The organism is Actinomadura sp. NBRC 104412, from assembly GCF_030269515.1.
In the GTDB taxonomy this organism is placed as follows: Bacteria; Actinomycetota; Actinomycetes; order Streptosporangiales; family Streptosporangiaceae; genus Spirillospora.
Window position 1 is genome coordinate 56,818 of record NZ_BSTM01000002.1, and the last position, 55,731, is coordinate 112,548.

At 73.0% G+C, this 55,731-nt stretch carries 54 protein-coding genes and 2 tRNA genes (1 of these 56 only partly in view); 34 read left to right on the forward strand and 22 right to left on the reverse strand.

The features are described 5' to 3' along the window. The first annotated feature begins 61 nt into the window (after nucleotides 1-61). Both QSK21_RS02675 and QSK21_RS02680 read left to right on the forward strand, forming a co-directional pair. Complete coding sequence (locus QSK21_RS02675; protein ID WP_285693421.1) at nucleotides 62-733, forward strand: TetR family transcriptional regulator; 672 nt, start codon at nucleotides 62-64, stop codon at nucleotides 731-733. Nucleotides 734-987: 254 nt separating this feature from the next. Then, entirely contained in the window at nucleotides 988-1,932 is a 945-nt protein-coding gene (locus tag QSK21_RS02680; RefSeq protein WP_285693423.1) for an ABC transporter ATP-binding protein, read from the forward strand. Here QSK21_RS02680 and QSK21_RS02685 read toward each other — a convergent pair. Then, nucleotides 1,929-3,542: a serine/threonine-protein kinase gene (locus QSK21_RS02685; RefSeq protein ID WP_285693425.1), complete on the reverse strand. Its 1,614-nt coding sequence runs from the start codon at nucleotides 3,540-3,542 to the stop codon at nucleotides 1,929-1,931. The two genes, QSK21_RS02680 and QSK21_RS02685, sit on opposite strands and share 4 nt — an antisense overlap. Nucleotides 3,543-3,656: 114 nt before the next feature. Here QSK21_RS02685 and ligA point away from each other — a divergent pair, with 114 nt between their 5' ends. Next, the gene (gene ligA / locus QSK21_RS02690; protein WP_285693427.1) at nucleotides 3,657-5,762 is read left to right on the forward strand and encodes an NAD-dependent DNA ligase LigA; all 2,106 of its coding nucleotides are present in this window, start codon (nucleotides 3,657-3,659) and stop codon (nucleotides 5,760-5,762) included. A gap of 44 nt (nucleotides 5,763-5,806) precedes the next feature. On the opposite strand, the gene QSK21_RS02695 is transcribed toward ligA, so the two are convergent. Together QSK21_RS02695 and QSK21_RS02700 are read right to left on the reverse strand one after the other, a co-directional pair. Then, entirely contained in the window at nucleotides 5,807-7,105 is a 1,299-nt protein-coding gene (locus tag QSK21_RS02695) for a protein kinase family protein (RefSeq protein WP_285693429.1), read from the reverse strand. A 112-nt stretch (nucleotides 7,106-7,217) separates the two neighbouring features. After that, entirely contained in the window at nucleotides 7,218-8,261 is a 1,044-nt protein-coding gene (locus tag QSK21_RS02700; protein WP_285693431.1) for an alpha/beta hydrolase, read from the reverse strand. Between the two features lie 237 nt (nucleotides 8,262-8,498). Here QSK21_RS02700 and QSK21_RS02705 point away from each other — a divergent pair, with 237 nt between their 5' ends. From QSK21_RS02705 to QSK21_RS02720, 4 genes are all read left to right on the forward strand, one after another. Next, nucleotides 8,499-8,855: a hypothetical protein gene (locus QSK21_RS02705; RefSeq protein WP_285693433.1), complete on the forward strand. Its 357-nt coding sequence runs from the start codon at nucleotides 8,499-8,501 to the stop codon at nucleotides 8,853-8,855. A 69-nt stretch (nucleotides 8,856-8,924) separates the two neighbouring features. Beyond that, nucleotides 8,925-9,788 carry a metallophosphoesterase family protein gene (locus QSK21_RS02710; RefSeq protein ID WP_285693435.1) on the forward strand — a complete coding sequence of 288 codons (864 nt, stop codon included), beginning with the start codon at nucleotides 8,925-8,927 and terminating at the stop codon, nucleotides 9,786-9,788. A gap of 57 nt (nucleotides 9,789-9,845) precedes the next feature. After that, on the forward strand, nucleotides 9,846-12,245 hold the full coding sequence (locus QSK21_RS02715; protein ID WP_285693437.1) for a phosphoketolase family protein: 2,400 nt from the start codon (nucleotides 9,846-9,848) through the stop codon (nucleotides 12,243-12,245). Further along, a complete protein-coding gene (locus tag QSK21_RS02720) occupies nucleotides 12,245-13,348 on the forward strand; it encodes an acetate/propionate family kinase (RefSeq protein WP_285693438.1) in 1,104 nt (367 codons plus the stop codon). Before QSK21_RS02715 ends, QSK21_RS02720 begins: the two co-directional genes overlap by 1 nt. A 7-nt stretch (nucleotides 13,349-13,355) precedes the next feature. Here the strand turns inward: QSK21_RS02720 and QSK21_RS02725 are convergent, their stop codons facing one another. Both QSK21_RS02725 and QSK21_RS02730 read right to left on the reverse strand, forming a co-directional pair. Then, a complete protein-coding gene (locus QSK21_RS02725; protein WP_285693440.1) occupies nucleotides 13,356-13,751 on the reverse strand; it encodes an STAS domain-containing protein in 396 nt (131 codons plus the stop codon). A 364-nt stretch (nucleotides 13,752-14,115) separates the two neighbouring features. Then, complete coding sequence (locus QSK21_RS02730; protein ID WP_285693442.1) at nucleotides 14,116-14,793, reverse strand: GntR family transcriptional regulator; 678 nt, start codon at nucleotides 14,791-14,793, stop codon at nucleotides 14,116-14,118. Between the two features lie 125 nt (nucleotides 14,794-14,918). On the opposite strand from QSK21_RS02730, the gene QSK21_RS02735 reads away from it, so the two are divergent. From QSK21_RS02735 to QSK21_RS02750, 4 genes are all read left to right on the forward strand, one after another. Then, entirely contained in the window at nucleotides 14,919-15,752 is an 834-nt protein-coding gene (locus QSK21_RS02735; RefSeq protein WP_285693444.1) for an NAD(P)-dependent oxidoreductase, read from the forward strand. A 22-nt stretch (nucleotides 15,753-15,774) separates the two neighbouring features. After that, nucleotides 15,775-16,719 (forward strand): NADP-dependent oxidoreductase, encoded by a 945-nt coding sequence (locus QSK21_RS02740; RefSeq protein WP_285693446.1) that lies wholly within the window; start codon nucleotides 15,775-15,777, stop codon nucleotides 16,717-16,719. A gap of 316 nt (nucleotides 16,720-17,035) precedes the next feature. After that, nucleotides 17,036-18,064 (forward strand): ATP-binding cassette domain-containing protein, encoded by a 1,029-nt coding sequence (locus tag QSK21_RS02745; protein ID WP_285693448.1) that lies wholly within the window; start codon nucleotides 17,036-17,038, stop codon nucleotides 18,062-18,064. Next, nucleotides 18,061-18,906 carry an ABC transporter permease gene (locus QSK21_RS02750; protein ID WP_285693450.1) on the forward strand — a complete coding sequence of 282 codons (846 nt, stop codon included), beginning with the start codon at nucleotides 18,061-18,063 and terminating at the stop codon, nucleotides 18,904-18,906. The genes QSK21_RS02745 and QSK21_RS02750 overlap by 4 nt, the downstream gene beginning before the upstream one ends. Before the next feature lie 20 nt (nucleotides 18,907-18,926). Here QSK21_RS02750 and QSK21_RS02755 read toward each other — a convergent pair whose 3' ends face one another. Further along, the gene (locus tag QSK21_RS02755; RefSeq protein ID WP_285693452.1) at nucleotides 18,927-22,124 is read right to left on the reverse strand and encodes an ATP-binding protein; all 3,198 of its coding nucleotides are present in this window, start codon (nucleotides 22,122-22,124) and stop codon (nucleotides 18,927-18,929) included. 108 nt (nucleotides 22,125-22,232) lie between these two features. Beyond that, complete coding sequence (locus QSK21_RS02760) at nucleotides 22,233-23,027, reverse strand: peptidoglycan recognition protein family protein (RefSeq protein WP_285693453.1); 795 nt, start codon at nucleotides 23,025-23,027, stop codon at nucleotides 22,233-22,235. Between the two features lie 289 nt (nucleotides 23,028-23,316). On the opposite strand from QSK21_RS02760, the gene QSK21_RS02765 reads away from it, so the two are divergent. From QSK21_RS02765 to QSK21_RS02805, 9 genes are all read left to right on the forward strand, one after another. Beyond that, nucleotides 23,317-23,994 carry a 2-oxoacid:acceptor oxidoreductase family protein gene (locus QSK21_RS02765; RefSeq protein WP_285693454.1) on the forward strand — a complete coding sequence of 226 codons (678 nt, stop codon included), beginning with the start codon at nucleotides 23,317-23,319 and terminating at the stop codon, nucleotides 23,992-23,994. Between the two features lie 11 nt (nucleotides 23,995-24,005). Further along, nucleotides 24,006-25,859: an NAD(P)-binding protein gene (locus QSK21_RS02770; RefSeq protein ID WP_285693456.1), complete on the forward strand. Its 1,854-nt coding sequence runs from the start codon at nucleotides 24,006-24,008 to the stop codon at nucleotides 25,857-25,859. Nucleotides 25,860-25,863: 4 nt separating this feature from the next. After that, a complete protein-coding gene (locus QSK21_RS02775) occupies nucleotides 25,864-27,189 on the forward strand; it encodes an oxalate oxidoreductase subunit alpha (RefSeq protein ID WP_285693458.1) in 1,326 nt (441 codons plus the stop codon). A gap of 34 nt (nucleotides 27,190-27,223) precedes the next feature. Next, the gene (locus tag QSK21_RS02780; RefSeq protein WP_285693460.1) at nucleotides 27,224-28,312 is read left to right on the forward strand and encodes a thiamine pyrophosphate-dependent enzyme; all 1,089 of its coding nucleotides are present in this window, start codon (nucleotides 27,224-27,226) and stop codon (nucleotides 28,310-28,312) included. 95 nt (nucleotides 28,313-28,407) lie between these two features. Continuing rightward, nucleotides 28,408-28,749 carry a hypothetical protein gene (locus QSK21_RS02785; protein WP_285693462.1) on the forward strand — a complete coding sequence of 114 codons (342 nt, stop codon included), beginning with the start codon at nucleotides 28,408-28,410 and terminating at the stop codon, nucleotides 28,747-28,749. 1 nt (nucleotide 28,750) lies between these two features. Next, nucleotides 28,751-29,041 carry a hypothetical protein gene (locus tag QSK21_RS02790; RefSeq protein ID WP_285693464.1) on the forward strand — a complete coding sequence of 97 codons (291 nt, stop codon included), beginning with the start codon at nucleotides 28,751-28,753 and terminating at the stop codon, nucleotides 29,039-29,041. A gap of 127 nt (nucleotides 29,042-29,168) precedes the next feature. Further along, entirely contained in the window at nucleotides 29,169-29,459 is a 291-nt protein-coding gene (locus QSK21_RS02795; RefSeq protein ID WP_285693465.1) for a hypothetical protein, read from the forward strand. Between the two features lie 68 nt (nucleotides 29,460-29,527). Beyond that, nucleotides 29,528-31,066 (forward strand): Nramp family divalent metal transporter, encoded by a 1,539-nt coding sequence (locus QSK21_RS02800; protein ID WP_285693467.1) that lies wholly within the window; start codon nucleotides 29,528-29,530, stop codon nucleotides 31,064-31,066. 6 nt (nucleotides 31,067-31,072) lie between these two features. Next, nucleotides 31,073-31,618, forward strand: coding sequence for a hypothetical protein (locus QSK21_RS02805; RefSeq protein ID WP_285693469.1), 546 nt, complete (start codon nucleotides 31,073-31,075; stop codon nucleotides 31,616-31,618). Between the two features lie 21 nt (nucleotides 31,619-31,639). On the opposite strand, the gene QSK21_RS02810 is transcribed toward QSK21_RS02805, so the two are convergent. Then, on the reverse strand, nucleotides 31,640-32,308 hold the full coding sequence (locus QSK21_RS02810) for a GntR family transcriptional regulator (protein WP_285693471.1): 669 nt from the start codon (nucleotides 32,306-32,308) through the stop codon (nucleotides 31,640-31,642). A gap of 51 nt (nucleotides 32,309-32,359) precedes the next feature. Here QSK21_RS02810 and QSK21_RS02815 point away from each other — a divergent pair, with 51 nt between their 5' ends. Then, nucleotides 32,360-32,959 (forward strand): hypothetical protein, encoded by a 600-nt coding sequence (locus QSK21_RS02815; RefSeq protein WP_285693473.1) that lies wholly within the window; start codon nucleotides 32,360-32,362, stop codon nucleotides 32,957-32,959. Between the two features lie 286 nt (nucleotides 32,960-33,245). Beyond that, nucleotides 33,246-34,046, forward strand: coding sequence for an IclR family transcriptional regulator domain-containing protein (locus QSK21_RS02820; protein ID WP_285693475.1), 801 nt, complete (start codon nucleotides 33,246-33,248; stop codon nucleotides 34,044-34,046). Nucleotides 34,047-34,083: 37 nt separating this feature from the next. Here QSK21_RS02820 and QSK21_RS02825 read toward each other — a convergent pair whose 3' ends face one another. Genes QSK21_RS02825 through QSK21_RS02845 form a run of 5 tightly spaced genes read right to left on the reverse strand, consistent with a single transcriptional unit; the run spans nucleotide 34,084 to nucleotide 38,286 of the window. Then, nucleotides 34,084-35,040 (reverse strand): quinone oxidoreductase family protein, encoded by a 957-nt coding sequence (locus QSK21_RS02825; protein ID WP_285693478.1) that lies wholly within the window; start codon nucleotides 35,038-35,040, stop codon nucleotides 34,084-34,086. Between the two features lie 3 nt (nucleotides 35,041-35,043). Next, a complete protein-coding gene (locus tag QSK21_RS02830) occupies nucleotides 35,044-35,406 on the reverse strand; it encodes a hypothetical protein (protein ID WP_285693480.1) in 363 nt (120 codons plus the stop codon). Beyond that, a complete protein-coding gene (locus QSK21_RS02835; protein ID WP_285693482.1) occupies nucleotides 35,403-36,266 on the reverse strand; it encodes a DODA-type extradiol aromatic ring-opening family dioxygenase in 864 nt (287 codons plus the stop codon). Before QSK21_RS02835 ends, QSK21_RS02830 begins: the two co-directional genes overlap by 4 nt. 30 nt (nucleotides 36,267-36,296) lie before the next feature. Beyond that, nucleotides 36,297-37,112 (reverse strand): citryl-CoA lyase, encoded by an 816-nt coding sequence (locus QSK21_RS02840; RefSeq protein ID WP_285693485.1) that lies wholly within the window; start codon nucleotides 37,110-37,112, stop codon nucleotides 36,297-36,299. After that, entirely contained in the window at nucleotides 37,105-38,286 is a 1,182-nt protein-coding gene (locus QSK21_RS02845; RefSeq protein WP_285693488.1) for a CaiB/BaiF CoA transferase family protein, read from the reverse strand. The genes QSK21_RS02840 and QSK21_RS02845 overlap by 8 nt, the downstream gene beginning before the upstream one ends. A 254-nt stretch (nucleotides 38,287-38,540) precedes the next feature. Here QSK21_RS02845 and QSK21_RS02850 point away from each other — a divergent pair, with 254 nt between their 5' ends. Continuing rightward, complete coding sequence (locus QSK21_RS02850; RefSeq protein WP_285693489.1) at nucleotides 38,541-39,977, forward strand: amidohydrolase family protein; 1,437 nt, start codon at nucleotides 38,541-38,543, stop codon at nucleotides 39,975-39,977. A 51-nt stretch (nucleotides 39,978-40,028) separates the two neighbouring features. On the opposite strand, the gene pgfA is transcribed toward QSK21_RS02850, so the two are convergent. Beyond that, nucleotides 40,029-41,012, reverse strand: a complete 984-nt coding sequence (pgfA, locus tag QSK21_RS02855; RefSeq protein ID WP_285693492.1) for a cell envelope lipid trafficking protein PgfA — start codon at nucleotides 41,010-41,012, stop codon at nucleotides 40,029-40,031. Between the two features lie 232 nt (nucleotides 41,013-41,244). Here pgfA and QSK21_RS02860 point away from each other — a divergent pair, with 232 nt between their 5' ends. Both QSK21_RS02860 and QSK21_RS02865 read left to right on the forward strand, forming a co-directional pair. Continuing rightward, a complete protein-coding gene (locus tag QSK21_RS02860) occupies nucleotides 41,245-41,787 on the forward strand; it encodes a DoxX family protein (protein ID WP_285693495.1) in 543 nt (180 codons plus the stop codon). A gap of 219 nt (nucleotides 41,788-42,006) precedes the next feature. Then, nucleotides 42,007-42,663, forward strand: a complete 657-nt coding sequence (locus QSK21_RS02865) for a GntR family transcriptional regulator (RefSeq protein ID WP_285693497.1) — start codon at nucleotides 42,007-42,009, stop codon at nucleotides 42,661-42,663. Between the two features lie 19 nt (nucleotides 42,664-42,682). On the opposite strand, the gene QSK21_RS02870 is transcribed toward QSK21_RS02865, so the two are convergent. From QSK21_RS02870 to QSK21_RS02880, 3 genes are all read right to left on the reverse strand, one after another. Continuing rightward, nucleotides 42,683-43,741, reverse strand: coding sequence for a maleylacetate reductase (locus QSK21_RS02870; protein WP_285693499.1), 1,059 nt, complete (start codon nucleotides 43,739-43,741; stop codon nucleotides 42,683-42,685). After that, nucleotides 43,738-44,631: a dioxygenase family protein gene (locus QSK21_RS02875; RefSeq protein ID WP_285693500.1), complete on the reverse strand. Its 894-nt coding sequence runs from the start codon at nucleotides 44,629-44,631 to the stop codon at nucleotides 43,738-43,740. Before QSK21_RS02875 ends, QSK21_RS02870 begins: the two co-directional genes overlap by 4 nt. Nucleotides 44,632-44,702: 71 nt before the next feature. After that, entirely contained in the window at nucleotides 44,703-45,992 is a 1,290-nt protein-coding gene (locus QSK21_RS02880; RefSeq protein ID WP_285693501.1) for an ArsB/NhaD family transporter, read from the reverse strand. 223 nt (nucleotides 45,993-46,215) lie between these two features. On the opposite strand from QSK21_RS02880, the gene QSK21_RS02885 reads away from it, so the two are divergent. The 8 genes from QSK21_RS02885 (at nucleotide 46,216) to QSK21_RS02920 (ending at nucleotide 49,835) form a co-directional block, all read left to right on the forward strand. After that, nucleotides 46,216-46,617 carry a DUF2267 domain-containing protein gene (locus QSK21_RS02885; protein WP_285693504.1) on the forward strand — a complete coding sequence of 134 codons (402 nt, stop codon included), beginning with the start codon at nucleotides 46,216-46,218 and terminating at the stop codon, nucleotides 46,615-46,617. Between the two features lie 202 nt (nucleotides 46,618-46,819). After that, nucleotides 46,820-47,416, forward strand: a complete 597-nt coding sequence (locus tag QSK21_RS02890; RefSeq protein ID WP_285693506.1) for a sigma-70 family RNA polymerase sigma factor — start codon at nucleotides 46,820-46,822, stop codon at nucleotides 47,414-47,416. A gap of 112 nt (nucleotides 47,417-47,528) precedes the next feature. Then, a complete protein-coding gene (locus tag QSK21_RS02895) occupies nucleotides 47,529-47,774 on the forward strand; it encodes a DUF3073 family protein (RefSeq protein WP_285693508.1) in 246 nt (81 codons plus the stop codon). Between the two features lie 76 nt (nucleotides 47,775-47,850). Further along, complete coding sequence (locus QSK21_RS02900) at nucleotides 47,851-48,228, forward strand: ArsR/SmtB family transcription factor (RefSeq protein ID WP_285693892.1); 378 nt, start codon at nucleotides 47,851-47,853, stop codon at nucleotides 48,226-48,228. 12 nt (nucleotides 48,229-48,240) lie between these two features. Continuing rightward, nucleotides 48,241-49,167, forward strand: coding sequence for a TIGR03619 family F420-dependent LLM class oxidoreductase (locus tag QSK21_RS02905; RefSeq protein WP_285693510.1), 927 nt, complete (start codon nucleotides 48,241-48,243; stop codon nucleotides 49,165-49,167). After that, nucleotides 49,164-49,628 carry a nuclear transport factor 2 family protein gene (locus QSK21_RS02910; protein ID WP_285693512.1) on the forward strand — a complete coding sequence of 155 codons (465 nt, stop codon included), beginning with the start codon at nucleotides 49,164-49,166 and terminating at the stop codon, nucleotides 49,626-49,628. Before QSK21_RS02905 ends, QSK21_RS02910 begins: the two co-directional genes overlap by 4 nt. A gap of 47 nt (nucleotides 49,629-49,675) precedes the next feature. Beyond that, nucleotides 49,676-49,749: transfer RNA gene (locus QSK21_RS02915), tRNA-Gln, on the forward strand. A 12-nt stretch (nucleotides 49,750-49,761) separates the two neighbouring features. After that, nucleotides 49,762-49,835: transfer RNA gene (locus QSK21_RS02920), tRNA-Thr, on the forward strand. Between the two features lie 111 nt (nucleotides 49,836-49,946). Here QSK21_RS02920 and QSK21_RS02925 read toward each other — a convergent pair. The 5 genes from QSK21_RS02925 to QSK21_RS02945 form a co-directional block, all read right to left on the reverse strand. Next, a complete protein-coding gene (locus QSK21_RS02925; RefSeq protein ID WP_285693514.1) occupies nucleotides 49,947-50,942 on the reverse strand; it encodes an anti-sigma factor RsbA family regulatory protein in 996 nt (331 codons plus the stop codon). A gap of 120 nt (nucleotides 50,943-51,062) precedes the next feature. After that, nucleotides 51,063-52,163, reverse strand: a complete 1,101-nt coding sequence (locus tag QSK21_RS02930) for a carboxylate-amine ligase (RefSeq protein WP_285693515.1) — start codon at nucleotides 52,161-52,163, stop codon at nucleotides 51,063-51,065. A 217-nt stretch (nucleotides 52,164-52,380) separates the two neighbouring features. Further along, on the reverse strand, nucleotides 52,381-52,569 hold the full coding sequence (locus QSK21_RS02935) for a hypothetical protein (protein WP_285693517.1): 189 nt from the start codon (nucleotides 52,567-52,569) through the stop codon (nucleotides 52,381-52,383). A gap of 2 nt (nucleotides 52,570-52,571) precedes the next feature. Continuing rightward, nucleotides 52,572-52,781 (reverse strand): HGxxPAAW family protein, encoded by a 210-nt coding sequence (locus QSK21_RS02940; protein ID WP_285693519.1) that lies wholly within the window; start codon nucleotides 52,779-52,781, stop codon nucleotides 52,572-52,574. 84 nt (nucleotides 52,782-52,865) lie between these two features. Beyond that, complete coding sequence (locus QSK21_RS02945; RefSeq protein ID WP_285693521.1) at nucleotides 52,866-54,044, reverse strand: acyl-CoA dehydrogenase family protein; 1,179 nt, start codon at nucleotides 54,042-54,044, stop codon at nucleotides 52,866-52,868. Nucleotides 54,045-54,139: 95 nt separating this feature from the next. On the opposite strand from QSK21_RS02945, the gene QSK21_RS02950 reads away from it, so the two are divergent. Beyond that, nucleotides 54,140-55,731: the 5' portion of a methylmalonyl-CoA mutase subunit beta gene (locus QSK21_RS02950; protein WP_285693893.1), read on the forward strand. Its footprint extends 259 nt past the window's final position; only the first 1,592 of its 1,851 coding nucleotides appear in the window; its start codon is at nucleotides 54,140-54,142; its stop codon lies beyond the right edge, outside the window.

Sequence of the window (55,731 nt, forward strand, 5' to 3'; positions counted from 1 at the left end):
GCGCACCCGCGGGTGTACGAACGTATTGGAAGCTGAACGTTTGTATTGGAGCGAACGGGCGATGGCGGGGACCGGGCGTCACGCGGCGGAGGATCTGACCGCGCGCGCCCGGATCCGGGACGCCGCGCTGGAGCTGTTCGCCACGCGCGGCGTACGCGGCACGACGATCCGCGGGGTCGCCGAGGCGGCGGGGGTGTCGCCCGGCCTCGTCCAGCACCACTTCGGCACCAAGCAGGGCCTGCGCGAGGCGTGCGACGACTACGTCATGCAGAGCATCCGCACGCTCAAGTCGCAGGCCCTCGAAGAAGGGTCGAGCGACCCCGGGTTCCTGCCCGCCATCGTCCGGGGCAGCGAGCCGCTCCGCCGCTATCTCGCCCGCGCCCTGGTGGAGGGGTCGCCCGGCGCGGCCCGGCTGTTCGACGACGCGGTGGCGATGACCAGGGAGATGATGGAGTCGCCGCCTCCCGGGATCCTCAAGCCCGCCACCACGGACCTGCACGCGTACACGGTCGCGATGGCCTCGCTGAGCTTCGGCGTCATCGCCCTGCACGAGCACCTGTCCCGGGCGCTGGGCGCCGACATCCTCTCCCCGGAGGGCTACCCGCGGCTGGCCAGGGCCCTGGTCGAGGTGTTCGTCGACAACATCCTCAGCCCCGAACTGGTCGAGCGCGCGATGGAGGCGTTCGACGACCTCGAAGGGCGTCCCGCCCGGGACGGTGGCGACCATGCCTAGCGCGGCCGGGCGCGGAGGGCGCACCCGCATCGTGGGCCGCATCTCGACCTCCTCCGCGGCGGCGCGCAAGGGGGACTCCGACCCGCCCGCGGTGACCCGGATCATCCGCCTCGCCGCTAGCCCCACCGCTAGCCTCAGAACGCCTCCCGGCACGCGGCAGCGCCGCCGGGCTTCCGAGCACTGATCGGGGGCCGGCGGTGGCGGTCGCGTGCCGCCCGACCACCACAACCCCCCCGATCCAAGGTGTCGCCACCATGGCCTCAACGACCGCTGACATCCCCATCTCCGCCACCGGGCTGGTCAAGACCTTCGGCCGGACCCGCGCGCTCGACGGCCTCGACCTGACCGTCCGCACCGGCGAGGTGCACGGCTTCCTCGGCCCGAACGGCGCGGGCAAGTCCACCACGATCCGCGTCCTGCTGGGCCTGCTGCGCGCCGACGCGGGCACCGCCACGCTGCTCGGCGGCGACCCCTGGCGGGACGCCACCGAGCTGCACCGGCGGCTCGCCTACGTTCCCGGCGACGTCACGCTGTGGCCGAACCTCTCCGGCGGAGAGGTCATCGACCTGCTCGGCCGCATGCGCGGCGGGCTGAACCCGCGCCGCCGCGCCGACCTGCTCGAACGCTTCGAGCTCGACCCGAAGAAGAAGGGCCGCGCCTACTCCAAGGGCAACCGGCAGAAGGTCGGCCTCGTCGCCGCGCTGGCGTCCGACGCCGAGCTGCTGATCCTGGACGAGCCCACCTCCGGGCTCGACCCGCTCATGGAGGAGGTCTTCCAGGAGTGCATCAGGGAGGAACGGCAGAGCGGGCGCACCGTCCTGCTGTCCAGCCACATCCTCTCCGAGGTCGAGGCGCTGTGCGACCGGGTGACCATCATCCGCAACGGGGTGGCGGTCGAGTCCGGGACGCTGGACGAGCTGCGCCACCTGACCCGCACGTCCATCGACGCCGAGCTGGCCGCCCCGCCCAACGGGCTGTCGTCCCTGCCCGGCGTGCACGACCTGGTGGTGGACGGCAACCGGGTGCGCTGCGAGGTCGACACCAGCAAGCTGGACGCGGTGCTGCGGCGGCTCAGCGAGACGGGCGTGCGCAGCCTGACCAGCCGGCCGCCGACGCTGGAGGAGCTGTTCCTGCGCCACTACAAGGACGAGCTCCCCGCGAAGGACGGGGAAGAGCGGCGGGACGTGGCCACGGGCTAGGACGGCGCGAGGAGGGAGACGTACTCGTACTCGCCCTTGTCGTAGCGGCCGTCACCGTCCTTGTCGGTGAACACGGTCATGGTGAAGCCCGCGTCCGGACCCGAGCCGGGGCTGAGCGTCGCGTTCAGCTCCACCCGTTCACGGCCCCCCGACGCGGGCAAAATCCGGTACCCGACCGAGACGCTGCCCTGGGGACGCGCCAGGCTGAGGCCGCCGCTGCCGGGACCCGAGCCCGGATCGATGCCGGGCCCGCCGTCGCCGCACCGGCGGGCCTTGGCGCCGTTCTTGAACGTGAAGATGGAGGCGTCCAGGCCGAAGCAGATCCGGGTGATGCCGGGCGTGCCCGCGACGCGCACCTCGAACGGGCCCTGCCGCAGCTCGGACTCGATCCGCGACCGCTTCGCGTCGGCGTAGCGGAAGGACCCGCGCTTGCCGTCCTGCCAGATCTCCAGGCCGAGCGCGGGCGAGGACCTCATCGCCCGGCCCGTCGCGTCCGGGGACGTCGGCGGTGCGGTGGACGGCGTGGAGGACGGTATGGAGGATGGTATGGAGGACGGTACGGTGCCCCGTCCGGCGGCGGCCGACGCGGACGCGCGGGGGCGCTCGGCCTCCGGGGACCCGCCCGACGGCCACCAGACCACGGCCACCGCCGCCACGGTCAGCACCGCCGCCGCCGCTGACGCGCCCACGACCAGGCGCGTCCTGGACGGCCCGGCGGCCCCGGCCCGGACCACACCGTCCCATGCGGCGTCCCCGGCGGCCAGCGACCCCGCCCGCAGGAGGTCGGGCGCGGGCGTCCGGTCGTCCTCGCCGAGCAGTGACCGCAGGAGCTGCCGGGCCGTCGGGCGCGCCGTGTGGTCCTTGTCCAGGCACGATGCGACCAGCTCGCGCAGCGGGCCGGTGAGCGCGCCGAGGTCGGGCTCGTCGTGCAGGGTGCGCTTGACCACGGCGGGCAGCGGGCCCTTGCCGAACGGCGGGCTGCCGTTGGCCGCGTACGCGATCGTGCAGCCCCACGCGAACAGGTCCATCCAGGGCCCGGCGGGGGCGCCGCCGAGCTGCTCGGGGGCCATGTACCCGGGCGTGCCCAGGGCGCCGGTGGCCGTGGCCACCGTGGCGTCCGGCGGGCGCGCGATGCCGAAGTCGATCACGCGCGGGCCGTCCGGCGCCAGCAGCACGTTCCCGGGTTTGAGGTCGCGGTGCACGACCCCGGCCTCGTGGATCGCCGCCAGCGCCGTCGCCGTCCCGATCGCCAGCCGTTCCAGCTCCGGGCCGTCCAGCGGGCCGCCGCGGCGCACCGCGTCCCGCAGCGACGGCCCGTCGATGTACTCGCTCACCACGTACGGCGGGTCGGCCGCCGGATCGGCCGCGAGGATCCGCGCGGTGCAGAACGGCGCCACCCGCCGCACCGCCCGCAGCTCGCGCCGGAACAGCCGCAGGCCCTTGGGGTCCTCGTCCGCCGGGCGGTGCAGGATCTTCACCGCCACCGGCTCGCCGGACGGCCCGGTGCCCCGGTACACCACGCCTTGGCCGCCCTCGCCGATCCGGCCCTCGATCCGGAAGCCGCCCACCTCGCGCGGGTCGTCCGCCCGCAACGGCCGCGAAGTGATCACGAGGGCAATCTACGGCATTCCGGGCACTCCAGGTGACCGGTCGATGACCTTCCGGCCCCGGGGCTCGGACGCCGGCCTGTCCGTTTTGTCGGTAGCACGGGCGATGATGGGTGCATGACCGAGACGCCAGCCCGTACCCGGATCGCCGATCAGGCGGCCTACGCCGAGGCCGTGCGGACCGCCGTGGAGGCGGCGGCCGCCTACTACGGCGAGGGCGACTCCCCGCTGGACGACGACGCCTACGACCGCCTGGTCAGGGGCATCGCCGCCTACGAGGCCGCGAACCCCGGGCACGTCCTGCCCGACTCCCCGACCGGCAAGGTGGCCGGGGGAGCGGTGATCGGGGACGTGCCGCACGCGGTGCCGATGCTGAGCCTGGACAACGTCTTCTCCGCCGAGGGCCTGGAGAACTGGGCGGCCGGCCTGGAGCGCCGGATCGGCCGGCCGGTCGCGGTGTGGTGCGTGGAGCCCAAGCTGGACGGGCTGGCGATCTCCGCCCGCTACCGCGACGGCCGCCTTGTCCGGCTGGTCACCCGGGGCGACGGCGCCGCCGGCGAGGACGTCTCGCACGGGATCGGCCTGATCGGCGGGCTGCCGGCGCGGCTCGCCGAGCCGGTCACGGTGGAGCTGCGCGGCGAGGTGCTGATGACCCGCGCCCAGTTCGAGAACGCCAACGCCGCCCGCACCGGCGCCGGGCACCCGGCGTTCGCCAACCCGCGCAGCGCCGCCGCGGGATCCCTGCGCACCCTCTACCGCGACTACGAGGTGGAGATGACCTTCTTCGGGTACGGGGCGCTGCCGCTGGAGGGCACCGACCCCGGACTGGCCGCGCGGCTGCGGGAGCTGCCGCACAGCCAGATCATGGGCCTGATCGCGGAGTGGGGCGCGCACACCACCGCGGACACCCCCGTGCCCGGGGTGACGTGCACCGAGCTGGCGGAGGTCCACAAGCAGGTCGAGCGGATCGCCGGGCAGCGTGCCACGCTGGAGTTCGGCATCGACGGCATCGTCATCAAGGCGGATCTGGCCGCCGACCAGGCGGACGCGGGCACCTCCTCGCGGGCGCCGCGCTGGGCCATCGCCTACAAGCTGCCCGCCGTGGAGAAGATCACCCGGCTGGTCGGGGTGGAGTGGAACGTGGGCCGCACCGGGATCATCGCGCCGCGCGCGGTGCTGGAGCCCGTGGTGGTGGACGGCTCCACGATCACCTACGCCACCCTGCACAACGCCGGTGACATCGCCCGCCGCGATCTGAAGATCGGTGATCATGTCACCGTCTACAAGGCGGGCGACGTGATCCCCAGGGTCGAGGCCCCGGTGGCGCACCTGCGCACCGGCGAGGAGACCGAGATCCCCATCCCGGACGCCTGCCCCCGCTGCGGCGGCGGGATCGACGACTCGCAGAAGCGCTGGCGGTGCGCCAAGGGCCGCGCCTGCCACGCCATCGCCTCCGTCCGGTACGCGGTGGGACGCGACCAGCTCGACATCGAGGGCCTGGGCGAGAACCGGATCGACCAGCTCGTGGCCGCGGGCATGATCACGGACTTCGCCGACCTGTTCACGCTGGACCGCGACCGGCTGCTGGAACTGGAGCGGATGGGCGAGGTCAGCGCCGACAACCTGCTCTACGCCATCGCCGTCGCCAGGACCAGGCCGCTCAGCAGGGTGTTCTGCGCGCTGGGCGTGCGGGGCACGGGACGCTCGATGTCGCGGCGCATCGCCCGGCACTTCGCCACCATGGACGCCATCCGCGCCGCCGACGCCGAGGCGTTCCAGCGGGTGGAGGGGATCGGCCCGGAGAAGGCCCCGGTGCTGGTGGCCGAGATCGCCGAGCTGGGGCCGCTGATCGACAAGCTGGTCGCGGCCGGGGTGAACATGACCGAGCCCGGCGTCACCGGGCCCGCCACCGGGCCCGCGGCGGCGGCCCCGTCCGAAGACGGCGGCCGGGCGGACGGCGGCCGGGCGGAGGCCGGCCCACTGGCCGGGATGTCGGTGGTGGTGACCGGCTCGATGTCGGGGCCGCTGGCCGAGCTGACCCGCAACCAGGTCAACGAGCTGGTCGAACGGGCCGGGGGACGCGCCTCCTCCTCGGTGTCGTCGAAGACGTCCCTGGTGGTGGCGGGGGAGAAGGCGGGGTCGAAGCGCACCAAGGCCGAGGGGCTGGGCATCGAGATCGTCACCCCCGAGGAGTTCGCGGAGCGGGTCGCCGACTACCTCTAGTCCCGTAGCTGCGTCGTCGTCGCCGTCCGGATCCGGGACGCCGGTCAGGGCGCGACGGCCGCCAGCACCTCGTCCATGCGGGCGGCGACCCGCGCGTCGAGGGCGCGCTCGCGCAGCCGGGTGTCGATCTTCTCGCGCAGCCGCCGGAGCTGGACCGACGCCTCGGCGGTCCGCCCCGCCGCCAGGTCGTTGCGCAGGTTGACGATCGCGTTGTTGAGGTCGACCGCCACGTCCGGGCGGATCGCGCCGGACGCCCGGCCGCTGTCGACGATCGGCTGCAGCCGTCCCAGCGTGTCGTACACCGCGGGCTCGGGCACCGGGGACCTCGCGCCGGGCGCGGGCGTGGCGGGGGACGAGGCCGGTGAGGGCGTGCGCGCGGGACTCCCGCCCTCGAAGGCGCCGCTCATCGTCCCGCGGTCGGCCAGCATCAGGATCACCGCCAGCGCCGCCGCCAGCACCGTCACCGATACCGCCACACGGAGGACGGGACCGGCCTCCCGCGGTTCCGCCGATGCCCGGACCGGCGTCCGTTCGTCCTCCGGCTCCGGCGACAGGGGCGGGGACGGCGGCCCGGGGGCCTCGTGGACGAGGGTGTCGCCGAGAGCACCCGGCTCGTCACCGGCCGCGGGCGCCGCCGCTGCCGCCGCACCGGTCAAGATCTCGGCGGCCCGGGACGCGGTCGGACGGTCGGCGGAGCCGGCCTCGAGGCACCGCGCGCAGAGGTCCCTGATCTCCTTCGGAGTCCCGGACAGATCGCCGGGCGACTCCGCGCCCAGGGCGGCGAGGAGGATCGCCCCGAAGGCGGCCATGTCCGCGGCCTTCGCCTCGTCGTCCCCCTCGGGACCGACGCCCAGATCCACGATCCGCACGCCGTCCAGGGTGAGGAAGACCTTGTCGGTGCGCAGCGCGCCGTGCGCCATCCCGGCCCCGTGCGCCGCCTCCAGGGCCGCGGCGACCTGGGCGCAGCAGTCCAACGCCTCGGCCACCGGCAGCGGACCGCGCTCCAGCCGCGCGGCCAGGCTCTCCCCGTTCAGCAGCGCGGTCACCACGAAGGCGACCGGGCCGCCGTCCTCCTCCCCGGCCGGGTCGCAGTCGTAGATCGTCACGAACGCGGGATGGGTGACCCGCACGGCCCGCACCAGCCGCTCGCGCGGCAGGCCCCGCGGCCCGGCGCCCGCATGGGCGTCCGGTCCGGTGCCGTCCGCCGGCTCGGGGCACGGCAGGCGCACGGCGACCGGGCGGTGCAGGGACTCGTCCCACGCGCGCCAGACCTCACCGGGCTCGCCGCCGTCCAGCCGGCGGTCCAGCCGGTAGCGGCCGATGAGCCTGTGTCCTGGTTCCACTGCACTCACCCCCGGCTGTGCCATACCCATGGCAATGCGTGGAACTCTGGAAGCACCACCACAAAACACCAAGTGGTACGCATCTGCCGGTAAAAGCGGTTCGAGTAAATGGTCAGGCTTCGGTGTCGGGCTCGGTGCTCGTACGCAGGAGCCGGCGCAGCCACCGGAGGCGGGCCTCGCGCGCGTCCCGCGAGATCCTGGCGTGCGGGACGAACATGTCGAACCCATGGAAGCCGCCCGGCCATACATGCAGCTCGGCCTGGCCGCCCGCCTGCCAGATCCTGCACGCGTAGGCGACGTCCTCGTCCCGGAACGTCTCCGCCGAGCCCACGTCGATGAACGCTGGCGGCAGCCCCGACAGGTCCTCGGCGCGCGCAGGGGCGGCGTACGGGGACACCCCCGGCCCGCCCGCCGCCTCGCCCAGCAGCGCCGACCAGCCGGTGTGGTTGGACGTGCGGTCCCAGACGCCCAGCCCGGCCATCTGGTGGCCGGACGGGCTGTCGTTGCGGTCGTCCAGCATCGGGCACAGCAGCATCTGCCCGGCCAGCGCGGGACCGCCCCGGTCGCGGGCGAGCAGCGCGAGCGCGGCGGCCAGGCCGCCCCCCGCGCTCTGACCGGCCAGGATGATCTGGCCGGGGTCCAGGCCGAGCTCGGCGGCGTGTCCGGCCGTCCACACCAGGCCCGCGTAGCAGTCCTCGATCGGCGCCGGGTGCGGGTGCTCGGGGGCGAGCCGGTACTCCACCGACACCACCGCGAGCCCGCCCAGCTCCTGCGACCAGTCCAGCGGCTCGCTCACGCCGGTGCGGTTGTCCCCGATGATCATGCCGCCGCCGTGGGTGTAGTAGACGGTCGCCAGCGGCTCCCGTGCCCCGGCCGGACGGCAGATCAGCAGCCCCACGTCCGGGGCGCCCCGCGGGCCCGGCACGGTCCGCTCCTCGATCTCGAACGCCCCGTCCCGGCGCAGATCGTCGTCGGTCGGCGGCGCCACGACGCTGTTCTCGCGCAACTCTGGGATCCCGTCCGGGGTGAGGGACGGCGAGAGCACGTCCGCGAACTCCTCCAGGAAGGCGGCGCACTCGGGGTCGAACGGCGGCGGCCGCAAGGGCCCGCCGGGGCCGGTGGCGGTGTCGGGAGGGGGCGAGGTCGGGATGCTCATGGCTGCTCCTGTCTCGGCGCCGTCCCGGCGGCGCCGGCCGGGGATCCTCGACCCATGATCGCCCCAGGGAGGCGCGGACGACAGGCCCGGGACCCGACCCGGCCTTCCCGAAAACACGGTGCGCATTGGGCGCTTCGTCGCTCACCATGGAGATGTGGGCGAAAGGCGCATGACCGGGCTTTCGGGGGAATCGAACGGCAGGGCGGTCATGGTCGTTGGGCCGGCGAGGGGTGTCTCATGACCGGGGATCGGGCATTGCTGCGGCTGGGCGCGCAGATGGCCGAGGTGGAGGCGCTGTATGCCCGCGTTCTGGAGACGCCCGACGCCCAGGCCGAGGGACGCGCGCTGCGGGAACTGGCCGGTGCCGGCACGCGGCTGGCCGAGCTCGCGAACGCCGCCGCCGAGGGCAGGGCGGCGCCCTGGCCGGGGACGCCCGCCACGCGGGTGTCGCGGCCACGGCGGGCGGCCGGCGCGCGGGCGCGGGCGGCGGTGCGCGCGGGCACCCGGAGCAACCGGACCAAGCTCGAACGCCGCATCGCGAGGGTGGAGAGCACGACGGAGTGGATCATCACCAGGACGGGCGGCCGGCACTGACCCGGCCCGCCGCCCTCCAGTGGTCTCGCGGCATCCCCGATCGGCGGTCGCGACCGTAGGATCGGGTGAATGAGCGCCCTCCACGCCATCAGCGACATCCACGTCGGCTTCCCCGACAACCGGGCGTTCATCGAGGGCCTGCGCCCGGAGTCGGACGGGGACTGGCTCATCGTCGCCGGTGACGTGGCCGAGCACTTCGCCGACATCGAATGGGCGCTGAGCACCCTGGCCCGTTCCTACGCCAAGGTGATCTGGGCACCGGGCAACCACGAGCTGTGGACGCCCAAGGACGACCCCGTCCAAGAACGCGGGGAGGCGCGGTACCGGCGGCTGGTGGAGATGTGCAGGAGCCTCGGCGTGCTCACCCCCGAGGACCCCTACGCCGTGTGGGACGGGGACGGGGCGGATGGCCCCGTCACCATCGCGCCGCTCTTCGTCCTGTACGACTACACGTTCCGTCCCGAGGGCGCGTCCACCAAGGAGGAGGCGCTGCAGGTCGCCTACGACGCGGGCGTGGTGTGCACGGACGAGGTGCTGCTGCATCCCGACCCGTACCCGTCCCGTGACGCCTGGTGCGACGCGCGGATCGCCTACACCGAACGCCGCATGGCGGAGCTGCCACCCGGCACCCGCACCGTCCTGATCAACCACTGGCCGCTCGTACGGGAACCGACGCGCGTCCTGTGGCACCCGGAGTTCGCGCAATGGTGCGGCACCGAGCGCACCGCGGACTGGCATGTGCGGTTCGGCGCGGTGACCGTCGTGTACGGGCACCTGCACATCCCCAGGACGCTGTGGAGCGACGGGGTGCGCTTCGAAGAGGTGTCCGTGGGCTACCCGCGCGAGTGGCGCAGGCGCGGGGAGCGTCCATCGGGGCCGCACCGCATCCTGCCTCCCCAGGAGGAGCGCATCCTGCGCATACCGCGTTCGTGATTGGCGCCCACGGCCGGGGGAAAGGCTCGATCGAATCGACGCGAGGCAGGAGGGGCCGTGGACGGAGGCGTGCCGCTGAGCGAGCAGGAGGCGGCGAGCATCGACGCCTACTGGCGGGCGGCGAACTACCTGTCGGTGGGTCAGATCTATCTGCTGGACAATCCGCTGTTGCGGGAGGAGCTGCGGCCTGAGCACATCAAGCCGCGGCTGCTCGGGCATTGGGGGACCACGCCCGGCCTGAACTTCTGCTACGCCCATCTGAACCGGGTGATCAGGGCCCGCGACCTGGACATGATCTACATCATGGGGCCGGGTCACGGCGGGCCGGCGGCGGTGGCCAACGCCTGGCTGGAGGGCACCTACAGCGAGGTGTACCCGAACGTGTCGCAGGACGCGGACGGGATGCGCCGCCTGTTCCGGCAGTTCTCCTTCCCGGGCGGCGTCCCCTCGCATGTGGCGCCGGAGACGCCCGGCTCGATCCACGAGGGCGGTGAGCTGGGGTACTCGCTCGCGCACGCGTACGGCGCCGCGTTCGACAACCCGGATCTGGTGGTGGCGTGCATCGTGGGCGACGGCGAGGCCGAGACCGGGCCGCTGGCGGCGAGCTGGCATTCGGGCAAGTTCCTGGATCCGGTGCGGGACGGCGCGGTGCTGCCGATCCTGCACCTGAACGGCTACAAGATCGCGAACCCGTCGGTGCTGGCCCGTATCGGCGAGGAGGAGCTGTCGATGCTCCTGGAGGGCTACGGCTTCCGTCCCATCCTGGTGGGCGGGGCCGACGAGGTCGCCGGACCGGACGGTGACCTCCCCGCGGCGATGCACCGCAAGATGGCCACCGCGCTCGACCAGGCGCTGGACGAGATCGCCGGCATTCAGGCCGCGGCCCGGCAGGGAGGCGACGCCACCCGGCGCCGCTGGCCGATGATCGTGTTGCGTACGCCCAAGGGGTGGACGGGCCCGAAGGAGGTCGACGGGCTTCCGGTCGAGGGCACGTGGCGGTCGCACCAGGTGCCGCTGGCCGCCGTACGCGACAACCCCTCCCACCTGGCGGAGCTGGAGTCGTGGATGCGGTCCTACCGGCCGGAGGAGCTGTTCGACGGCGACGGCCGTCCGGTGCCGGACCTGCGCGCCTGCGCGCCGTCCGGGCGGCGGCGGATGAGCGCCAACCCGCACGCCAACGGCGGTGAGCTGCTGCGCCCGCTGATCCTGCCGGACTTCCGTTCCTACGCCGTCCCGGCGGACAGGCCGGGCGCCGAGGTGGCCGAGCCGACCCGGGTGCTGGGCCGCTACCTGCGCGACGTGGTGACGGCGAACCCGCGCGACTTCCGGATCATGGGCCCGGACGAGACCGTCTCCAACCGGCTCGGCGCGGTGTTCGAGGTGACCGACCGGGTGTTCACCGGGGAACGCTACGACACCGACGAGCACCAGGGGCCGCGGGGCCGGGTGATGGAGGTGCTCAGCGAGCATCTGTGCCAGGGCTGGCTGGAGGGCTACCTGCTGACCGGGCGGCACGGGCTGTTCAACAGCTACGAGGCGTTCGTCCACATCGTCGACGCGATGTTCAACCAGCACGCCAAGTGGCTGAAGGTGACCCGGCGGCTGCCGTGGCGGCGTCCCATCGCCTCGCTGAACTACCTGCTGTCCTCGCACGTGTGGCGCCAGGACCACAACGGCTTCACCCACCAGGACCCGGGGTTCCTGGACGTGGTGATGAACAAGAAACCCGAGATCGTCCGGGTCTACCTGCCGCCGGACGCCAACACGCTGCTGTCGGTGGTCGACCACTGCCTGCGCTCGCGCGACTACGTCAACGTCGTCGTCGCGGGCAAGCAGCCCTCGCCCAACTGGCTGCCGATGGACGAGGCGATCGCGCACAACGTCCGCGGCATCGGGATCTGGGAGTGGGCCAGCGTCGACGGCGGCGGCGACCCGGACGTGGTGCTGGCCTGCGCCGGGGACGTGCCGACCCTGGAGACCCTGGCCGCCGCGGACCTGCTCCGCCAGAACTTCCCCGACCTGCGCGTGCGGGTGGTGAACGTGGTCGATCTGATGCGGCTGCAACCGGAGTCCGAGCATCCGCACGGGCTCGGCGACGCCGAGTTCGACGCGCTGTTCACCGTCGACAAGCCGGTCATCTTCGCCTTCCACGGCTACCCGTACCTGATCCACCGGCTGACCTACCGCCGCGCCGGGCACCCCAACCTGCATGTGCGCGGCTACAAGGAGGAGGGCACCACCACCACGCCGTTCGACATGGTGATGCTGAACGACCTGGACCGCTACCACCTGGTGATGGACGTGATCGACCGCGTCCCCTCGCTGGGCGGCCGGGTGGCGCACATCCGGCAGCGCATGGCCGACCGGCGGCTGAAGGCACGCGCCTACACCCGCGAGCACGGCGAGGACGCACCCGAGGTCCGCGACTGGGTGTGGCCGTACCAGGGGGCGTCGTGATGGCGGTGCGACGGGTGCTGACGGTCAACCCGGGGTCCAGCAGCCTGAAGCTGAGCGTCCTGGAAGCCGACGGGACCGTGGTCGCGCACAGCGAGGTCGCCGGCGAGCCGGGCGAGCGCGAGGCCGAGCAGGTCGCCGCCGCGGTGGCGCGGATGCCGGCGCCCGACGCGGCCGGGCTGCGGTTCGTGCACGGCGGGCGTGACTTCGTCGAGCCCACGCTTATCGACGACGCGGTCACCGGGCGGCTGCACGAGCTGATCGGGCTGGCGCCGCTGCACCAGCCGCTGTCGCTGTACGCCCTCGGCGAGATCCGCCGCGCCCTCCCGGACACGCCCGTGGTCGCCTGCTTCGACACCGCCTTCCACGCGGCCCTCCCCGACGCCGCGTCCACCTACGCACTCCCGGAGGAGTGGCGGGAACGGTTCGCGCTGCGCCGCTACGGCTTTCACGGCCTGTCGTACGCCCACGCCCTGCGCCGCACCGGGGAACTGCTCGGCATCGACCCCGCCGGTGCGCGCATCGTGATGTGCCACCTGGGCGCGGGCGCGTCACTGGCCGCCGTCGCCGGTGGACGGTCGGTCGACACCACCATGGGCTTCACCCCGCTCGAAGGGCTGGTGATGGCCACCCGTCCCGGCAGCATCGACCCGGGCATCCCCTTGTGGCTTCAGCGGCACGGCCTCACCGCCGAGGAGGTCAACGACGCGCTGGAGCATCGTTCGGGACTGCGCGGCCTTGCGGGGACGGGCGACATGAGGCGGATCAGGGAGCGCGCCGAGCGGGGCGACGGCACGGCCCTGGCCGCACTGGACGTCTTCCACCACCGGCTGCGGGCCTGCGCCGCCGGGATGGCCGCCGCGCTCGGCGGCCTGGACGTGCTGGTGTTCACCGGCGGGGTCGGTGAGCACGACCCGGAGGTACGCCGCCGCCTGGCCGGCGACCTGGCCTTCCTCGGCGCCGCCGTCGACCCGGAGGCCAACGCCGCGAGCTCGGGCGACGCGGAGATCACCGCGCGGGGAGCGGCCGTCCGCACCGTGGTCGTCCAGGCCCGGGAGGACCTGGAGATCGCCGCCGGGGTGCGCGCGGCGCTCGGCGCGTCCTGACCGTATGTCAGGCGGTGGCGCTGTCCTGGGTGGGGGGCTGCTCGGGCGGCTCGGCGGTGAGCGCGGCGCGCAGGGCGTCCGCGGTCGTGGCGTGCACCGGGATGTGCTGGTCGATCTTGGCGAGCCGCACCACCTTCTCGACCGTCCGGCGCGGCCCCGCCAGCCGCACGGAGCCGCCGTGCCGGGTGGCGTAGGTGTTGGTGTGCAGCAGGACCCGGAGCCCCGCGCTGTCGAGGAACCGCACCTCGGTCAGGTCGATGACGAGATGGTCGCCCGGCTCCCTGCGCGCCTGCCGCACGTAGGCGTCGAACTGGCCGGCGGCGCCGACGTCGAGGTCGCCCTCGATCGAGATCAGAGTCGTTCCGGGAAGCCGCTGACTCGACAGCCCGAGCCGCTTCTCCATCCGCCGACCTCCCCTTTCATGCTCCAGCGCGAACCGCTCCGGCCGCCGGTTCTGACGGCCGTCCTCAACATAGCCTCCCGCGGGCCTCCGGGTCCCGGTATGCGATGGCCTCGCGAATGGACCCCTCCCTGACAGGAGCTGTCACGCCCCCATAGGTACCACCACGTGGTGGCCCGCCGGAGACGTCACCATGCCATGGTGGACTCTTGGGCGTTTCCTCCGTGTTAGGAAACGGCGGCCGGCGGGGGCCGTTCGCCGAGGAATCGCACGTCGACGGCACGGCCGCGCACCCCGCCGGACGGGCGGCCACTTCCGGCCCGTCCGACCGGCGTCCACAACCGGCCTCCAACGGCCGCCGGCCCGGTCAGTGGACCCGGCCGTGCGGCCTCGTCCTATTCACCTCGGGCAGCGCATCGATCACGCTGCGCAGGTGGTCGCGCGCCGCCTGCTCGGCGGCCTTGGGGTCGTGCGCGCAGATCGCGTCGATGATCGCCAGGTGCTGCGGGAGCGACACCTGCGGCCTGCCCGGGTGCATCGCCAGCTTGAACTGGTGCCGGACGTTCTGCGCGCGCAGCCGCTCCAGGAAGTCGGCCGCGGTCCGCTGCCCGCTGAGCGCGCGGATCCTCGCGTGCAGCCGCTCGTTCAGCCGCGAGTAGCCCAGCACGTCGCCGGACCGCACGGCCGTGCGCATGCTCTCCCCGATCTCGCGCAGCTCGGCCTCCTCCTCCGCGGTGACCCGCTCGGCGGCCTTGGCGGCGCACAGGCCCTCGATCACCATCCGGACCTCGGAGATCTCGATGGCCTCCTCCAGCGAGACCGCGCGGACGCGGGCGCCGCGGTTCTGCACCCGCTCGATCAGGCCCTCGTTGGCCAGCTCCAGCAGCGCCGCCCGGACGCTGGCCCTGCTGGCGGCGAACTGCTCCGACAGGTCGGCCTCGACCAGGCGCTGGTTCGGCACGAACTCGCCGCTGAGAATGGCCTCCCGGATCCCGGCCACCACCGAGCCGCCCCGCTCGCGGCCGTCACGCACGCCTGCCGCCACAGCCTCTCCCTGATCGGCATCGATATTGTCGCCAATTTTGTAGCTGTCATAGTGTATCGTCCGGCGGGACCCGTTCCCGTCCATCATGGCGTGTCATCGGCCCGTGAGGGGACAGGAGGGACCGGATGCCGGCAGCGGACGGGCGAAGGCTCACGATCGCCGTGCTGGGCCTGGGCGAGGCGGGCGGCGCGATCGCCCGGGATCTGGCCGCGGCCGGGGCCGTGGTCCGCGGCTACGACCCCGTGGTGCCCGCCCCGGACGGTATCACCGGCACGGGCGGCGAGGCCGAGGCGGCCGACGGCGCCGCGCTCGTGCTGAGCGTCAACAGTGCGCACGACGCGGCCGCCGCCCTGGACGCGGGCGCCGCGGGCGTCGGCGACGGCGCCGTCTGGGCCGACCTGAACACCGGCTCGCCCGGCCTGAAACAGAGGCTGCACGCCGCCGCCCGCGAACGCGGGATCCGCTTCGCCGACGTCGCCATCATGGCGCCGGTCCCCGGCCGGGGCCTGCGCACTCCGATGCTGGCCTGCGGCGAGGCCGCGGACGATGTGGCGCGGCTGCTCAACCCCCTCGGCGCCTCCGTCGAGGTGCTGCCCGGCGAGCCCGGCGCCGCCGCGGCCCGCAAGCTGCTGCGCAGCGTGTTCTTCAAGGGCCTGGCCGCCGCCGTGGTGGAGGCGCTGGAGGCCGCGAAGGCGGCGGGCTGCGAGCCGTGGCTGCGCGAGAACATCGTCGCCGAGCTCACCGCGGCGGGGGAGCCCACCGTCGACCGGCTGGTGTCCGGCACGCACCGGCACGCCGTCCGCCGCGCCGACGAGATGGCCGCCGCCACCGACATGCTCGCCGAACTGGACGTCCCGCCCCTGATCGCCGCCGCGTCCCGCGATCTCCTCCGCCGCCTTGCCGCGGGCCGGAATCCGTCTGGCTCCGGGACGACGGGTCCTTCTAGGGTCGAGCACTGAAACCGCGAAGCGAGGAGACGTCATGGCGGTACGTGCGGTCGGATTCCACCAGGCGGGCGGCCCGGAGGTGCTGCGGGTCGTCGATCTCCCCGAAAGGCACGCCGGCCCCGGCCAGATGCGGATCCGGGTCCACGCGGCCGACATCAACCCCTCCGACGTGGCGACGCGGCAGGGGGCGGTCCCCAGGGCGCTGGGCGGCGAGCCTCCCTACGTCCTCGGCTGGGACGCGGCCGGCACGCTCGACGAGATCGGCGAGGGCGTCGAGACCGACCTGAGCCTGGGCGACCGCGTCGTGGCGATCGTGTTCCCCTACGGCCCGGACCCCGGCGGGTACGCCGAGAGCGTGGTCGTGCCCGCCGAGCAGGTCGTCCGCGCGCCCGCCGGCGCCGACCACGCCGCGGCCTGCACCCTGCCGATGAACGGGCTGACCGCCCGCCGGATGCTGGACCTGCTCGACCTCGAACCCGGCGCCACCCTCGCCGTCACCGGCGCCGCCGGCCAGCTCGGCGGCTTCGTGACGCAGCTCGCGAAGGCCGACGGCCTGCGGGTGATCGGCGACGCCGCCCCCAAGGACCGCGACCTCGTCCGCGACCTCGGCGCCGACGAGGTGGTCGACCGCGGCGACGACGTCGCCGCCCGCATCCGCGAGGCCGTGCCGGACGGCGTGGACGCGGTGGCGGACTGCGCCGTCCAGAACGACCTGGTCGTCCCGGCCGTCCGCGACGGCGGCCGGGTGTCCACGGTCCGCGGTTTCCAGGCCGACGCCGAACGCGGCATCACCTACCACCCCGTCATGGTGACCGACTACCTCCGCGACCACGCCAAGCTCGACCGGCTCCGCAACCAGGCCGAATCCGGCGTCCTCACCCTCCGCGTGGCCGCCACCTACAAACCCGAGCAGGCTCCCGAAGCCCACCGCCGCTTCGAGGAAGGCGGCGTCCGAGGCCGCCTGGTCATCGAGTTCTAGCCCCGCCGTCCTTCTTCCTCCCGAGCCCGAGCGCCCCCGCTAGATCTGATCTAGCGGGGGCGTCGTGTGATCTCGCGCCTTCCGGGTGAGGGGCGGAGACGACGGAGGGGGATGCCGTCGTGGGGTCGTCCGGGGACGGCGGTCGTCGTCGCCCCGGTGCGCGACCGCCGTTCCTCGGCGTCGTTGGAGCAGGCGATCGGCTGCGTGGCTCGGCCGGTGGGTCCGGGGCTGCGTGCCGGGCGGCTTTTCTCGCCCTGGACCGATGAGTCCGCGGGCCGCCGCGAGTCTGTTGACGCAAGGGAGAAGGAAGGACGAGATGAGCGATACGCAGGAAAGCGAACTGGCGATCGAGACCTCGGGCCTGGTCAAGACGTTCGGCGAGACGCGGGCGCTGGACGGCATCGACCTCGCCGTTCCCCGGGGCTCGGTGTACGGGTTGCTGGGGCCGAACGGGGCGGGCAAGACCACGGCCGTCCGGGTGCTGTCGACCCTGCTGCGCCCCGACGGGGGAGAGGCCCGGGTGTTCGGGCACGACGTGCGGCGCGAGGCCGACGCCGTGCGTTCCCGGGTCAGCCTGACCGGCCAGTACGCCTCGGTGGACGAGGACCTGACCGGCACCGAGAACCTGGTGCTGCTGGGCCGGCTGGCCGGCTACCGGAAGAAGGAGGCGCGCGAGCGCTCGGCCCTGCTGCTGGAGGCGTTCGGGCTGACCGACGCCGCCGGACGGCAGGTGAAGAACTACTCGGGCGGCATGCGCAGGCGCATCGACATCGCCGCCAGCATTCTCAACACCCCGGACCTGCTGTTCCTGGACGAGCCCACCACCGGGCTCGACCCGCGCAGCCGCAACCAGGTCTGGGACATCGTCCGGGTGGTGGTCGCTCAGGGCACCACGGTGCTGCTGACCACCCAGTACCTGGAGGAGGCCGACCGGCTCGCCGGGCGGATCGCGGTCATCGACCACGGCAAGGTCATCGCGGAGGGCACCCCCGGAGAGCTGAAGTCGTCGGTGGGCGCGGGCTCGGTGCATCTGCGGCTGCGCGACGCCCGGCAGCGCGAGGAGGCGCGGCTGCTGCTGGCCCGCACGCTCGACACCCCGGTCGAGGTGGAGGCCGACCCGGTCGCGCTGACCGCGCGCCTCGAACGCGAGAGCACCGAGCGCGGCGCCGCCGAGCAGGCTTCGCGTGCGCTGGCCGAGCTCGCCGCGGCGGGCATCACCGTGGACGACTTCTCCCTCGGCCAGCCCAGCCTGGACGAGGTGTTCCTCACCCTCACCGGCCACCCGGCCGAGAACGGTTCCGCGAACGGCGGACAGCGGAAGCAGACGAAGGAGGTTGCGGCGTGAGCACCGCGACGACTCAGGAGGCGCCCGGCGTCTACGTCCCGTCCCCGGAGGTCATCGGCGCGGTGCTGGCCCGGGGGGCGCGGCCGCGGCGGCCGAGCGCGTGGTCGGCGTCGATGACGTTCGGCTGGCGGGCCATGCTGAAGATCAAGCACGTGCCCGAGCAGCTCTTCGACGTCACCGCCTTCCCGATCATCATGACGCTGATGTTCACCTATCTGTTCGGCGGGGCGCTGGCCGGCTCGGTCACCGAGTACCTGCAGTTCCTGCTGCCGGGCATCATGGTGATGAGCGTGGTCATGACCACGATGTACACCGGGGTGTCGGTCAACGTCGACATCGAGAAGGGCGTGTTCGACCGGTTCCGCAGCATCCCGATGTGGCGCCCCGCGCCGATGATCGGCTACCTGCTGGGCGACATGTTCCGCTACACCGCCGCGTCGCTGGTGATCCTCACGCTCGGCCTGATCCTGGGCTTCCGTCCCGACGGCGGCCCGGCCGGGGTGATCGCGGGGATCGCGGTGCTGGTGGCCTTCTCGTTCGCCTTCTCCTGGGTCTGGACGATGTTCGGCCTGCTGATGCGCACGGAGAAGGCGGTCATGGGCGCCAGCATGATGGTGCTGTTCCCGCTGACCTTCCTCAGCAACATCCTGGTCCGCCCCGAGACCATGCCCGGCTGGCTCCAGGCGTTCGTGGACGTCAACCCGATCACCCACCTGGTCGCCGTCGTCCGCGGCCTGATGCAGGGGGACGTGGGCGACGAGCTGGTCTGGGTGACCCTGTGGGCCGCCGCCCTCATCGCGGTGTTCGGCTCCCTCACGATGTGGCTCTACAACCGCAGGTGACCCCGCGCCCAAGGCCGGGTTCACAGGGTCCAGGACGTGGGGGTCCCGGGCGAGTAGACGCAGGTCGTGCCCGTGGAGACGGCGGACCGCAGGTGCCCGGCCAGGGCGGGGTGGGCCCGGTCGAGCTTGCGGAGGGTGTCGCGGATCCGGGCGGTGACGGTCTTGCGGGCGCGTTCGGCCTCGTCGCCCAGGCGGCGGGTGCGCCCGGCCAGCCCGGCCGCGGCGCGCAGCCCTTCCAGCAGGGCGGCGCGTTCGCGGTCGTACGCGGCGGCGCGGTCGTCGTCGCCCAGCGCGACCGCACCGGCGATCTCCTCGTCGAGCACGCGGAGCCGCCGCTCGTAGCGGGCCTTGGCCTCGTCGTCGAGCACGGCGTCGCCGCCCATCCGCCTCGCCGCCGTCACCGCCCCGCCGCCCTCGGGGGACAGCAGCGCCACGGCGGGGATCGGCGTCCCGGGACTGCCCAGCAGCCGGTGCAGGTCGCGCAGCCCCTTGGTGTCGGGCATGTGGACGGTGCGCCCGCCGAACGTCAGCGTCCACACCGTGCCGGCACGGCGGAAGACGCCGCCGTGCCGGGCGTCCACGGACGCGGCCGCCGGCGCCGGGCCGTCCGGCGCGGCCGGCTCCCGGCGGGCGCGGTCGAGCAGATGGCGCATCCCCAGGCGGGACGCCTCGTCGGCGACCTCGGCCAGCAGTGCCGTGGCGGCGTCGGCGTCACCGGCGCCGCCACGGGCCGCCAGCGTCCCGGCGAGGCGCAGGCGCGCCTCGGCCGACCAGGGGCGCGCCAGCAGCCGGTCGGCCGACCGGTACGCCTCGGTCAGCCTGGCCTCCGCGTCGTCCCAGCGTCCCTCGGCGGCGTCGAGCAGGCCGAGCCAGAGGCTCATGGGCCCGCTGACCTCGCAGCCCCACAGGCACACCCCCCACAGGTCGCGGTGGGGGAGGAGGGCGGCGCGGGCGCGTTCGCACAGCTCCGGGTCGCCGGACGCGGCGGCGGTCTGGGCCAGGAAGCGCAGCCACAGCGCCTCGACCTCGCGCGGGAACGAGATGCCCGCGTCGTCGACCTCGGCCAGGTACCGCCGGGCCGCCGCGATGTCGCCGCGCTGCACGGCGGCGACGCCCTCCAGCAGGTCGGCGTACGGGTGCCCGGTCTCGCGCAGCGGTGACCGCAGCGCGTCGACCTCCTCGAACCGGCCGCGCAGCAGGGCCAGCGCCCAGCTCAGGTGCAGGGCCATGAAGCCGAATCCCTGGCCGGGCACGCACTCCCCGTCCCGCGTCACGGTCGCGATGAGGGACTCGGCCTCCGCGAAGCGCCCCTGCATCGTGCAGATGATGGCCGTGTCGACCTGGGAGGCCACGCCCCACACCGTCGTGTCGTCGTCGCGGGTCAGGTCCATGAACTCGCGGTAGCGGTCGAGATAGCGCGGGTCGCCCTGCTCCAGCAGCGCGACCCAGCCGAACGAGGTCGCGTACGCGGCGGACCCGCGGTCGCCCGTGCGCAGCGCGAGATCGGCCAGCTCCCTGGTCAGCTCCTCGCGTTCGGGCGCGGTGCCCAGGCCGAGCAGGGTGTCGTGCCGCGCCCACAGCCCGAAGGCCAGCGCGTCCTCGTCGCCGCCCTCGCGCGCCAGCCCGGCCAGCGCGGCGGCCAGCTCCTGCGCCATCGTCAGGAGCGTGGACGGCCCGGCCACGGCCGCGCGGTCGCCGATCAGGCGGCGGTGCGCCTCCTCCAGCAGCCGGGCCCGCCGCCCGGCGCGCGCCTTCGCGTGGTCGTGGCGGTGGAGGGACAGCGCCACCCGGGCCAGCAGCTCGTCGTCGTCCAGGGAGAGCGCCAGATCGGCGGCGAGGTCGAAGGCGTCCCAGGCGGGCTGCGGGTCGGGGTCGTGGTGCAGCGCCTGGCCGAGCGCGACGGCCAGCAGGGCGCGCTCGCGCGGCCGGTCGGGCGGGACCAGCTCCAGGGCGTGGCGGAGATGGGAGGCCGCCTCGTCCAGTGACAGCCGGGACGAGGCGTGCGCGGCGGCGGCCCGCAGCAGCCGCACCGCGTGCAGCGGGTCGATGCCGTCGCCGGCGAGGCGGGCGTGCCGGGCCGCCTCGGCGGGCAGGACGTGGTCGGCCAGGGAGGGGGAGCGGTCGAGCGCCCGGACCACCTCGGCGTGCGCCTCGCGCGCCTCCTTCTCGCCGAGCGAGCCGTACAGCGTCTCCCTGACCAGGTCGTGGGCGAAGGCGAACCGTTCCTCGCCCAGCGAGATGACCAGCCGGGCGGCCACCGCCTGGTCGAGCAGCCGGTCGACATGCGGAACGGGCATGTCCGCGGTCGCCGCCAGCACCCCGCGGTGGAACTCGCGTCCCAGCACGGCCGCGGCGGTCAGCAGCCGCACCACGGGGGGAGCCAGCAGGGAGAGTCGGTGCCGGACCGCGTCGCGCACGCCCGGCGCGATCGCGGTGACGCTGCCGCCGCCGTGCCAGAGCCGGGCCGTCTGCTCCACGAAGAACGGGTTGCCGCCGGTGCGCCGGTGCACCTCCGCGACCAGATCGGGATCGGGCTCGCGCCCCACGGTGCGGTGGATCAGCCGGCCGACCTCGTCGCGCTCCAGGCCGGTCAGCGTCACCGTCGTCGCCTTGGCGGCCAGCGCCGTCAGCGCCGGCCGCAGCGGGTGGCCGCCTCCCACCCCGTCGCCCTCCGGCCGGCCGCCCTCGACCTCGACGTCGCGGTACGTCCCGACCAGCAGCAGCCGCTCGAACCAGGTGTGCCGGGCGGCGAACTCCAGCAGCCGCACCGAGGCCGCGTCCGCCCAGTGCAGGTCGTCGAGCACCACGACCACCGGGCGCCGCTGGGACGCGGCCACCAGCGCCGTGGTCACCGCGTCGTACAGCCGGAAGCCGTCGGCGCCCTCTCCGCGCTCCTCGCCCAGCAGCGCCGCGACCTCCGAGCCCGCCACCTCCAGCAGCTCCGCCCATTCCGCCGGGCCCGCCGAACGGCGCAGCGCCCGCATCACCTGCGTCCACGGCCACAGGCCCGGGGCGGCGGCCGAGTCCCAGCAGGAGCCGCCCAGCACCATGACGCCGTGCTCACGCGCGCGCCGCGCGGCACTGGTCACCAGGGCCGTCTTGCCGATCCCGGCCTCGCCGGCGACCAGCACGAGACCGCCGTGGCTGGTGGCCGTCCGGTCGATCTCGGCGTCCAGCACCGCGGCGGGATGGTCCCGCCCGATCAGCGCTGCTGACATCGGCTGCCGTCCCCTCCGAATCCGCGGCCCGCCCCAAGCCCCCAGGGCGTACGCCGACGGGTACGACGCTAGCGCGTGCCACCGACATGCCGTACCCCGCCGGTTCGCTCAGCCGAGCAGCTTCTCGGGGACGACCTTGGCGACCTCCTCGCGCAGCCGCGGAAGCGTCGGGGCGAACCTGTCCCCGCAGCAGTCGGTGTCGTTGAACTTCCGGTGCGGGACGATCGCCTTGCGCGGGTTGAGGTCGTACTGGACGCACAGCCACGCGCACATCCGCACCAGGGACTGCACCAGCGGGCGGGGCGGCAGGAGCGCGTTGTAGGTGCCCTCGCATTCGATGCCGACCGTGTAGTCGTTGGCGCCCCGGACGTGCGTGCCCACGACCATGTCCCCGGCGCGGGCGGCCGCGTAGCTGCCGTGCCGCCCTTCGAGGATGTGGCCGCCACGGCTGATGGTGAAGTGCTGGCCGGTGTCGCCCCAGCCCCGCCGGTCCATGTGGAACTTCTGGATCCCCTGCGCGAGCCGTTGCGCACGGGCGAGCGAGTAGTCCTCCACGTTCCTGGTGGAGGTGTGGTGGACGACGATGTACCGGGGAGGGCCGGACCGCACCTTCATCTTGCGCTGCGGCGCCCGCGCGCCCCATTCCGCGGTCCCCAGGATCCATGAGTTCGCGGTCCTGGTGGCCTCGCCGGCGGTCTTCTCCGGCCCGCCGGCCGGCAGGAGGTCCAGTGCGCCGGCCACGACGAACCCCGTGCCCGCAACCAGGACGGCCCCGCCCGTCAGGACCGAGCGCCGCGACAGCTCGACATCGCCCGGACCGGAACCGCGGTGCCTGCCGCCGCGCCCCCGCCCGTTCCCGTCGCGATCCCGCCCCTCCAGGTCGCTGGGGAAAGTCGTCGTCATCGTGTAGCGCCGGGGTCCGCGCCCCGGACGACTCAGCCAAGTGCCCACCCGGAGGCGGGATGGGCCAGGTCGTGAGCGTGCATGCGTCTCCTCGTCGCCGGCCATCAGGAGGCGGCCGGCTATCAGGACGGTAGAAGACGGGGCGCCCGATCGCCAAGCGGCCCAGGTGAGGGCGCATGCGCCCGGCACGCACCCCGGTCACGCAACGGATATGGGCCTTGTCATACCGATATGACGGTATACGATGTCCCGTATCCCGACGACGGTATACCGATCGCAGGAGGTCTCGTTGTATCACGAGCTCACCGTCTGGTCGCGGGGGATCATCATGGACAAGGAGGCGCGCGACGTCTCCTCGTGCGTCGCGGCGACGGCGCGGTCCCTGGGCTATCACGCGGAGAACGTCAGCGACTACGTCGACGACCCCGACAGGACCAACTGCCTCGTCCGCCGCTACGCGCGCCTGGGGGACGAGCCGATCCAGGACCGCTTCGTCTACGAGAACCCGCACCCCGACTGGGTGGTGCTCGTCGAGGAGACCATCATCAAGGCGGTCGACTTCCTCCGCGGCACCCGCCCCGGCACGGGCGTGCTCGTGGTCAACTCCGCGCGCGACCCCGAGTACCTGATGAGGTTCCTGCCGGACCACATGGTGGGCAAGCTCGCCAAGCTCGTGGTCGTGGACGCCGTCCGCCTCGCCGAACAGCGCGCCAGAAGCCCGTGGATGTTCGTGCGCGACCTGTCGGAGCTGGCCTTCGACCGGATGTCCACCGAGGGGGCGGTGGAACGGCTGGCGATCGGCATGGGCATCGCCGCCCCGCTGATCGGCGCGCTGGTGTCCGAGACCGGCGTGCTCCCCGTCGACGCGGTGGCCGGCCACGTCGCCGACCGCGACGCCATGCTGCGCGGCGCCGAGGACCACCGCGTGCTCGTGCCCGGCACCGCCCCACGATCCGCCGCCGTCTGAGGAGGGCTCCCATGTCCGTGCGAGGCACCCGCGTCCCGCCGCACCTGCAACTGCCCATCGCCGGCGTGACCCCGCCGCCCACCGAGAAGGAGGGGCAGACGCTCTTCCCGACCGGCAACTTCCGGTTCTACCGGCCGGTCTACAAGGACAAGCTGCCGCCGTGCAACAACGCGTGCCCGACCGGCGAGCAGATCCAGAAGTACCTCGACTACGTCAAGCACGACCGGTTCCTCGACGGGTACGTGACGATCCTGGAGGACAACCCGATGCCGTCGGTGACCGGCCGGGTCTGCTACCACCCCTGCGAGACCGCCTGCAACCGCGGCTTCCACGACGAGCCCATCGGGATCCGCGGCGTGGAGCGGTTCCTGGGCGACTTCGGCCTGCGGCTTCCCGAGAACCCGATCGCGTCCACGCTGCCGCCGCTGTCGGGCAAGAAGGTCGCCATCGTCGGATCCGGCCCCGCCGGCCTGGCCTGCGCCTACCACCTGCGGCGGCTCGGCCACGCCAGCGTGGTCTACGAGGCGCTGCCCAGGCCCGGCGGCATGCTGCGGGCCGGCATCCCGCACTGGCACCTGCCCGAGGACGTCCTGGACGCGGAGATCGCCAAGATCGAGGGGCTGGGCGGCGTCGAGATCCGCTGCGGCGTCCGGGTCGGCGACGAGGTCTGTGTCGACGACCTGGTGGACGAGTACGACGCGGTGTTCCTCGGCCTCGGCCAGGACGTCGGGCGCAGGCTCACCGGCGTCGAGGGCGCCGACCTGCGCGGCGTCATCGGCGCGATGGAGTTCCTGCGCGAGGCCGGGCTGAACCGTCCCGTCAAGGTCGGCCGCGAGGTGCTGGTGGTCGGCGGCGGCAACACCGCCTCCGACGCGGCGCGCTCCGCCGTCCGCCTCGGCGGCGGCAACGCCACCATCGTCTCCCTGGAGTCCGAGGACGAACTGCTCATCGTCGACGAGGACCTGGAACACGCCCGCGAGGAGCGGGTGCGGTTCGCCACCAACACCGCCGTCGCCCGTGTCCTCGGCGACGAGGACGGCGCCGTCACCGGCGCGGTGCTGTGCGACGCGCGGCTCACCAAGGACGAATCCGGGCGGGTCGTGCCCGAGCTGATCCCCGGCACCGAGCGCGAGGTCGCCTGCGACACCATCCTGGTCGCGATCGGGCAGGTGCAGCGGCTCGACTGGCTGGCCCCCGAGATGGTCGAGAACGGCCTGGTCAAGTGCGACGAGTACGGCCGGGTCGGCGGCGCCGGCACCGTCTTCGTCGGCGGCGACGTGGCGCGCGGCCCGTCCATGGTCGTGGACGCGCTCGGCGACGGGAAGCGGGCAGCCCGCAACATCGACGTCCTGCTGCGCGAGGCCGAACGCGAGGAGCCCGAGCCGGTCGAGGTCATGCCGTACGAGAGGCTCAACACGGCGTACTTCCCCAAGGCGCCCCGCGTGCAGGCGCCGGTCACGCCTCCCGAAGAGCGCCGCAGGGGACAGAAGGTCGAGGTCACCCTGGCCTACAGCCGCGAGCAGGCGGTGGCCGAGTCCGACCGGTGCATGAGCTGCGGCGTGTGCAACGGCTGCGACAACTGCTACCTGGTCTGCCCGGACGTCAGCGTGATGCGCGACGCCCGCGAGAACGGCCGGTACGCGATCCGGCTGCCGTACTGCAAAGGCTGCCTGGTCTGCGTCCAGGAATGCCCCACCGGCTGCCTGGAGAAGGCGGCCGAACTCGACTTCGACGAACCGGACGCGGTGATCCGCATGGACACCGCGTTCGCCACCCACGACGGGGCGCACGCCGAGCAGTCCCCGCCGATCGCCGCCCTCATCGAGGAGCAGACCGCCGCCTACGACGCCGCCCGGAAGGTGTGAAGCGATGACCACGGTTGACGCGGGACCCGGCGCCCCCGCCGAAAGCGCGCCGCCGACCGTCCACACGCGGGGAACGGGCGCGCCCTGGCTGGGCCGCGCCGAGCGCACCCCCGAAGGTGAGGCGTTCCTGCGCGAGGTCACCGGCACCAAGGTGCGGCTGAACGGCTGCGCCGCCGCGGCCTACGGCGCCCTGTACGCCAACGTCGACGTCATCACCGCGTACCCGATCCGTCCGTACACCGCGATCATGATGAACCTGGCGCAGTTCATCGCCGACGGCGTGCTGGACGCCGAGTACCTGCACGCCGACGGCGAGCACGCCCAGCTCTCGGCCGCGTTCGGCGCCGGCTCGTGCGGCGCCCGCGCCTACACCGGCTCGTCCGGCGTCGGCGTGACCTACGGGTACGAGATGTACTCGATCACCTCGGGGGCGCGGATCCCGATCCAGATGGCGATCGCCGACCGCACCCTCGACCCGCCCGGCGACTTCGGCTCCGAGCACACCGACGCCCTGTGCACCCGCGACATGGGCTGGCTGCTGGGCTGGGCCGCGACCCCGCAGGAGGTCTTCGACAAGACGCTCATCGGCTACGCGATCGGCGAGGACCCGCGGGTGCTGCTGCCCCAGATGATCGCCCAGGACGGCTACTTCGTCTCGCACATCGCCGGCGAGGTGGAGATGCCCTCCCCCGAGCAGGTCGACCGCTACCTGCCGCCCTACAACCTGCCGTTCCCCCTCAACCCCCGCCACCCCGTCTCGCACGGCGCCCAGATCCACCCCGCCCAGGGCCCGCCGCTGCAACTGGAACGGGCCCGCGCGATGGAGCAGGCCATCCCCATCATCCGGCAGCGCACCGACGAGTTCGCCGAGGTGTTCGGCCGCCGCTACGCGCACTTCGTCGAGGAGTACATGCTGGAGGACGCCGAGATCGCGTTCGTCATCTCCGGCGGGCACTCGGTGACGCTGCGCGCGGCGATCCAGCGCATGCGCGCCCGCGGCGTCAAGGCGGGCATGGCCCGGCTGATGTGGGTGCGCCCGTTCCCCACCGAGGACCTGCAGAAGGCGCTGCGCGGCGTCAAGGCCGTCGGCGTCGTGGAGACCAACCTGGGGCTCGGCGGCGCCAGCTACGGCGGCATCCTCTCGCTGGACGTGACCACCGCGATGTACCACACGCCCCACGGCCGGCCGCTCGTCACCTCCTTCATGGCCGGGCTGGGCGGCGAGACCGTGCCCATCGCCGAGTTCGACTGGATGGCGGACAAGCTCGCCGAGGCCGTCGGACGCGGCGCCGTGGAGAAGGCCACCCACTGGGTCGGCTTCGAAGACTGACCCTCCCGCCAAGACCCTCAGAGGACTGAGCCATATGCACGAGGTCATCAGGCAGCACCTGCCGCTGTTCGAGGAGCAGGGACGAGCCGCGGCGGTCCCCGACGAGGAAGGGCGGGACCTGCACTACCTGCCCGACATGCCCGGAGAGGACCCGTACCAGGCCGGGCACCGCACCTGCGCCGGCTGCGGCCCCGCGATCGAGTACCGCTGGACGCTGAAGGCCGCCGGTGAGGACACCGTCCTGGCCGGGCCCACCGGATGCATGTACGTCGCCAACTCCACCTATCTCTGCACGCCCTACACCGTGCCGTGGGCGCACACCCCGATCGCCAGCGGCGGCTCGTTCACCTCCGGCATGGCGGCGGCCTACGAGGCGCTGATCCGCAAGGGACGCTACGACGGCCCCTATCCGAACATCATCGTGATGGCCGGGGACGGGTCGGCCTCCGACATCGGGCTCGGCTCGATCTCCGGCGCGCTGTACCGCAACCACGACGCGCTGTTCGTCATGTACGACAACGAGTGCTACGCCAACACCGGCATCCAGGTCTCGCCGACCACCCCGTACGCGGGGATGACCACGTTCACCCCGTTCGGGAAGAAGATCCCCGAGGGCAAGAAGCTGCCGCCCAAGAACATGGCCAGGATGATGGCCGAAGGGCACCCGCACTGCTATGTCGCCACCACCACGGTCGGTTACCCGGTCGACCTGATGAACAAGACCCGCAAGGGCCTCAACAACCAGGGCGCGGCGTTCCTGCACTGCTTCACGCCGTGCCAGAAGGGCTGGGTCTACCAGACCTCGATGACCGTCGAGATCGGCCGCCGTGTGGTGGAGGCGGGCCTGTTCCCGGTGTGGGAGTACGACCCGGAGAACCGGGAGTACCACTACTTCCACCCGCCGGTGCAGCGTCCCGTCACCGACTACCTGGCGATGCAGGGCCGGTTCGGGCACATGCTGCCCGACCACGTGGCCACCATGCAGCGCGCCGCCAACCAGAACTGGCGTGACATCGGGATGGACGTCCCGGACGAGCTCATCGAGCTGGAGGACCCCGAGCGCCACGCCCGCCTCAAGGACGAGGAGTATGCGATGCCGCTGAACCGCGGCGTCGGCGCCTGACCCAGGCCCCCGGGTCGGCCCCGGTCCCCTTCGGACGCGGGCCGGGGCCGACCCGGGAACCCGCGGGACGGCCGGACGAGCCGAGGAGAACGGCGATGTTCCAGTTGCGCTTCGACGGCGGGCGCCAGCAGCGCTACCTGCCCGACCGCGGGTCGGTGCTGCGGTACGTGCTGCGTATCGGCCCGCGCGCCGCCGACACCCGGTTCGAGGTGTGGGCCGAGGGAGCGCCCGTCCGGCTGGCCGACGGCTCGCCGGGCGGGCGCACGTTCGAGCTGGCCGAGGTCATCGACGTCGGCGTCCCCGGAACCTACGAACGCCTCCGTACCGCTCTCGAGTCGACCGCTCTCGAGACGACCGGTCCCGACGCATCCGACGCCGGCGCGTCCGGCCCCGCCGGGACCGGCCCCGACGCGACCGACACCGCGGGGAGGTGCTGACATGCCGCGCGACGGCGACGACGAACCGCCCGGCAGGCCGCCGCTGCGGCTGCTGCCGCTGTCGGTCGGGCCGTCCAGGTCCCGCGACCAGGAGGCGCTGCGCGCGGCCGTCCTGCAGCTCATCGGGCACCTGGTGGTGGAGGCGGTGCCGGCCGAGCGCCGCCACCCGCTGTTCGACCAGGCCCGCGGCCTGCTCGAGGAGGCGGGCTGGGGACTGGACGAGCTGGTCCCCGCCGTCACCGAGGACGGCCCGGCACGGCGCGCGCTGTTCGAGACGCTGGGGCTGGTCTGAAGGCCGCGCCCACCTGACCGGCCCGCCGTCTCCCCCTCATCCACCCCGTCCGCCCGGCCCGCGGAGCCGCCGCCCGCGCGTCCGTCCCCATGGGACGCGCGCACGCGGCGCACGCCGGAGGTCTCCCATGAGCCGCGACAGGAAGAGCGACCGCGCCTTCCCCTACGAGCTGCGGCTGCCGCTCGCCCCGTACCGCTTCGAGTGGCGCGGCGAGGCGGCGGTCGCCGCCGAGAAGAACCTAACCGCGCTCTACACCGAGGAGCGCTACACCCACCGGGACGGGACCGTCGTCATCATCCGCGAGTACGGCGCCGACGGCTCCTTCCACATCATGTCCGACCGGGCCGAGATCGAGCTGATCGACAACGCCCGGGACCCGTACGCGCCGGAGCCGACGAGCATCGTCCGGCTCCCCTGACCCGTGAGAGGAGGACGCGCACGACGGTACTCGGGGGCAGTCGGGGGGAAAGAACCAAGGAGGTTCAGGTGGACGCTGAGAAATCCAGTCCCGAGACACAGGTCTCTTCCTCGGCCCCGCCGCTCGATCCGGCCACGGGAGCCGGTCCCGTCCAGGAGGAGAAGCCGCCGTGGCGGGCCGGCGGCCTGGAGCCGATGCCGATCAGGAAGCTGCCCAAGGCGCCGCCCTCGGTGCACCTGCTCGGCCCGACGGTCTTCCTGCTCGCCCTCGGGGTGGGCATCGGGGAGTCCTACCAGTGGCCGCGCCTCGTCCTGGTGTTCGGCCCTGAGATCCGCTGGCTGTTCCTGGTAGGGGTGACGCTGCAGGCGTTCGTCCTGCTGGAGATGGCCAGGTACGCGATGGCGACCGGCGAGAGCATCTTCTTCGGCGCGGCCCGGGTGTTCAAGCCGTTGATGTGGCTGTTCTTCGTCACCGCGCTTCTGGTCTACATCTGGCCGGGGCACGTGTCGGCGGGCGCGGGCGCGTTCGAGGAGATCACGGGCGTGCCGTGGAACGTCACGGCCACGATCGGCCTGCTGCTGGTCGGCGTCGTCATCAGCATGGCCAAGGTCATCTACAGCCTGCTGGAGAAGGTGCTCGGCATCCTCATCGGGCTGCTGGTCCTGGGCACCTCGGTGGTCGCGGCCATCGTCGGAAGCTGGGATGATTTGTCGGGCTCGGTCACCGGCATGTTCCATTTCGGGTATTTCCCGGACTCGATGATGACGGCCGCGTGGTTCCCGACGGTGGTCGGCGCCTGCGCTTTCGCCGGCCCTTCTGGAATGCAGCAGATGTGGTATACGCTCCATTTGCGCGACAGTGGCGCGGGTATGGGCTCGCACATTCCGCGGGTGCGGGGGCTCACGCACGCCACCGAGGAGGAGACGGTGCCCTCACGAGGGTACATGTTCGACACCGACGACCCGGCGGAAATGCAGAAATGGAAGGGCTGGCGAAGGTGGATCACCTTCGACGCGCTGCTGCTCTTCTGGGGCGTCACCATGCTGGTGACGATCGCGTTCACCGTCATCGCCTCGGCGGCCGCGCGCGACAACCGGCAGGTCAGCCAGCTACTGCTACAGGCGGACGACGACCAGAGCGCCGCGCTGCAGGCCATTTCCGACACGCTGGCCAACTCCGCCGCCCCGGTCATCGGAACGCTGTTCCTGGGGTTCATCGCCCTGATCGGCCTGAACGCCACCTTCGGGCTTTTCGACGCCTTCTCCCGCGGCCAGGCCGACATGACGTATTTCTTCATCCCCGGCATGCGCAGATTCCGGATGTCGCACATCTACGCGGCGTTCCTCTGGGCGGTGATCGTCTTCGGGATCATCATCCTCAACTTCGGACCCGCCGACGGTCCCTCCGCCATTCTCGACACGCTGGCGTTCCTGTCGACGTTCGCGATGGGCGCGTACTGCGTGGTGCTGCTGCTGGTGAACAACCGGATGCTGCCCGCGGGCATCCGCCCCGGGATCGTGAGCAACGTGGCGATCGGGATCGGCGCGGTGTTCTATCTGGGCATGCTGATCTTCAGCATCGTCCAGTACGGCGTGGTCGTCGGGTGAGCGGCCATGCCGCCGCCGAGTGACCAGCGGGCACGCGCCGGGCGTCGCGGGGCCGAGATCGCGCTGCCCGGCTTCCTCATCGGCCTGGCGGGCGGGGTGCTCATCGGGCTGCTGGCGGTGCTGGGCGATCTGCCGGCCGCCCACGCGGCGGTCGTGGTGCTCGTCCTGGGGCTTCCGCTGGCGGTGGCCGGTGCCTGCTATGACCTCCTGCTGCTGCGCGGCCGGATGGGCATCGGCACCTTCGCCCCCGCGGTGGCCTTCTGGCTGCCGCTGTTCCCGCTGGCGCGGCTGCTGGACGAGGCGCTCTCGGACGTGCTCGCCGGGCGGCCGGTCGCGCTGCCCGATGCCGTCCTGCCGTTCCTGCTCTTCCAGGCGATCATCAGCGTGAGCTACGCGATCGGCTTCGTCCTGCTGCACGAGCAGGTGGCGCCGCGCTGGTGGCTGCGCGTGCGGGACCGCAACCCGGACGCGGCGCTGCTGATCGAGCGCTACAAGCGGCACGCCGCCCTCCAGATCGAGTCGGAACGCCGGCGCGGGAGGAGCCGCCTATGAACTGACGGGGGTGGCGTGGGATCAGGGGTCGCCGGACTCCGTGGCGGCCGTGTAGGCGCGCTTGGTGTGCTCGGTGTGCCGCCGGGACACCGCGGCGGCGCGGTCGGCGTCACCGGCCTCGATCGCGTCGATGATCTCGGCGTGCTCGTTCCACGACTCCAGGCCGCGCGCCTGCGCCACCTGGCGGTGGTACCAGCGGACCCGGCGGTCGACGAGCCCGATCAGCTCGGCGAGCACCAGGTTGCCCGAGATGGCGCGCACCTGCGCGTGGAACCGCCCGTTGGCGGCGACGATGCGCTCGGGGTCCTCGGCCTCGAGCGCATCGACGCCGTCCTGCCAGATGGCGCGCAGGGAGGCGACCTGCTCGGGGGTGGCCGCGGTGGCCGCCAGCCGCGCCGCCTCGCTCTCCAGCAGCGCGCGGACGTCGAGGAGCTGGGTCACCTCGGCATCGGTCGGGGTGTGCACGAAGGCGCCCTGGCCGGGCCGCAGGTCGACCCAGCCCTCCGCCTGCAGCCGGTGGAACGCCTCGCGGATCGGCTGGCGGCTGACCCCCAGCCTGCGCGCCAGCTCGGCCTCGACCATGCGCTGGCCGGGCCGCAGCACGCCGTTCACGATCAGCTCCACCAGGGCGTCGTAGACGGTCTGCCGCAGGGGCACCGGCCTCTCGATCGGACGGATGACTTCGGTCATGATGGTTTTCAGTATACGGGCGACGGTATGCGAAACGCGGAAGAGAGAGTCATGTCACAGCTCCCCGCTCCTGGTCGTGGCCGCCATCGCACCCCCGGTGACCAGGCGTGCGTGATGGAACTCGTCTCCGTGCTCAACGGTGAGCCGTGGAGCGACCATCCGCGCTGCGTCGATCCCGTGCTCGCCGCGGTGGCCCGCACGGTCAACGACGTGGTCGCCGCCCCGGCGAGAGAACGGCTGGTCGCCCTGGCCCCCGACATGATCGGCACGGCGCGCGCCGGCGGGCCGGCGGCCGCGCGGCTGGTCGCCCGCTGCGCCGAGCAGGCGCTCAAGCGCCCCCCGCACGACCCGAGCCTGCGGTACGAGCTCGAATGGGACCTGCGCCACGCGCGCCGCAGGCTCGGGCCCTCCCGCGACCGGGACACGAAGAGCGGGAAGAGCGATGCGAGCGCCGGCCACGGCGGCCCGGCGCCGCCGCGCCCCCGCCGCTGGAGGGACCTGCTGGAGCGGCGCAAGGAGCGGCGGCGCGTCGACCAGGCGGCGGCCCAGGTCACCTTCGCGGTACGGGCCGCGGCGGCGCACAGCACCGACGAGGAGCTGCTCGGCCTGCTGAGGGACTGCATCGCCGACCTGCGTCCCGCCGCCCGGTGACCCGGATCAGGCCCGGTGACCCGGATCAGCGACACCCGGTGAGCGGGGGGAGGCGGACAGGGCGGCCAGTGTCACGACGATGCCGGCGAGAACCGGCGCTGACTTCCGCATGGTATCCGCTTTACCAGCCGCCGCCCGGCGCGCCGAGACCGCGGGAGGACCTTGATCAGATCGTCATGTTCCGGGCACCGGCCCGGCCGCTCCGGTCCCGCATCTCCGGTCGGTTGTCCGCTGGGCGGACAACACGGGTAAGGTGCAGGGGAACCCCACGTGAGGAGTGGAACCCATGCCGCGGGAAGGCGCCGGACCCGACTTCATCGAGGCGCTGGCCCGTGGGCTGAAGGTCATCACCGCCTTCCAGCCGCACCGGCCGTCGATGACGCTGACCCAGGTCGCCACCGAGACCGGCCTGGCCAGGCCGACCGCGCGGCGGATCCTGCTCACGCTGGAGGAGCTCGGATACGTGCGCTCCTCCTCCGGCGGGTTCGAGCTGACCCCCCGCGTGCTGGAGCTCGGCGTGGCCTACGTGTCCTCGAAGGGCCTGTGGGACGTCGCCCGCCCGCACATGGAACGGCTGGTCGCCAAGACCAACGAGTCCTGCTCCATCGCCCAGCTCGACGGGTCCGACATCGTGTACGTGGCCCGGGTCGCCGTGCCCAAGATCGTGGCGCTGCGGGTGCAGATCGGGACCCGCTTCCCCGCGCTCCAGACCTCGCTGGGCAAGGTGCAGCTCGCCGCGCTGCCGCCGGACGAGGTGGACCGGATCCTGGCCGAGCCGAGCCGTTCCGGCCTGGAGCCGCACGTCACGCCGACCAAGGAGGAACGCGACGCCGAGCTGCGGGAGGTGCGGGCGCGCGGCTGGGCGCTCACCGACCAGCAGCTGGCGCGCGGCATCCGCTCGGTCGCCGCGCCGCTGCGGGACGGGTCCGGCCAGGTCATCGCGGGTATCAACGTCAACACCCACGCGGCGGAGACCCCCACGGAGAAGCTGGTGGAGGAGTACCTGCCGCTGCTGCTGCACACCGCCGGCGAGATCAGCGCCGACTTCGCGCGCCTGGAGACCGTCCCGCAGGTCACGGCGTCCTGACCGGCCCCCCACGGGGCTCAGGGAGGCTCAGGGCGGCTCAGGGGCGCAGGACGATCCGGCCCTCGGTGTCGCCCTTGCGCTGCCGCTCCCACGCCTCCGCGGCCTCCTCCAGCGGGACGGTCTCGTGCGCCACCGACAGCGTTCCCGCCGCGGCGCGCTCGGCGATCTGGGCTATGGCCATGGCGCGCTGCTCGCGGGACAGCTCGTTGTTGGTGTAGCCGAGGATCCGCAACGACTTGCTCCGCAGCGTCCCCGAGTCGATCGGGGACGTCTCGCCCGCCGAGCCGCCGAGGTTCACCAGCCTCCCGTACGGGCGCAGCGCCCTGGCCGCCGCCGCGGCGGGGACGCCGAACAGCGGGTCCAGGACCAGGTCGACCGGGCCGTCCGCCGCGTCGGTGAACCGGGCCGCCAGCTCGGCGACGTCGTCGGTGTCGAGCGGGACGACGGCGTCGGCACCCGCCCGCTCCGCGCGTTCCCGCCCCGTCGCCGAGCGCGCGGCCGCGACCACGCGCCGCGCCCCCAGCGTCCGGGCGAGCTGGACGGCGGCCTGCCCGACGCCGCCGCCCGCGCCGAGCACCACCACCCGTTCCCCGGCGGCGAACTCGCCGCGCCAGGTCAGCGCCATGTACGCGGCGACCGCCGACAGCCCGAGCGCGGCGACGGCGACGGGGTCGGCCCCTTCGGGCAGCTCGACCAGGTCCTCTTCGGGCACCGCGACGACCTCGGCCATGCTGCCGTCACCCGCTGCCATCCCAGCGCTGGTCGGGAACCAGACGAGCCGCCCGCCGCGCGTCCCGACGCCCTGGACGCCCGGCACGTACGGGGTCGCCGGACGGCCGAAGTACGACTGCCCGGTCGCGCACAGCAGGTCGAGCGGTGTGATGGGCGCGGCGAGCACCTCGACCAGCGCCGCGCCCGTGCCCGGCACGGGCGCTTCGCGGTCGGCGGCCACCCGTGGCGGCAGCCCGCATGCGTGGATCTCGGCGGCCCGCATGGCTCAGGTGGCGATGTCGGGGTAGGGCGGCTTCCGGTCGGACAGCCGCCGGGCGTACTCGAGCTGGAACCCCAGCGGCTCGTCGTAGTCCCGCTCGAACATGGCGATGAACAGCGTGAGCGTCAGGAACGGGTGCGCGCCCAGGTCGAACAGCGCGGGGTAGTCGTGGGAGGCGAGCGCGGCCCGCTCCTCCTCCTCGAAGGCCAGCCACGTGCTGCACTCGCCGCCATGGCAGTTGAGGATGCGGTTGGCGTACTCCGACTCCCACCATTCGACGGTGCCGCGCGGGTCCTCCCGGTACCGCTCGACCAGGTCGGGGTCGCGGTCGACGGTGTACAGGAACTTGTTCAGCAGGTACTTGCTCACCGTCCACCTCCGCTGGGGTACCAGGTGAAGTATGCCTCCATGGTGTGGAACAGGTCGTAGGTGTCGACGTAGTCCGCCTTCCGGCCGTCGCCCGCCACGCCCATCATCAGCATGAAGTCCATGAAGCCGTGGGTGGCGTTGCCCGGCGCGTGGAGGCTGTCGAGCGTCACCTCCGACAGGCAGCCCTCGATGTCCCCCGTGGAGATCCATTCCACGGCGCGGCGGTCGAACTCGGGGTCGGGGCCGTGCGGGCCGAACTGCCGGGGGCCGCCCAGCTCCAGCGACAGATGCCCGGTGCCGATGATCGCGACCCGCTTGTCGGACGGCCAGGACTCCACGAGCCGCCGGATCGTCCGGCCGAGCTGCACGAACCGCTCGGGCCGCGGCAGCGGCGGGGCGAAGATGTTGGTGTAGACCGGCACGATCGGCAGGTCGTTCTGCGGGCGCAGCGTGATGATCGGGCACGTGATCGAGTGATCGATCCGCAGCTCGTTGGAGAAGGCGAGGTCGAACCCGGCGTCCAGGCCCTCGCGCAGGATGTAGGCCGACAGGTCCTCCTGGCCCTTGCAGACCAGGCGCGGCAGCCCGAACTCGCGTTCCTCGTTGTACCAGTTGGCGTCGTACATCGGCGCCTTGCCGATCAGGAACTGCGGCATGTTGTCCAGCCAGAGCTGGTGGAAGTGGTCGGAGCCGACCATCACCAGCACGTCCGGGTTCGCCCTGGTCAGAGTCTCCCGGAACGCCTCGACCTTGCGGACCCACTCGTCGGCGAACGGCGGCCGGTCCTCCCCGGTCGAGGTGCTGGCGCGGTAGTAGAACGGATGGTGCGTTGAAGCGATCACCGCGACGACTTGGGCCATCGGGCTCCCTGCCTTTCGGGGTGGGCGGGCTCAGTGGGGGGCGTCCGTGCCGTTCGCCGGGTACGGCTCGGGCGGCACGGACCGGTTGTTGAGATCGACGGACAGGAAGATGTCGTTGCCGACCGGGCGGCGCAGCTCCTCGGCGAGCTGCCCGATCAGCCCGGCGGCGCGGGCCAGCAGCGCGAACCCGCGCAGCAGCTCCAGCGGCAGGCCCAGGTCGGCCAGCGCGGCGCCGCAGACCCCCGCGCCGTTCAGCGGCAGCGTCCTGCCGAGCGCCCGGGGGTGGACGCGGCCGATCGCGGCGAACAGCGACAGGTGCGGCCCGAACAGCCCTTCCTCGGTGGCGATCTTCATCAGCCTGGGCGTGCGCGGGTCGCCGTCCTTGTGGACGTGGTGGCCGAGCCCGGGGACGAACCGGCCCTCCTCGCGGACCCGCCGGACGACCCGCAGCGCGACCGCGTCCCAGCCGGCGTCGTCCTCAGGCATCAGGCCGTCCAGGGACTCCAGCACGTCGTGCAGGAAGCGGCCGGTGTCCTCGGTGACGCCGAGGAACCTGGATCCGCCGCCGAGCAGTCCCGCGGCCAGTGCTCCCTGCACCGAGTCGGGCGCCGACAGGTAGGTCAGCCGGGTGACGATCGCGGTCGGGGTGAAGCCGTGGTCGGCGAGCGCCGCCAGCACCGCCTCGAACACCCGCGTCTCGCCCCGGCTCGGCCTGCGCTGCGCGGCCAGCCAGAACGCCAGCTCGCCGAACCCGACCTCGCCCATGACATCCTCGGCCAGGTCGTGGCCCAGCAGCGTGATCTTCTCCCGGGTGGACGCGCCCAGCGCGGTGGGGTACTCAGTCACGGTCGCCTTCCTCGGCCGGCTTCGACAGCCATTCACGCAGTTCCGCCCCATGCTCGTCCAGTTCCGGCGGCGGCAGGGAGTAACGCGCGGGTGTCGCGGAGAAACGGATCGGATGGCGGGTTGTGGGCACGGCGCGCTCGCCCTCGCCGACCTCGACGACCGGGTCGAGGCCGAAGCGCTCGGCCATCGCGAACCCGCCGTCGATGGTGTTGATCGGGCCGCACGGCACGCCCGCCTCGACCAGCAGGTCGAACCACTCCACCGCGCCGCGGGTGCGCAGCCGCTCGACCAGGATCGGGTACAGCTCGTCCCGGTTGGCCGTCCGGTCGGCGTTGCGCGCGAACCGCGGGTCGTCGGGGACGTCCGGGATGCCGAGCACCTCGCAGAGCCGCCGGAACTGGCCGTCGTTGGCGGCGGTGACGATCAGGTCGTTGTCGGCGGTGGGCAGCGGCTCGTACGGGAACACGCTGGGGTGCGCGTTGCCCATCCGGTACGGGACGGTGCCGCCCGCGACATAGGCGGAGCTGTGGTTGACCAGCCCGGTCAGCGCGGAGGACAGCAGGTTCACCTCGACCAGCTGCCCCTCGCCGGTCGCGTCGCGGTGGCGCAGCGCCGCCAGGATCCCGATCACCGCGTGGTTGCCCGCCATCACGTCGAACACCGAGATCCCGGCCCGGTACGGCGGCCCGTCCGGGTCGCCGGTCAGGCTCATCAGCCCGGAGATGGCCTGCACCATCAGGTCGTAGCCGGGCACGTCGCGCCCGGGGCCCGAACCGAACCCGGTGATCGAGCTGTAGACGATTCCCGGGTTGGCGGAGCGCACGGTCTCGTAGTCGAGACCGTACTTGGCCAGCCCGCCCGGCTTGAAGTTCTCGATCAGCACGTCGGCGCGGCGGGCCAGCTCGCGCGCCACCGCGGCGTCCTCCTCCCGGCGCAGGTCCAGCGCGATCGACCGCTTGCCGCGGTTGATGCCCAGGTAGTACGTGGACACCTCGCCGCGTACCGGCGGCATCCAGGTGCGGGTGTCGTCGCCCTTGGGGCCCTCGACCTTCACCACGTCGGCGCCCATGTCGGCCAGCAGCATCGTGGCGTACGGCCCGGCCAGGATCCTGGAGAAGTCCGCCACCAGCACGCCTGACAGCGGCCCCCCGCCGCGGGGCCCGTCGTCCGTCATCCGGCTCCCTCACTCGTCCGTTGCACGGACAATCGTCCGTAATCAGATTGTGGCACGTCAGCGGCCCGCGACGTCAACCCGATCATGACGTGCGGCCCGGCGGTATCCGCGTCCATTCCGGCCCGTCCGGGACGGTTGACAGTTCAGCTACCGATCGCGAGAGTGACGTTTAACCTGTTCGACCGTGTAGCGGACAGTGGTCCGCCCCTGCTCCCGGCGGTCACATCTCGAGGATCTGACGAGGAGGGTCCACGATGAGCGAGTTCGAGGCCGGCCGGCCGGTGGTCCTGCGCGGCGGGACCGTGCTGCCCATGACCGAGGGGCGCGAGGTCCTGTCCGGGGCCGATGTCCTGGTGGCCGGCGAGACCGTCGCGGCCGTCGGCCCGAACCTGGAGGTGCCCGACGGCACCGTGGAGATCGACGCCACCGGCGGCATCGTGATGCCGGGCATGATCGACACGCACCGGCACATGTGGCAGACCGCCATGCGCGGCTACGGCGCCGACTGGACCCTCACCCAGTACTTCGTCTGGTACTACCTGGAGCACGGTAAGAAGTTCCGTCCCGAGGACATCCACGCCGGCAACGTGCTCGCCGCCATCGAGGCCCTCGACGCGGGCGTCACCACGGTCGTCGACTGGTCGCACGGACTGCAGACGCTCGACCACGCCGAGGCCGCCGTGGACGCGCTGCGCTCGGTGCCCGGACGGTACGTGCTGGCCTACGGCAACATCCAGCAGCCGCCCGCCGAGTGGAGCGGCACCAAGGAGTTCCGCGACTTCGCCGGCAGGCTCATCGGCGGCGACATGCTGGGCTTCCAGATGGCCTTCGACGTCACCGGGGACCCGTCCTTCCCCGAGAAGCCCGCCTTCGAGGTCGCCCGCGACCTGGGCGTCCCGGTCACCACCCACGCGGGCGTGTGGGGCGCCACCAGCGACGACAGCATCGCGCTGATGTTCGACAACGGGTTCATGACCCCCGAGACGATCTACGTGCACGCGGCCTCGCTGTCGATCGACAGCTACCACAAGATCGCCGCCACCGGCGGGTCGATCTCGGTGTCCACCGAGAGCGAGCAGAGCGCCGGCCAGGGCTACCCGCCCACCTGGGCGATCCGCGCGCACGACATCCCGGTGTCGCTGTCGATGGACACCAGCGTGTGGTGGAGCGGCGACCTGTTCTCCGCGATGCGCACCACGCTGGGCGCCGACCGCTCCCGCGAGCACATGGAGGCGCACTCCAAGAAGGACACCGTCACCCACAGCAGCCTGCGCGCCGAGCACGTCGTCGACTGGGCCACCCGCGGCGGCGCGCGCACCCTGGGACGGGACGACCTGGGCAGCCTGGAGCCGGGAAGGAAGGCCGACCTGGTCCTGATCAAGAACGACGCCTCACCGGTGTCGTTCCCGCTCCTCAACCCCTACGGCCACGTCGTGTTCCAGGCCCAGCGCGGCGACGTGCACACCGTCATCGTCAACGGCCGCGTGGTCAAGCACGACCACCGCCTGCTGGGCATCGACCTCGGAGCCGTCCGCGCCGAGGTCGAGCGCACGGTCGAGTACCTGCGCTCCGAGCTGGGCGAGGACGAGTGGAACAAGGGGATGAACCCCGACATCCCCGAGGCCAAGGTCCTGGACAACCCGTACACCTACACCGACTACCGCAGCGACGCCACGCACGGCGGAGCCTGAGCGAGGTGTCCCCCTCGGGGGCGCCACACGGTGGCGCCCCCGAGGGACGGGTCAGCCGGCCGCGGGGACGGCGCGCTGGGTTCCGCTGGCGCCGCGCCGGTGCCGGGGCTGTTTGGCACCGCCGAGCAGCAGCCCGGAGGCCACCAGGACCGCCCCGACGATCAGCAGCGCCACCGGGCCGATCGTCTCGACCAGGAGGATCTGGGTGGCCTTGTCGTCGGCGTAGTCGACCAGTTCCGCCTTGTCCTTCGGCGTGAGCCGCATCGTCATGTCGAGCAGCAGGAGCTCGCCGGGGCCCCCGTCGCGGGGCCGCATCGTCACGTGCACCTGCTGCTGCTGGTCGACCGGGATCCCGTTGCGGGCGTCGACCCAGTAGGTGACCGTGGCCTGGTGGTACCGGTCCGCCGGGACCGAGGCGGTGCCGGACCTGCCCAGCAGGTTCGCCGGCACCGAGTCCACGGGGCTGGGCACCCTGGTGGCCGGGATGGTCTGCACGAACTTGTAGGTCTTCACGCCCTCGACGGTCTCGGTGCCGCTGTACTTCATCGTCCAGGGACGCTTGGTCGAGGTGTCGAAGTACTGGTAGTCCTTGCGCTCGATGTCCAGGGGCCAGAACAGCCCGAGCCCCGCCATGGCGACGTTGCGGTCGTTGTCGACGTGCACGCCGCAGCAGCGGCTCAGCTGCCCCGTCCTGCGGTCGAAGGCGAGCCGCTGCCGGTAGAGGCTGAGGTCGACATCGTTGGCCACGTCCTGGATCACGGCGGTGGCGTCCCAGACCACGATGTCGTCCGGCGCCCGCTTGGAGGCGGCGGCGTCGCCGCGGATCGTGCTGGTGGCGGTGAGCGTGGCGCCCCTGCGGGTGGTGGCGCTACCGGCGTCGAAGTAGGTCGCGTTGGCCGCCTGTAGGTGGGTGATCTTGTAGTAGTCCGCGGGGGCCGCCACGACCTGCGGCGCGATGTAGAAGCGCGTGAAACCGGCGACGGCCATAGCGAAGACGCCGAGCCCGACGAGTGCTAGACCGATGAAAGAGCGCACTGTAGCCTCCTTGGTCCCGGATACGGCCGCGCGGGGGGAAGCCGCGGTTCCGGCCCGGTTGCCGGCTGTCGGCAGAGAGGCCGCCCCCTGCGGAGGCGGCCAGATTGTATCTGTTATACAAGCAACATGTGATCTCCGCCATACCCGCGTGCCCCGCCGCACCCGTGGCCGCAGGCGGCCGACCCCGGGGCGGAGGGCGCGAGTCCGGGGCGGCTGCGACGGGAGAGGCCGAATGATCGAGACAGACCTGGCGGCGGTGCTGATCCGGGCCGTGCTCGGGGTGACGATGATCGCGCACGGCTGGAACCACGCCTTCGGCGGCGGGAGACTGCCCGGGACGGCGCGCTGGTTCGAGTCGATCGGGATCAGGCCGGGCCGGGTGCACGCCGCGCTCGCCACGGCGACCGAGCTGGGCGCGGGGGCGCTGCTCCTGCTCGGGCTGCTGAACGCGCTGGCCGCGGCGGCGGTGATCGGCACCATGGCGGTCGCGCTGGTGGCCAACCACCTGCGCAACGGCTTCTTCATCTTCCGGCCCGGCGAGGGCTACGAGTACGTTCTGATGATCATCGTGGTGTCGGCCGCGCTGGCCGCGCTCGGGCCGGGCCGGATCTCCCTGGACGAGCTGGCCGGGGTGGAGCTCGACGGGGCATGGGGCCTGCTGACCGCGGTGGTGCTGGGCGGCGGCGGAGCGGCGCTGCTGCTGGTCACATGCTGGCGTCCCGCGAGCGTCCGGGCGGGCGGCGCCGGGGAGGGCGAGGCCGCGGACAAGGCGTGACCGGAGGGTGACAGGCGGGTTACCGGATCCGGTCTTTCCGCAGGTTGGAAAGGTCGCTGCGGGTGATCCTGATATCTTATCTAGCGAGTTCCGCAGCACTCGGTGTCCGTGTGAGCTGAGGAAGTGACAGCGATCTCGCAACGTGAGCGATCCGCCCGGTCCGGCTCCCTGCCCGGCGCTCCGCAGAACGTGCCGCTCCCGGGTGAGAGCCTTTCCAGGATGAGCAGTGGCGAGCAGGTGCGCCTCTACGTCCGCAGGCTGGTCTTCGACGGCGTGCTCCGGCAGGGGCAGCGGGTGCCGCAGGACGCGGTGGCCGAGGCGCTGGGCGTCTCCAGGATCCCGGTCAGGGAGGCGCTGATCGCGCTGGAGCGGGAGGGCTGGGTCACGATCGTCCCGCATCGCGGCGCCTTCGTGAACGCCCTCGACGAGCTGTCGGTCCGCGACCAGTACGAGCTGTACGGCATGTTCTACGGCTTCGGCGTGCGGCGTGCCGTGGAGCGGCGGGGCGCGGCGGTGGGGGAGCGGCTCGCGCCGATCCAGAAGCGGCTTTTCACCGAGCGGGACCCGGCCGAGCTGCACCGGCTCACCCTGGAGTTCCACAAGACGGTCATCGACGCGGCCGGCTCGCCCCGGCTGGGGTCCCTGCTGCGGCAGATGAGCGACATCGTCCCCGGCAACTTCTTCGAGATGGTGCCCGGCGCCGCCGAGGTGGCGCGGGAGGGCACCGCCGCCATCGTGACCGCGATCCAGCGCGACTACGGCGAGCTGGCCGAGAAGGAGTACGCCACCATGATGCGCCGGCTGGGCGACCTGGTGGTGGAGCGGTTCCGCGAGCGCGGCATGTTCGACCCCGTCCCCGAGCAGCGGCCGTCCTGAGGGGCCGGGAGCGTACCGGTCAGAGCGGGGCGCCGCTCCACGCGTCGTCCAGCAGTGCCCGGATCTCGGCGCGCCCGGCCGGCCGCGGGTTGGCGTACGGCGTCTCCGCCACCTGCGCGGCGACGGCGTCGAGGTCGTCCTGGACGAGGCCGAGGTCGCCCAGCGACCGCGGGCCTCCGGCGAGCAGCCCGATCTCCCGCAGCGCCCGCGCGGGTGCCTCGGTGCCCAGCGCGGCGCCGAGGGACCGCACCGCCTCCGGAGCCGCGGCGGCGTTGAACGCCAGCACGTACGGCAGCATGATCGAGTGCGTCTCCGCGTGCGGCAGGCCGAACGTGCCGCCGAGCGCGTGACACAGCCGGTGGTGCAGGCCCATCGTCGTCGCGCCGAGGCAGGAGCCGCCGAGCCACGCGGCGTACAGGGCGTCCGAGCGCGCCTCCGGATCGGACGGCCGGGCGGCCACGCGCGGCAGCGCCCCGGCCATCGCCCGGACGCACTCGGTGGCCATCAGCCCGACGATCGGGCTGGTGTCGGGCGCGTAGAGGGCCTCCACCGCGTGCGCCATCGCGTTCATGCCGCTGGTCACCGACAGCGGTACCGGCAGGCCGAAGGTGAGGTCCGGGTCGTAGACGACCGCGCGCGGCAGGACGCGGGGGTCACGGCCGGTGCGCTTGCGCCCGTCCTCGGTCAGCCCCCAGACCGGTGTCATCTCCGAGCCCGCGTACGTGGTGGGCACCGCGACGATCGGCAGGCCCGTCTCCAGCGCGATCGCCTTGGCCAGGCCGATGGTGGACCCGCCGCCGACCGCCACGCACCCGTCCGCGCCCCGCTCGCGCGCCACCGCCACCGCGGCGCGCGCGAGGTCCACGGGGACGTGCTGCGCCGCCTCGGCGTGCAGGCCCGCCGAACGGCCGCCCAGCGCACGGGAGACCTCGCCCGCCACGTCCTTGTGCCCGGGCGTGCTCAACACCAGGGCGCGGTCCAGCCCGAGCGCGTCCAGTTCGGCGGCCACCTCGCGTGACCGCCCCGGCCCGAACACCACCCGCACCGGCAGCGCCTGGTAGACGAACTCCCGCGTCATGCGGACTCCGGCGCGGGACGGAGGACGAAGTCGGCCTCGGCGCTCCAGTACGGGGACGGCAACCCCACATCGGCGGCCGAGGACGGGTCGTCCACCCGCGCGAACTCGGTGATGAGGCTGGAGTTCACCGCGAACACCGCGTCGGAGTCGATGTACGCGCTGTCGGCCACGAACAGGTGGGTGGTCAGCGGGACGAACCCCGGCGCCTCCAGGATGAAGTGGATGTGCGCCGGACGGTAGGGATGGCGGCCGGACGCCTTGAGCAGCCGTCCCACCGGCCCGTCGGTCGGGATGGGGTAGTGCGACGGGACGACGGAGCGGAACCAGAACCGGCCTTCGGCGTCCGCGGTGAACAGCCCGCGCCCCGTGCCGTTGGGCACCTCGGGAAGCTGGACGTCGTAGTAGCCGTTCTCGTCGCACTGCCACACGTCCACCCTGGCCCCGGCGACGGGCTCGCCGCCCGGCCCCAGCACGCGTCCCCGCACCACGCAGGGACGCTTGCCCCCAGCCGGGAAGATCTGGTCGCCGTGCTCGCGTTCCGGCGACGCGACCACGTGGAAGGGGCCCAGCACGGTCGAGGGCGTCGCGTCCCACTCCCTGCGGTGGGCGGGCGCCGCGCTCTTCCGCGCCTCGATCGTCTCGACGAGCATCGACACGCCCAGCACGTCCGAGAGCAGGATGAACTCCTGCCGCTGGTCGTCGCTCATGTGCCCCACGGCCGTGAGGAAGCCGATCGCGGCCTCCCACTCGTCGATCGTCGGCTCCACGTCCCGCACGAAGCCGTGCAGGTGCTCCACCAGCGACCCCAGGACGCGGCGCAGCCGCGGGTCGGCGGTGTCCGCGAAGCTCTGCGCGACCGCCTCGGTCGCGGTCTCCTCGATGAAGTCCATGTGCCCCTCCTGCCCATCCTCATCCTGATCCAGGACGCGGCGCGTGGCCAGCGGGGACGGCGCCCTCCCGGTCAAAGCAGGTAGCGCAACCACAGGTACGGCGTGGTGAGCGCGATCGTGATGACCGTGACCACCAGGCCGTAGCGGGTGAACGTCCAGAAGCCGATGGGGGTGCCGTTGCGCGCGGCGATGCCCAGGACGACCACGTTGGCCGAGGCGCCGATCGCGGTGGCGTTGCCGCCGAGGTCGGCGCCGAACGCCAGCGCCCACCAGAGCACCGCGGGGTCGCCGCCCGAGGAGCCCGCGGAGTGGACGAGGTCGGCCACGATGGGGCTCATCGTGGCGACATAGGGGATGTTGTCCACGATCGCCGACAGGCCCGCGGAGCCCCACAGCAGCAGCATGGCGGCCAGGTCCAGGCGTCCCTCGGTGGCCCGCGCGGCGGCCTGCGAGACCTCGCCGATGACGCCGGTCTCCACCAGCCCACCGACCATCACGAACAGCCCCGCGAAGAACACCAGCGTGGGCCACTCCACCTCGGCCAGGGCCTGCTCGGTGGTCACCCTGGTCGCCGCGATCAGCAGCCCCGCGCCCAGCAGCGCGACGACCGACGGCTCGTAGTGCAGCACGGGGTGCAGCACGAACGCCGCCACCACGAGGGCGAGCACGGCCAGTCCCTGGATCAGCAGCCTCCGGTCGGTGACGGCCTCCCGCTCCTCCAGCGCCATCACCTCCGCCACCCTGGCCTCGTCGTACCGGAAGGCGCCGCGGAACAGCCATCGGCACAGCAGGCAGAACACGGCCATCAGCAGGATGATCAGCGGGGCCATGTGCACCAGGAAGTCGTTGAACGACAGGCCGGCGCGGCCGGCGATGATGATGTTGGGCGGGTCGCCGACCAGGGTCGCGGCCCCGCCGATGTTGGACGCCATCACCTCGGCGATCAGGTACGGCACCACGTCCAGCCCCAGGCGCTCGCAGACCAGGAACGTGACCGGCGCGACCAGCAGCACCGTGGTGACGTTGTCCAGCAACGCCGAGGCCGTCGCCGTGATCAGCACCAGCATCAGCAGGAGCCGGTACGGGCGGCCGCGGGCGCGCTTGGCCGCCCAGATCGCCAGGTACTCGAACACGCCGGTCCGCCGCAGCACCGAGACGATCACCATCATGCCCAGCAGCAGGAAGACGACGTTCCAGTCGACTCCGGTCTCCTCGGAGAAGAACGCCTTCTCCGCGTCGGTGACGTGCAGGAGCAGCATCAGCGCCGCGCCGCCGAGCGCCACCTTCGTCCGGTCGATCCACTCGGTCGCGATCAGGACATAGGCGGCCACGAAGATCACGACGGCGGCGACGGCACCCACGAGGCGGCCTCCCGGTCCGGGCGAAGGATCATGACATCGCCGACCAGGCTTCCCGGCACACCGGGGTCCACCCTAGCGGTCTCCGATGGCCTTCCGGCACACCGGGGGTTCGGCCTGGCGATCTTCAGGCCCCGTCCCACCTGGCGCGACACGGGTGTTAGGCCCGCCGCCTATCGGGCAGGGGCCGAAAGAGCCTGGATTGAGAGCAAGGGGGGACGACCCAATGCAGCACGACGACTTCATCGGACAGGTCCAGAACCGCGCCCGCCTCCCCAGCAGGGGCGACGCCGAAAGGGCGTGCCGCGCCACACTGGAGACGCTCGGGGAGCGCATCCCCGAGGGGCTCGCCGACAACCTCGCCGCGCAGCTCCCGGTCGAGATCGGGGAGCATCTGCGGCGCACCGAGATCTACGGGGGCCGCGGCAGCGGCGAGCGGTTCGACCGGCACGACTTCATCGAGCGGATCTCGTCCCGCTCGGGCGCCGACGAGCCCAAGGCCGCCTTCCTGGCCCGCGCCGTCCTGGAGGTCACCGACGAGGCGACCGAGGGCGGGATCATGGACAGGATCTACAGCAGCCTGTCGCCCGACATCAGGGAGCTGGTGGCGGCCGGGTCCACCGACTGACCGGCCGAGTCCGGCGCCCTCCCGGTCGGCCGGCGCCACGCCGCGCCGGCCAGGGCGGGCGTGCCCGGACCCGCTGATCGCTAGACACCGGAAATGCCGGGCATACGGTCCATCCCGGAACAGACTCGGAGGGGGACGTCATGGACGCGGTCGCGCACGACCTCCGCCGCCCCCGCACGCGGACGCTGGAGCGGAGCCCCTGATGACCATGACCGATCCGGGCACGGAGCGCCGCAGGATCCGATTCGAGCGCGAGGCCGTGCCCTACCTGGACCAGATGTACGCCGCCGCGCTGCGGATGACCCGCAGGCCCGCGGACGCCGAGGACCTCGTCCAGGACACCTACGCCAGGGCGTTCGACTCCTTCGACAGGTTCGAGGAGGGCACCAACATCAGGGCCTGGCTGTACCGGATCCTGACCAACACCTTCATCAACGAGTACCGCAAGCGGCAGCGGCGTCCCACGCAGGCCGCCACCGACGCCGTCGAGGACTGGCAGCTCGCCGAGGCCGCCTCGCACACCCCCGGAGGGCTGAAGTCCGCCGAGACCGCCGCCCTGGAGCGCCTGCCCGACACCCAGGTCAAGCGGGCGCTGGCGGACCTGCCGGAGGACTTCCGGCTCGCCGTCTACCTCGCCGACGTGGAGGGCTTCGCCTACAAGGAGATCGCCGACATCATGGGCGTCCCGATCGGGACGGTGATGTCGCGGCTGCACCGCGGCCGCCGCCGGCTCCGCGAGGAGCTGGAGGAGTACGCCCGCGAGCAGGGCATCTCCACCGCCTCCGCCGGGCGGTCCTGACGCCACGGGCGCGCGTGGATTTTGAAGAATTTTTCAATTGGCTAAGATTGCAACGTGCTCAGCATGAAGCCGGGCGGCGCTTAGGGCTGCCCTAGAACGAGGAGGTCTGTCCATGGGGCGCGGGCGAGCGAAGGCCAAGCAGACAAAGGTGGCGCGCAAGCTGAAGTACGCAGGCGGGCACACCGACCTGGACAGGCTGCGCCGGGAGCTCGGGGTCGACTCCACCCCCGGCGACCCGGTGGAGGACGTCTCGCGGGACGACGAGGGCGAGGAGCGGTACGGGGACGAGCGGTACGAGGCCGAGTACGTCCCGGCGGACCGCGCCGGCCGTGACCGCGACGAGGAATCCGGCGCGTGAACGGGCGCGCCGCCCCGCCGCCGCGATCGCCGCGCCGGCCCCGTCCCGGGTACGGGCGACGGACCGGGGGCTGAGCGTGCCGGTTCCCCTGCATCAGGCGAAGGCCGAGCTGTTCAAGACGCTCGGCCATCCGGTGCGCGTGCGGGTCCTGGAGCTGCTGCGCGAGGGGCCCAGGCCGGTCCGCGACCTGCTGGCCGCGATCGAGGTGGAGCCGTCCAACCTGTCCCAGCAGCTCGCGGTGCTGCGGCGGGCCGGGCTGGTGGAGGCCAGGCGCGAGGGCGCGACGGTCACCTACGCCCTGGCCGGCGGGGACGTGTCGGAGCTGATGGGGGCGGCCCGGCGGATCCTGACCGAGCTGCTGGCCGACCAGGGGCTGCTGCTGGCCCAGCTCCGGGCCGAGCCGCTGGAACGGCGGCCGGCCGAGAGATCATTGAATATTTCACACAATATGTGAACAATTCGGGGCATGACCGCTGACGGGGACGACGTGCCGCGGCTCGCGATCGGCCTGCCGGTGGCGCGCCAGGTGTACGGGCCGGGCGAGCACGCCCAGATCCTGGACATGGCCCGCGCCGCCGACGAGGCCGGGATCGACACGCTGGTGGCGACCGACCATGTCGTGATGGGGGAGCGGTTCGACCGCTACCCGTTCGGGCCGTTCCGGTTCTCCTACGGCGACCCGTGGCTCGAACCCCTGACGACGCTCGCGGCGATCGCCGGAGCGACCCGCAGGGTGCGGATCTCCACCGGCGTCCTGATCGCCGCGCTCCGCCGGGCGCCGCTGCTCGCCAAGACGGCGGCCACCCTGGACGTGCTGTCCGGCGGCCGGCTGGAGCTGGGCGTCGGCACCGGCTGGCAGCCCGAGGAGTACGAGACGATGGGGCTCGACTTCGACCGGCGGGCCCGGCTCCTGGACGACACCGTGGCGGCCTGCCGCGCCCTGTGGACGCCGGGCGCCACCACGTTCGCCTCGGAGACCATCAGCTTCGACCGGATCTGGTGCGACCCTCAGCCGACCCGTCCCGGCGGCCCCCCGATCCTGTTCGGCGGGCCGCTGACGAAGCGCAACGTGCGCCGCGTCGTCGAACTGGGTGACGGCTGGATCCCGATCATGGGCGAGCCGGCCGACGGCGTGGCCGCCGGGACCGCCCGCCTGCGCGAGGCGCTCGCCGAGGCCGGCGACCCGGACCGCCCCCTCCGCGTCCGCCACTCGCCGCCGGTCGTCCGGCACAACGGGACCGCCGACCTCGACCGCACCCTGGACGGCGCCGGAGCCCTCCTGGAAGCGGGGGCGACCGAGATTCTGCTCCCGCTCGGCGCGTTCGTCTCCGAGGCGAAGGAGGCGCCGTCCTGGGTGACGGAGCTGGGCCGTCGCTGGGCACGCCTGTGGTGACCCCTGACCCCGCGACGGTCGCGGACCGCCTCGCCCTGCGCGACCTCGTCGAGTCCTACGCCGCCGCGGTCGACGCCCGGGACGCCGATCTCCTCGCGTCCCTCTTCACCCCCGGCGCGCTCCTGGAGGTGCGCCGCAACGACGGCACGGGCAGCCGCTACGAGGGCGCCGCCGCCCTGCCCAAGCTGATCTCCGCCCTGGAGGCCAACTACCAGAAGACCTTCCACCTGGTGGGCAACCACCGCGTCACCCTGGACGGCGACCGGGCGGCCGGGGACACCTACTGCCTGGCGCACCACGTGTTCGCCGACGACGAGGGCGTCCCGTCCACCATGGAGATGCTGGTCCGCTACCTGGACCGCTACATCCGGGACGACGGCGACTGGCTCATCGACCGCCGCACGGTCACCTACCTGTGGACCCGGGTGACCCCGGTGGACGCCGCCGGCCTCGGCCGATAAATCCGTTGCCCCTCCGAACACCTCACGGGCACAGTGGTGGAGGCCGATGGGGAATGGTGTAACGGCAGCACACCGCGCTCTGGACGCGGCGATCCAGGTTCGAATCCTGGTTCCTCAGCCATCCGATGCCCAAGCCTCCGTAGCTCAGTCGGTAAGAGCGACCGCCTCGTAAGCGGTAGGCCGCCGGTTCGATTCCGGCCGGAGGCTCCGTCCCTACGCCTGGTCCCTACGCCCATCCCCTACGCCCGGGTCCCTACGCCCATCCCCTACGCCCGGGTCCCTATGCCCGATCCCTGCGCCCACCCCGGTTCCGTACGCCTAGCCCGGCAGCCGGAAGTAGACGCGGACCGCCGTGCCGTCCGGGCCGGTGTGCATGCGGACGAGGTCGGCGAGGTGGTTGACCATCAGGACGCCCCGGCCGCCATGGCTGGACATCCCCGCCGGGCGGCGTCCCACCAGCGGGTCGGTGATACGGCCGGAGTCGCGGACCTCGCAGACGACCTGGCCGTCGGCGTGCCAGATCCGCAGGAGCCCCGTGCCGCCGCCGTGCACCGCGGAATTGACGGCCAGCTCGTTGACGGCCAGCTCCAGGTCGCCCACCCGCGCGGGCGGCAGGCCGAACGCCTCGGCGCGGCGGCACACCAGGACGCGGATCTCCGAAACGGAGTCCAGGTCGAACCGCCTCGTGTCGGCCCGGGCGGGCTCGGGCAGCGGCCGGTTGCACGCCTGGATCACCCGGTCGGGCGCGTAGTCGCCGCTGACCCGCTCGCCGTCGCGGTCCACGATCACCGGGTGGGTGGCGTACGCGTCCCGGACGGCGTCCCGCCCCAGGCCGGTCACGTCGTACGGGCACAGGATGGTGGCGCCGCGGTCCTCGAAGGCCAGGTTGATGAGCGCCTCGTGCTGGAGGCAGGCCGGGTACTCGGTGGCGCTGCGTCCGGGCCAGATGGGCTCGCCGATGATCCGTACCCTCGCGCGGGAGTGCCGGTCGGCGAAGGCGCGCAGGACGTGGGGGATGATGCGGCCGGGGTTGCGGCCCGCGTCGGACATGTCGATCCACTCGGCCGCCGCCGCGGCGCCGGGGGCCTTCGCGCGCACCGCGTCCCGCAGAAGGTCCAGCCTGGCCCCCGGCACGGCGACGGCGACGGGTTCGCCCGCCTCGTGGCCGCCGAGGATGAACGGCACCGTGCCGCGCAGGTACTCCCGCATGTCGCGATAGAACAGCGCCGGGTGCGCGAACCCCCCTCGGGACGGGACCGCCGGGCGGTGGGCGGGCATGGGCGCACCATCGCCGGACGGTGCGACGTCGGTCATCGTCCCCCTGTCAACGCGGGAGTCTCACCCCTCTTGTGCGCTACCCTCCCGCCTTCTCCGGAAAACGGAGCATACGGGAAGGGGGCAGGGGCCGGGGGCTCCGCCTTTCGAACCGGACCGTCAGCGGGCGTCCGGGCGGGCGGAGAGCAGGGCGGCGTCGACCACGTCGGTGAGCCGTTCCCTGCGCCGGTAGGCGGCGCGCTGCCGGTCCGCGCCCGTCCCGCCGTCCAGCAGGGCACGCAGCCCGGCGACGGCCCGATCGTCATCGCCCGCGTCCACCAGCGCGGGCCGGACGTGCGCGAGCAGGTCCCAGGCCAGGTCCCGGAAGCTGACGGGACGGCCGGTGCGCACGTCCATCCCCGAGCCGGACAGGCCGTGGCGCGCGGCCAGCCAGTAGCAGGCGCGCAGCATCTCCTGCGCCGGGCGGGGCGCGTCCTCCCCGGCCTCCACCGCGGCCAGCGACACCTGCACCAGCGCCCGGGTGAGCGCGGCGAACAGCACCGACTCCTCCGCGGTCAGCGCCACGTCGCCCAGCCTGACCTCGATGGTGGGCAGCCTGGCGGACGGCCGCACGTCCCAGAAGACCGTTCCGGTGTCCATCAGCGCGCCGCAGCCCAGCAGCGTCCCGACCAGGTCCTCGTAGTGCGCGAACGACGCGAAGTAGGGCGGGGGACCGGCGACCGGCCAGCGCGCCCACGCCAGTACCCGCCAGCAGGCGTGGCCGGTGTCGCGGCCCGCCCAGTACGGGGAGTTGGCGGCCAGCGCGAGCAGCGTCGGAAGCCACGGCCGCAGATGGTTGCTGACCTGCACCGCGCGCTCCGGGTCGGGCATCTCGACATGGACGTGGGCGGAGCAGATGCACTGCTCGTCGTCCAGCGCGCGGTAGGTGGCCAGGCTCTCGGCGTACCGCGCGCCCGCGGAGATCGGCGCCGGGAGCAGGTCGCCCAGCACCGGGCTGCCGGTCGCGGCCAGCGCGAGCCCGGCCCCCGCGGCGGCCGAGGCCATCGCCGCCCGCATCCCGCGGATCTGCTCGTCCAGTTTGTCCAGGTCGTCGCACGGCGAGGTCTTGGCCTCGGCCAGGAACGCGATCAGCTCGGTCGAGACCCGCTCGCCCAGCGCGGGCGCGGCGCGCTCGACCACGGTGGCCGAACGGGGGACGACCGCCCGGGAGACGGGATCGACGACGAAGTACTCTTCCTCGACTCCGAATCTGAGGGCCATCCCACCACCTCGAGCTCGGGACGCCGCGGACGGCCGTGCCGGGCGGAGGACCGCCCGCCGCGCGCCGGGCCGGGGCCCGCCTCTCGACGGTACGTGCCGACGGGACGACGCGCACTCCCGGAAGGCCCGGAAGATCCCTAGCTAGAAGGGAAGAGCAGTTTTACCCGCGCGTGCGTAGCGCCGGGGTGTTCACGCGTGACGCGGACCGTGGCCCGGCTCAGCGGCCGTGGCCGAAGAAGTACAGCGACAGCGCGACCGCGTGCGAGATCACCACGACCGCGACGCCGAAGGCGAACAGCGCCCGTGCGGGGGCGTGCTCGAAGTACCGGCCCGGCTTCAGCGGCCCGCGCTCGCGCTGGCGGGCGGCGATCCGCTCCTCCAGCGGGGGACGGTCGAACAGGCCCACCGCTAGGCGCGGGGCTCGTCGACGATGACGTCGCTCATGATGTCGACGGCCCAGGAGATCACCGCGCCGAGCACGACGACCGCCGCGCCTCCCCAGAACATCGGCCAGTTGGGGCCCAGGCACAGCGCGACGCCGCCCACGGTGAAACCGACGAAGATCACGGCCACGGCCGCCCAGGACTTGGGCCGGCCCGCGTGGCTGCCAGTCGACATGCGTTCGTCCTTAATGCTTGCTCAAACGGCTCGGGCCCTGCATGCCGAACCTTAGCAAGCCCTTCCGGCCGCGCCGATCCGGGGTCAGACGAACGCGCCCACGCCGGTGGCGGCACGGCCGACGATCAGGGTGTTGATCTCCCGGGTGCCCTCGTAGGAGTAGATCGCCTCGGCGTCGGCCACGAAGCGGCCGATGTCGTAGTCGAGGACGATGCCGTTGCCGGCCATCAGCTCGCGGCCCCAGCCGACGGTCTCGCGCATGCGGGTGGCGCAGTACGCCTTGGCCAGCGCGGAGTGCTCGTCCCGGTACTGCCCGGCGTCCTGCAACTGGGCCAGCCGCGCCACCATGCCCAGGCAGGCGGTGGCGTTGCCGAGCATCCTGACCAGCAGGTCCTGCACCATCTGGAACTTGGCGATGGGGCGGCCGAACTGCTCGCGCCCGACGGCGTAGTCCCGGGCGATCTCGTAGGCGGCCAGCATCACGCCGACCGCCTGCCAGGCCACGCCGCTGCGGGTGCGGCGCAGGATCGCGGCGGTGTCGCGGAAGGAGCGGGCCCCGGGCAGGCGGTCGGCCTCGGGGACCCGGCAGCCGTCGAGGGTCAGGTCCGCGTTCTGCACGGTCCGCAGCGCGATCTTGTTCTCGATCCTGGTGGCGGTCAGCCCGGGGGTGTCGCCGCGCAGCACGAAGCCCTTCACCGAGTCGTCGGCCACGTCCCGTGCCCAGACCACCAGCAGGTCGGCGAAGGTGCCGTTGCCGATCCAGCGCTTGGCCCCGTCGATCACCCACTCGTCGCCCTCGCGCCGGGCGGTGGTGCGCAGCCCCAGCGCCACGTCCGAGCCGCCGCCGGGCTCGGTGAGCGCGAACGCGCCGATCTTCTCCATCCGTCCCATCGGCGGCAGCCAGCGCTCCCGCTGCTCCGCCGAGCCGCAGGCGGCGATGCTGCCCATCGCCAGCCCGGCGTGCACGCCGTAGAAGGTGCCCATGGACGGGTCCACGCGGGAGATCTCCAGCGCCAGGAACCCGTTGAGCATGCTGCTGGGCGTCTCGCCCGGGCACTCGTCGTAGGCCATCCCGGCGATGCCGAGCCTCCCGAACTCCGGGATCAGGTGGAAGGGGAACTCGGCGCGCGCCCAGCAGTCATTGGCGATCGGCCTGACGTGCGCCTCCAGGAACTCCCTGACCCCTCCCAGGATCTCCTGCTCCCGTTCGCCGAGCAGATCCTGGATCCAGTAGAGGTCACCGGGAGGCACGTTGAGAGTCATGCGCTCCCTGTTCCCGGCGTCCTTCCCGGTAACCGGCCACCCGGTCGCGGGCCGCCGGTACGCGCTCGCTTACCATCCAGGGCATGACCCAGGGCATGACGGTGCCGCCTGATGAACTCGAACTGGCCGCCGATTTCCCTCCGGCCGAGCGTGACCGGTGGCGCGAGATGGTGCGGGGGGTGCTGCGCAGGTCGGGCGCGGCGAGCGAGGACACGCCGCTGGAGGAGATCGAGCGACTGCTGTCCCGCGACTCCTACGACGGCGTTCCGGTGGCGCCCCTCTACACGCGGGACGACGCCGTTCCCGGACGACCGGGGCTGGCGCCCTACCTGCGCCGGGTGCGTCCCGAGGGCGAGGGCCTGGCGGGTTGGGACGTGCGGCAGCGCCACGCGCACCCCGACCCGGCCGTCACCCGCGAGGCGATCCTCGCCGACCTGGAGAACGGGGCCACCTCCCTGTGGCTGCACCTGGGAGAGACGGGCGTCCCCGTCGCGGCGCTGACCGAGGTGCTGCGCGGCGTGCACCTCGACCTCGCGCCGGTCGTCCTCGACGCAGGCCCGCACACAAAGGAGGCCGCCGAGTCCCTGCTCACCCTGATCGGCGAACGAGGGCACGCTCAGCGCGCCCTCGGCAACCTCGGCGCCGACCCGCTCGGCCTCCAGGCGCGCACCGGCGGCCCCCTGGACGGACGGGCCATGGACGAGGCGGCGGCGCTGGCCGTCCGCTGCGCACGGGAGTTCCCCGGGCTGCGCGCGATCACCGTGGACGCGACCCCGTACCACGACGCGGGCGGCGCAGACGCCGAAGAACTGGGCGCGGCCGTCGCGGCGGGGGTCGCCTACCTGCGGGTTCTCACCGGGGCCGGGCTGAGCGTGGACGAGGCGTTCGGGCAGATCGAGTTCCGCCTGGCCGTCAACGCCGGCCAGTTCCCCTCCATCGCCAAGCTCCGCGCCGCCCGCCGCCTGTGGGCGCGGGTCGCCGAGGTCTGCGCAGGCCCCGGCGGCCAGGGAGACCGCACCGCGCGGCTGCACGCGGTGACCTCCTCGGCGATGATGACCCGCCACGACCCCTGGGTGAACATCCTGCGCACCACCGTGGCCGCCTTCGCCGCCGGGGTGGGCGGCGCGGACGTCGTCACCGTCCAGCCGTTCGACACCCGGCTCGGACTGCCCGACGACCTCGCCCGCCGGATCGCCCGCAACACGCAAACGCTGCTGCTGGAGGAGTCCAGCCTGGCGCGGGTCGTGGACCCGGCCGGCGGCTCCTGGTACGTCGAACGGCTCACCGAGGAGACGGCACGGGCCGCCTGGGACCGGTTCACCGAGATCGAGAAGGCCGGTGGACTGGCCGCCGCGCTCGAATCCGGCCTCGTCGCGGAACGGATCGCCGCGACCTGGGAACGCCGCCGCGCCGACCTGGCCCGCCGCAAGGCGCCCCTCACGGGCGTCAGCGAGTACCCGAACCTGGCCGAGACGCTCCCCGAACGCGAACCCGCGCCGCGACCCGACGCCGCGACGGGCGGCGGGCTCCCCGTCATCCGGTACGCGCAGGACTTCGAGGCCCTGCGCGACCGTTCCGACGCGCACGCGGAGGCGACCGGATCCCGCCCCAAGGTGTACCTGGCCACGCTCGGGCCGATCGCCGCCCACACCGCCCGCTCCTCCTTCGCCGCCAACCTCTTCCAGGC

Bases quoted from the DNA above. Each gene is read 5' to 3' on its own strand.
- QSK21_RS02675 (WP_285693421.1), top strand. From the start codon at position 62: ATGGCGGGGACCGGGCGTCACGCGGCGGAGGATCTGACCGCGCGCGCC.
- QSK21_RS02680 (WP_285693423.1), top strand. From the start codon at position 988: ATGGCCTCAACGACCGCTGACATCCCCATCTCCGCCACCGGGCTGGTC.
- ligA (WP_285693427.1), top strand. From the start codon at position 3,657: ATGACCGAGACGCCAGCCCGTACCCGGATCGCCGATCAGGCGGCCTAC.
- QSK21_RS02700 (WP_285693431.1), bottom strand. From the start codon at position 8,261: ATGAGCATCCCGACCTCGCCCCCTCCCGACACCGCCACCGGCCCCGGC.
- QSK21_RS02705 (WP_285693433.1), top strand. From the start codon at position 8,499: ATGACCGGGGATCGGGCATTGCTGCGGCTGGGCGCGCAGATGGCCGAG.
- QSK21_RS02710 (WP_285693435.1), top strand. From the start codon at position 8,925: ATGAGCGCCCTCCACGCCATCAGCGACATCCACGTCGGCTTCCCCGAC.
- QSK21_RS02720 (WP_285693438.1), top strand. From the start codon at position 12,245: ATGGCGGTGCGACGGGTGCTGACGGTCAACCCGGGGTCCAGCAGCCTG.
- QSK21_RS02725 (WP_285693440.1), bottom strand. From the start codon at position 13,751: ATGGAGAAGCGGCTCGGGCTGTCGAGTCAGCGGCTTCCCGGAACGACT.
- QSK21_RS02735 (WP_285693444.1), top strand. From the start codon at position 14,919: ATGCCGGCAGCGGACGGGCGAAGGCTCACGATCGCCGTGCTGGGCCTG.
- QSK21_RS02740 (WP_285693446.1), top strand. From the start codon at position 15,775: ATGGCGGTACGTGCGGTCGGATTCCACCAGGCGGGCGGCCCGGAGGTG.
- QSK21_RS02745 (WP_285693448.1), top strand. From the start codon at position 17,036: ATGAGCGATACGCAGGAAAGCGAACTGGCGATCGAGACCTCGGGCCTG.
- QSK21_RS02755 (WP_285693452.1), bottom strand. From the start codon at position 22,124: ATGTCAGCAGCGCTGATCGGGCGGGACCATCCCGCCGCGGTGCTGGAC.
- QSK21_RS02760 (WP_285693453.1), bottom strand. From the start codon at position 23,027: ATGACGACGACTTTCCCCAGCGACCTGGAGGGGCGGGATCGCGACGGG.
- QSK21_RS02770 (WP_285693456.1), top strand. From the start codon at position 24,006: ATGTCCGTGCGAGGCACCCGCGTCCCGCCGCACCTGCAACTGCCCATC.
- QSK21_RS02775 (WP_285693458.1), top strand. From the start codon at position 25,864: ATGACCACGGTTGACGCGGGACCCGGCGCCCCCGCCGAAAGCGCGCCG.
- QSK21_RS02780 (WP_285693460.1), top strand. From the start codon at position 27,224: ATGCACGAGGTCATCAGGCAGCACCTGCCGCTGTTCGAGGAGCAGGGA.
- QSK21_RS02785 (WP_285693462.1), top strand. From the start codon at position 28,408: ATGTTCCAGTTGCGCTTCGACGGCGGGCGCCAGCAGCGCTACCTGCCC.
- QSK21_RS02790 (WP_285693464.1), top strand. From the start codon at position 28,751: ATGCCGCGCGACGGCGACGACGAACCGCCCGGCAGGCCGCCGCTGCGG.
- QSK21_RS02795 (WP_285693465.1), top strand. From the start codon at position 29,169: ATGAGCCGCGACAGGAAGAGCGACCGCGCCTTCCCCTACGAGCTGCGG.
- QSK21_RS02805 (WP_285693469.1), top strand. From the start codon at position 31,073: ATGCCGCCGCCGAGTGACCAGCGGGCACGCGCCGGGCGTCGCGGGGCC.
- QSK21_RS02810 (WP_285693471.1), bottom strand. From the start codon at position 32,308: ATGACCGAAGTCATCCGTCCGATCGAGAGGCCGGTGCCCCTGCGGCAG.
- QSK21_RS02815 (WP_285693473.1), top strand. From the start codon at position 32,360: ATGTCACAGCTCCCCGCTCCTGGTCGTGGCCGCCATCGCACCCCCGGT.
- QSK21_RS02820 (WP_285693475.1), top strand. From the start codon at position 33,246: ATGCCGCGGGAAGGCGCCGGACCCGACTTCATCGAGGCGCTGGCCCGT.
- QSK21_RS02825 (WP_285693478.1), bottom strand. From the start codon at position 35,040: ATGCGGGCCGCCGAGATCCACGCATGCGGGCTGCCGCCACGGGTGGCC.
- QSK21_RS02835 (WP_285693482.1), bottom strand. From the start codon at position 36,266: ATGGCCCAAGTCGTCGCGGTGATCGCTTCAACGCACCATCCGTTCTAC.
- QSK21_RS02845 (WP_285693488.1), bottom strand. From the start codon at position 38,286: ATGACGGACGACGGGCCCCGCGGCGGGGGGCCGCTGTCAGGCGTGCTG.
- QSK21_RS02850 (WP_285693489.1), top strand. From the start codon at position 38,541: ATGAGCGAGTTCGAGGCCGGCCGGCCGGTGGTCCTGCGCGGCGGGACC.
- QSK21_RS02860 (WP_285693495.1), top strand. From the start codon at position 41,245: ATGATCGAGACAGACCTGGCGGCGGTGCTGATCCGGGCCGTGCTCGGG.
- QSK21_RS02865 (WP_285693497.1), top strand. From the start codon at position 42,007: ATGAGCAGTGGCGAGCAGGTGCGCCTCTACGTCCGCAGGCTGGTCTTC.
- QSK21_RS02870 (WP_285693499.1), bottom strand. From the start codon at position 43,741: ATGACGCGGGAGTTCGTCTACCAGGCGCTGCCGGTGCGGGTGGTGTTC.
- QSK21_RS02875 (WP_285693500.1), bottom strand. From the start codon at position 44,631: ATGGACTTCATCGAGGAGACCGCGACCGAGGCGGTCGCGCAGAGCTTC.
- QSK21_RS02885 (WP_285693504.1), top strand. From the start codon at position 46,216: ATGCAGCACGACGACTTCATCGGACAGGTCCAGAACCGCGCCCGCCTC.
- QSK21_RS02890 (WP_285693506.1), top strand. From the start codon at position 46,820: ATGACCATGACCGATCCGGGCACGGAGCGCCGCAGGATCCGATTCGAG.
- QSK21_RS02895 (WP_285693508.1), top strand. From the start codon at position 47,529: ATGGGGCGCGGGCGAGCGAAGGCCAAGCAGACAAAGGTGGCGCGCAAG.
- QSK21_RS02905 (WP_285693510.1), top strand. From the start codon at position 48,241: ATGACCGCTGACGGGGACGACGTGCCGCGGCTCGCGATCGGCCTGCCG.
- QSK21_RS02925 (WP_285693514.1), bottom strand. From the start codon at position 50,942: ATGACCGACGTCGCACCGTCCGGCGATGGTGCGCCCATGCCCGCCCAC.
- QSK21_RS02930 (WP_285693515.1), bottom strand. From the start codon at position 52,163: ATGGCCCTCAGATTCGGAGTCGAGGAAGAGTACTTCGTCGTCGATCCC.
- QSK21_RS02940 (WP_285693519.1), bottom strand. From the start codon at position 52,781: ATGTCGACTGGCAGCCACGCGGGCCGGCCCAAGTCCTGGGCGGCCGTG.
- QSK21_RS02945 (WP_285693521.1), bottom strand. From the start codon at position 54,044: ATGACTCTCAACGTGCCTCCCGGTGACCTCTACTGGATCCAGGATCTG.